Annotated in this window: 49 protein-coding genes and 2 pseudogenes (1 of these 51 cut by a window edge); 30 read left to right on the plus strand and 21 right to left on the minus strand. The window is 66.3% G+C overall.

Features of this window, described 5'->3' with window-relative positions:
* The first annotated feature begins 260 nt into the window (after positions 1 to 260).
* Positions 261 to 557, plus strand: coding sequence for a hypothetical protein (locus tag AB4083_RS14820; RefSeq protein ID WP_441608851.1), 297 nt, complete (start codon positions 261 to 263; stop codon positions 555 to 557).
* An 84-nt stretch (positions 558 to 641) separates the two neighbouring features.
* Here the strand turns inward: AB4083_RS14820 and AB4083_RS14825 are convergent.
* Positions 642 to 2,114: pseudogene (locus AB4083_RS14825) on the minus strand (DNA translocase FtsK); the annotation flags it as partial.
* A gap of 726 nt (positions 2,115 to 2,840) precedes the next feature.
* Positions 2,841 to 3,182, minus strand: a pseudogene (locus AB4083_RS14830) (DNA translocase FtsK 4TM domain-containing protein); the annotation flags it as partial.
* Positions 3,183 to 3,398: 216 nt separating this feature from the next.
* Between AB4083_RS14830 and dinD the strand changes: the two are divergent.
* Positions 3,399 to 4,247, plus strand: a complete 849-nt coding sequence (gene dinD / locus AB4083_RS14835; protein ID WP_441608852.1) for a DNA damage-inducible protein D — start codon at positions 3,399 to 3,401, stop codon at positions 4,245 to 4,247.
* 20 nt (positions 4,248 to 4,267) lie between these two features.
* Here the strand turns inward: dinD and mnmE are convergent, their stop codons facing one another.
* The 4 genes from mnmE to rpmH form a co-directional block, all read right to left on the minus strand.
* Positions 4,268 to 5,611, minus strand: a complete 1,344-nt coding sequence (gene mnmE / locus AB4083_RS14840) for a tRNA uridine-5-carboxymethylaminomethyl(34) synthesis GTPase MnmE (protein WP_441608853.1) — start codon at positions 5,609 to 5,611, stop codon at positions 4,268 to 4,270.
* 58 nt (positions 5,612 to 5,669) lie between these two features.
* Positions 5,670 to 7,394 carry a membrane protein insertase YidC gene (gene yidC / locus AB4083_RS14845; RefSeq protein WP_441608854.1) on the minus strand — a complete coding sequence of 575 codons (1,725 nt, stop codon included), beginning with the start codon at positions 7,392 to 7,394 and terminating at the stop codon, positions 5,670 to 5,672.
* A gap of 96 nt (positions 7,395 to 7,490) precedes the next feature.
* Entirely contained in the window at positions 7,491 to 7,868 is a 378-nt protein-coding gene (gene rnpA / locus AB4083_RS14850) for a ribonuclease P protein component (protein WP_441608855.1), read from the minus strand.
* Between the two features lie 13 nt (positions 7,869 to 7,881).
* The gene (rpmH, locus tag AB4083_RS14855; RefSeq protein ID WP_441608856.1) at positions 7,882 to 8,019 is read right to left on the minus strand and encodes a 50S ribosomal protein L34; all 138 of its coding nucleotides are present in this window, start codon (positions 8,017 to 8,019) and stop codon (positions 7,882 to 7,884) included.
* 204 nt (positions 8,020 to 8,223) lie between these two features.
* On the opposite strand from rpmH, the gene dnaA reads away from it, so the two are divergent.
* The 9 genes from dnaA to AB4083_RS14900 all read left to right on the plus strand — a co-directional run bounded on the left by dnaA (position 8,224) and on the right by AB4083_RS14900 (position 18,781).
* Complete coding sequence (dnaA, locus tag AB4083_RS14860; RefSeq protein WP_441608857.1) at positions 8,224 to 9,579, plus strand: chromosomal replication initiator protein DnaA; 1,356 nt, start codon at positions 8,224 to 8,226, stop codon at positions 9,577 to 9,579.
* 253 nt (positions 9,580 to 9,832) lie between these two features.
* The gene (gene dnaN, locus AB4083_RS14865) at positions 9,833 to 10,933 is read left to right on the plus strand and encodes a DNA polymerase III subunit beta (protein WP_441608858.1); all 1,101 of its coding nucleotides are present in this window, start codon (positions 9,833 to 9,835) and stop codon (positions 10,931 to 10,933) included.
* Between the two features lie 97 nt (positions 10,934 to 11,030).
* A complete protein-coding gene (gene recF, locus AB4083_RS14870) occupies positions 11,031 to 12,125 on the plus strand; it encodes a DNA replication/repair protein RecF (protein WP_441608859.1) in 1,095 nt (364 codons plus the stop codon).
* 66 nt (positions 12,126 to 12,191) lie between these two features.
* Positions 12,192 to 14,606, plus strand: coding sequence for a DNA topoisomerase (ATP-hydrolyzing) subunit B (gene gyrB, locus AB4083_RS14875; protein WP_441608860.1), 2,415 nt, complete (start codon positions 12,192 to 12,194; stop codon positions 14,604 to 14,606).
* Between the two features lie 378 nt (positions 14,607 to 14,984).
* Positions 14,985 to 16,274 (plus strand): tetratricopeptide repeat protein, encoded by a 1,290-nt coding sequence (locus AB4083_RS14880; RefSeq protein ID WP_441608861.1) that lies wholly within the window; start codon positions 14,985 to 14,987, stop codon positions 16,272 to 16,274.
* 212 nt (positions 16,275 to 16,486) lie between these two features.
* Positions 16,487 to 17,146, plus strand: a complete 660-nt coding sequence (locus AB4083_RS14885; RefSeq protein WP_441608862.1) for an energy transducer TonB — start codon at positions 16,487 to 16,489, stop codon at positions 17,144 to 17,146.
* A 50-nt stretch (positions 17,147 to 17,196) separates the two neighbouring features.
* Positions 17,197 to 17,943, plus strand: a complete 747-nt coding sequence (locus tag AB4083_RS14890; RefSeq protein ID WP_441608863.1) for a MotA/TolQ/ExbB proton channel family protein — start codon at positions 17,197 to 17,199, stop codon at positions 17,941 to 17,943.
* An 11-nt stretch (positions 17,944 to 17,954) separates the two neighbouring features.
* On the plus strand, positions 17,955 to 18,368 hold the full coding sequence (locus AB4083_RS14895; RefSeq protein ID WP_441608864.1) for an ExbD/TolR family protein: 414 nt from the start codon (positions 17,955 to 17,957) through the stop codon (positions 18,366 to 18,368).
* A gap of 5 nt (positions 18,369 to 18,373) precedes the next feature.
* A complete protein-coding gene (locus AB4083_RS14900) occupies positions 18,374 to 18,781 on the plus strand; it encodes an ExbD/TolR family protein (RefSeq protein WP_441608865.1) in 408 nt (135 codons plus the stop codon).
* Positions 18,782 to 18,916: 135 nt separating this feature from the next.
* Here the strand turns inward: AB4083_RS14900 and AB4083_RS14905 are convergent, their stop codons facing one another.
* Both AB4083_RS14905 and AB4083_RS14910 read right to left on the minus strand, forming a co-directional pair.
* On the minus strand, positions 18,917 to 19,666 hold the full coding sequence (locus tag AB4083_RS14905) for a pyridoxine 5'-phosphate synthase (protein WP_441608866.1): 750 nt from the start codon (positions 19,664 to 19,666) through the stop codon (positions 18,917 to 18,919).
* Positions 19,667 to 19,750: 84 nt separating this feature from the next.
* The gene (locus tag AB4083_RS14910; protein WP_441608867.1) at positions 19,751 to 20,398 is read right to left on the minus strand and encodes a 4'-phosphopantetheinyl transferase family protein; all 648 of its coding nucleotides are present in this window, start codon (positions 20,396 to 20,398) and stop codon (positions 19,751 to 19,753) included.
* A gap of 124 nt (positions 20,399 to 20,522) precedes the next feature.
* On the opposite strand from AB4083_RS14910, the gene AB4083_RS14915 reads away from it, so the two are divergent.
* Positions 20,523 to 23,978, plus strand: coding sequence for a hybrid sensor histidine kinase/response regulator (locus AB4083_RS14915; protein ID WP_441608977.1), 3,456 nt, complete (start codon positions 20,523 to 20,525; stop codon positions 23,976 to 23,978).
* Between the two features lie 3 nt (positions 23,979 to 23,981).
* On the opposite strand, the gene AB4083_RS14920 is transcribed toward AB4083_RS14915, so the two are convergent.
* Positions 23,982 to 24,659, minus strand: coding sequence for a response regulator transcription factor (locus AB4083_RS14920; protein ID WP_441608868.1), 678 nt, complete (start codon positions 24,657 to 24,659; stop codon positions 23,982 to 23,984).
* A 58-nt stretch (positions 24,660 to 24,717) separates the two neighbouring features.
* Positions 24,718 to 26,658 (minus strand): acetate--CoA ligase, encoded by a 1,941-nt coding sequence (gene acs / locus AB4083_RS14925; RefSeq protein ID WP_441608869.1) that lies wholly within the window; start codon positions 26,656 to 26,658, stop codon positions 24,718 to 24,720.
* A gap of 218 nt (positions 26,659 to 26,876) precedes the next feature.
* On the opposite strand from acs, the gene AB4083_RS14930 reads away from it, so the two are divergent.
* Positions 26,877 to 28,349, plus strand: coding sequence for a porin (locus tag AB4083_RS14930; protein ID WP_441608870.1), 1,473 nt, complete (start codon positions 26,877 to 26,879; stop codon positions 28,347 to 28,349).
* 61 nt (positions 28,350 to 28,410) lie between these two features.
* Complete coding sequence (locus tag AB4083_RS14935) at positions 28,411 to 30,066, plus strand: MFS transporter (RefSeq protein ID WP_441608871.1); 1,656 nt, start codon at positions 28,411 to 28,413, stop codon at positions 30,064 to 30,066.
* A gap of 67 nt (positions 30,067 to 30,133) precedes the next feature.
* Here AB4083_RS14935 and AB4083_RS14940 read toward each other — a convergent pair whose 3' ends face one another.
* Positions 30,134 to 30,358: a hypothetical protein gene (locus tag AB4083_RS14940; RefSeq protein WP_441608872.1), complete on the minus strand. Its 225-nt coding sequence runs from the start codon at positions 30,356 to 30,358 to the stop codon at positions 30,134 to 30,136.
* Positions 30,359 to 30,542: 184 nt separating this feature from the next.
* Between AB4083_RS14940 and AB4083_RS14945 the strand changes: the two genes are divergently transcribed.
* From AB4083_RS14945 to AB4083_RS14955, 3 genes are all read left to right on the plus strand, one after another.
* On the plus strand, positions 30,543 to 32,762 hold the full coding sequence (locus AB4083_RS14945; protein WP_441608873.1) for a hypothetical protein: 2,220 nt from the start codon (positions 30,543 to 30,545) through the stop codon (positions 32,760 to 32,762).
* 60 nt (positions 32,763 to 32,822) lie between these two features.
* On the plus strand, positions 32,823 to 33,902 hold the full coding sequence (locus tag AB4083_RS14950; RefSeq protein WP_441608874.1) for a PA0069 family radical SAM protein: 1,080 nt from the start codon (positions 32,823 to 32,825) through the stop codon (positions 33,900 to 33,902).
* A gap of 70 nt (positions 33,903 to 33,972) precedes the next feature.
* Entirely contained in the window at positions 33,973 to 35,076 is a 1,104-nt protein-coding gene (locus tag AB4083_RS14955) for a PA0069 family radical SAM protein (protein ID WP_441608875.1), read from the plus strand.
* Between the two features lie 33 nt (positions 35,077 to 35,109).
* Here the strand turns inward: AB4083_RS14955 and AB4083_RS14960 are convergent, their stop codons facing one another.
* The 6 genes from AB4083_RS14960 to AB4083_RS14985 all read right to left on the minus strand — a co-directional run bounded on the left by AB4083_RS14960 (position 35,110) and on the right by AB4083_RS14985 (position 42,031).
* Complete coding sequence (locus AB4083_RS14960; protein WP_441608876.1) at positions 35,110 to 36,420, minus strand: type II toxin-antitoxin system HipA family toxin; 1,311 nt, start codon at positions 36,418 to 36,420, stop codon at positions 35,110 to 35,112.
* 2 nt (positions 36,421 to 36,422) lie between these two features.
* Positions 36,423 to 36,746 carry a helix-turn-helix domain-containing protein gene (locus tag AB4083_RS14965; protein ID WP_441608877.1) on the minus strand — a complete coding sequence of 108 codons (324 nt, stop codon included), beginning with the start codon at positions 36,744 to 36,746 and terminating at the stop codon, positions 36,423 to 36,425.
* A 391-nt stretch (positions 36,747 to 37,137) separates the two neighbouring features.
* On the minus strand, positions 37,138 to 39,165 hold the full coding sequence (locus AB4083_RS14970; RefSeq protein ID WP_441608878.1) for a S9 family peptidase: 2,028 nt from the start codon (positions 39,163 to 39,165) through the stop codon (positions 37,138 to 37,140).
* 94 nt (positions 39,166 to 39,259) lie between these two features.
* Complete coding sequence (locus tag AB4083_RS14975) at positions 39,260 to 40,183, minus strand: patatin-like phospholipase family protein (protein WP_441608879.1); 924 nt, start codon at positions 40,181 to 40,183, stop codon at positions 39,260 to 39,262.
* Positions 40,184 to 40,273: 90 nt separating this feature from the next.
* Positions 40,274 to 40,972: a 2OG-Fe(II) oxygenase gene (locus AB4083_RS14980; protein WP_441608880.1), complete on the minus strand. Its 699-nt coding sequence runs from the start codon at positions 40,970 to 40,972 to the stop codon at positions 40,274 to 40,276.
* A gap of 42 nt (positions 40,973 to 41,014) precedes the next feature.
* On the minus strand, positions 41,015 to 42,031 hold the full coding sequence (locus tag AB4083_RS14985; protein WP_441608881.1) for a class 1 fructose-bisphosphatase: 1,017 nt from the start codon (positions 42,029 to 42,031) through the stop codon (positions 41,015 to 41,017).
* Between the two features lie 185 nt (positions 42,032 to 42,216).
* On the opposite strand from AB4083_RS14985, the gene AB4083_RS14990 reads away from it, so the two are divergent.
* The 5 genes from AB4083_RS14990 to AB4083_RS15010 all read left to right on the plus strand — a co-directional run bounded on the left by AB4083_RS14990 (position 42,217) and on the right by AB4083_RS15010 (position 44,757).
* Positions 42,217 to 42,591, plus strand: coding sequence for a VOC family protein (locus tag AB4083_RS14990; RefSeq protein WP_441608882.1), 375 nt, complete (start codon positions 42,217 to 42,219; stop codon positions 42,589 to 42,591).
* A gap of 161 nt (positions 42,592 to 42,752) precedes the next feature.
* On the plus strand, positions 42,753 to 43,364 hold the full coding sequence (locus AB4083_RS14995; protein WP_441608883.1) for a DJ-1/PfpI family protein: 612 nt from the start codon (positions 42,753 to 42,755) through the stop codon (positions 43,362 to 43,364).
* A 10-nt stretch (positions 43,365 to 43,374) separates the two neighbouring features.
* Positions 43,375 to 43,563: a hypothetical protein gene (locus tag AB4083_RS15000; protein WP_441608884.1), complete on the plus strand. Its 189-nt coding sequence runs from the start codon at positions 43,375 to 43,377 to the stop codon at positions 43,561 to 43,563.
* Positions 43,560 to 43,964, plus strand: a complete 405-nt coding sequence (locus tag AB4083_RS15005) for a GFA family protein (protein ID WP_441608885.1) — start codon at positions 43,560 to 43,562, stop codon at positions 43,962 to 43,964. The genes AB4083_RS15000 and AB4083_RS15005 overlap by 4 nt, the downstream gene beginning before the upstream one ends.
* Positions 43,965 to 44,052: 88 nt before the next feature.
* On the plus strand, positions 44,053 to 44,757 hold the full coding sequence (locus AB4083_RS15010; protein WP_441608886.1) for a helix-turn-helix transcriptional regulator: 705 nt from the start codon (positions 44,053 to 44,055) through the stop codon (positions 44,755 to 44,757).
* Positions 44,758 to 44,800: 43 nt separating this feature from the next.
* Here the strand turns inward: AB4083_RS15010 and AB4083_RS15015 are convergent, their stop codons facing one another.
* Positions 44,801 to 46,036 (minus strand): lytic murein transglycosylase, encoded by a 1,236-nt coding sequence (locus AB4083_RS15015; RefSeq protein WP_441608887.1) that lies wholly within the window; start codon positions 46,034 to 46,036, stop codon positions 44,801 to 44,803.
* A 132-nt stretch (positions 46,037 to 46,168) separates the two neighbouring features.
* On the opposite strand from AB4083_RS15015, the gene AB4083_RS15020 reads away from it, so the two are divergent.
* From AB4083_RS15020 to AB4083_RS15040, 5 genes are all read left to right on the plus strand, one after another.
* Entirely contained in the window at positions 46,169 to 46,786 is a 618-nt protein-coding gene (locus AB4083_RS15020) for a ParB-like protein (RefSeq protein WP_441608888.1), read from the plus strand.
* Positions 46,783 to 48,435 carry a SulP family inorganic anion transporter gene (locus AB4083_RS15025; protein ID WP_441608889.1) on the plus strand — a complete coding sequence of 551 codons (1,653 nt, stop codon included), beginning with the start codon at positions 46,783 to 46,785 and terminating at the stop codon, positions 48,433 to 48,435. The genes AB4083_RS15020 and AB4083_RS15025 overlap by 4 nt, the downstream gene beginning before the upstream one ends.
* A 17-nt stretch (positions 48,436 to 48,452) precedes the next feature.
* The gene (locus AB4083_RS15030; RefSeq protein WP_441608978.1) at positions 48,453 to 50,216 is read left to right on the plus strand and encodes a DUF885 domain-containing protein; all 1,764 of its coding nucleotides are present in this window, start codon (positions 48,453 to 48,455) and stop codon (positions 50,214 to 50,216) included.
* An 89-nt stretch (positions 50,217 to 50,305) separates the two neighbouring features.
* Positions 50,306 to 50,701 carry an MbcA/ParS/Xre antitoxin family protein gene (locus AB4083_RS15035; RefSeq protein ID WP_441608890.1) on the plus strand — a complete coding sequence of 132 codons (396 nt, stop codon included), beginning with the start codon at positions 50,306 to 50,308 and terminating at the stop codon, positions 50,699 to 50,701.
* An 81-nt stretch (positions 50,702 to 50,782) separates the two neighbouring features.
* Positions 50,783 to 51,481 (plus strand): RES family NAD+ phosphorylase, encoded by a 699-nt coding sequence (locus tag AB4083_RS15040; RefSeq protein WP_441608891.1) that lies wholly within the window; start codon positions 50,783 to 50,785, stop codon positions 51,479 to 51,481.
* Between the two features lie 56 nt (positions 51,482 to 51,537).
* On the opposite strand, the gene AB4083_RS15045 is transcribed toward AB4083_RS15040, so the two are convergent.
* Complete coding sequence (locus tag AB4083_RS15045) at positions 51,538 to 52,143, minus strand: OmpW/AlkL family protein (protein WP_441608892.1); 606 nt, start codon at positions 52,141 to 52,143, stop codon at positions 51,538 to 51,540.
* A gap of 198 nt (positions 52,144 to 52,341) precedes the next feature.
* Complete coding sequence (gene phhA, locus AB4083_RS15050) at positions 52,342 to 53,235, minus strand: phenylalanine 4-monooxygenase (protein WP_441608893.1); 894 nt, start codon at positions 53,233 to 53,235, stop codon at positions 52,342 to 52,344.
* Positions 53,236 to 53,363: 128 nt separating this feature from the next.
* On the opposite strand from phhA, the gene AB4083_RS15055 reads away from it, so the two are divergent.
* On the plus strand, positions 53,364 to 53,840 hold the full coding sequence (locus tag AB4083_RS15055) for an Lrp/AsnC family transcriptional regulator (protein WP_167252836.1): 477 nt from the start codon (positions 53,364 to 53,366) through the stop codon (positions 53,838 to 53,840).
* An 88-nt stretch (positions 53,841 to 53,928) separates the two neighbouring features.
* Here the strand turns inward: AB4083_RS15055 and AB4083_RS15060 are convergent, their stop codons facing one another.
* Positions 53,929 to 55,212 (minus strand): MFS transporter, encoded by a 1,284-nt coding sequence (locus AB4083_RS15060; protein WP_441608894.1) that lies wholly within the window; start codon positions 55,210 to 55,212, stop codon positions 53,929 to 53,931.
* Between the two features lie 69 nt (positions 55,213 to 55,281).
* Here AB4083_RS15060 and AB4083_RS15065 point away from each other — a divergent pair, with 69 nt between their 5' ends.
* Both AB4083_RS15065 and AB4083_RS15070 read left to right on the plus strand, forming a co-directional pair.
* The gene (locus AB4083_RS15065; RefSeq protein WP_441608895.1) at positions 55,282 to 55,899 is read left to right on the plus strand and encodes a TetR/AcrR family transcriptional regulator; all 618 of its coding nucleotides are present in this window, start codon (positions 55,282 to 55,284) and stop codon (positions 55,897 to 55,899) included.
* 102 nt (positions 55,900 to 56,001) lie between these two features.
* Positions 56,002 to 56,485: the 5' portion of a lysophospholipid acyltransferase family protein gene (locus AB4083_RS15070; RefSeq protein WP_441608896.1), read on the plus strand. 317 nt of this gene lie beyond the right edge of the window; 484 of the gene's 801 nt are visible here — the first part of the coding sequence; it begins with the start codon at positions 56,002 to 56,004; its stop codon lies off the right edge, out of view.

The following is a 56,485-nucleotide window of genomic DNA, read 5'->3' on the forward strand; positions in this document are numbered from 1 at the left end:
GCCCACATCGCGGACACGGTTGAAGAACCGCGGCCTAAGAGTTTTCGCAGGAATTATTCCGAGCCGTCCTACCCGGCACGTCGCCCTGCGCGACGGCGAAAACGGCTGACGCCGCAACCCACTTCATCAATCAAGCCGCCCGGCGCCCAAGCATTGGGCCGTCGGTGAATCCTCGAGTCCGTAAGGTCGGCGGCACGTCGAGCTGTTGGCGGCGTGCCGTTTTAGGAAACGAAGATGCGGCGCATGGCAAGGAGCTGCTTATGAACACCTTTGGCGAACCGTGGATCACCCGCCACGCGAATTATTTTTCCGACCCCGATGCGGGGCCGGATGCGTTGTTGAACGATGCCACCGAGTGGCTGCGGTACGCGCACAACGCGATTCAACTGCTGGCTGAGCTGGTTCATGAACGCGGCAAGATAGATAAGAAGCGCTTGCCGATCATGCTTGAAAGCATCGGTGCGTTTATCGACATGGGCGCGCGCTGCGCGACGCAGGCGCATCTGCGCATGCAGTGGCAGCAGGTACAGCATGAGACGGCACAACCCTCGGCGTAGGTTGGGGTGAGCCAACGGCGACTGCGAAGGCAGGATGCCGTTGGCTCACCCCAACCTACGCTTGCTTCATGGAGACGCGTGATTTCATTCCGACGGCGCTGGCGCAAGCACATCGCGCTGGCCGTTGATCCCCATCGACGACACCAGTCCCGCCGCCTCCATCGCTTCCACCAGTCGCGCCGCACGGTTGTAGCCGATGCGAAACTGGCGCTGCACGAAGGAGATCGACGCGCGACGCGTACGCAGCACGAAGGCGGCGGCCTCGTCGTAGAGCGGATCGAGTTCGGCGTCTGCGCCATCCTCGGTGAACAGTTCACCGCTGCCGCCTTCACCGGGCGGACCGGCAAGAATCTCGTCCTTGTAATCCGGCTCACCGTACTGCTTCAGATGCGCAACCACCCGATGCACTTCCTCGTCCGCGACAAACGCGCCATGGATGCGCTGCGGATAACCCGTGCCCGGCGGCAGGAACAGCATGTCGCCCTGGCCGAGCAGGCTCTCCGCACCCATCTGGTCGAGGATGGTGCGCGAGTCGATCTTCGAGGACACCTGGAAGGCGACGCGGGTGGGGATGTTCGCCTTGATCAAGCCGGTGATCACGTCCACCGACGGTCGCTGCGTGGCAAGGATCAAATGGATGCCTGCCGCGCGCGCCTTCTGCGCCAGGCGCGCAATCAGTTCCTCGATCTTCTTGCCGGCGACCATCATCAGGTCGGCCAGCTCGTCGATCACCACCACGATCATCGGCAGCGTATCGAGCGTTTCGGGGATTTCCGGATGCGCGGGAAACGGATTGAGCAACGGCCGGCCCGCAGCGCGTGCTTCGCGCACCTTATGGTTGTAGCCGGCAAGGTTGCGCACGCGCAGGTCGGACATCACGCGGTAGCGGTTTTCCATTTCGCCCACGCACCAGGCCAACGCATTGGCGGCGAGCTTCATATCGGTGACCACCGGCGCCAGCAGATGCGGAATGCCCTCGTAGACCGAAAGCTCCAGCATCTTCGGGTCGATCATGATCATGCGCACGTCGTCGGGCGTGGCCTTGTACAGCATCGACAGGATCATCGCGTTCACCGCCACCGACTTGCCGGAGCCGGTGGTGCCGGCCACCAGCATGTGCGGTGCGCGCGCTAGGTCGGCCACCACCGGTTCGCCGGTGATGCCCTTGCCCATGGCCAGGGTGAGCAGCGAATCGGCGCCGCGGTATTCGCGCGAGTCGAGGATCTCCGACAAGGCGATCATCTGGCGCTGCTCGTTCGGCAACTCCAGGCCCATGCAGGTCTTGCCGGGGATCGTTTCGACCACTCGGATCGAGGTGCGGCCGAGTCCGCGCGCGAGGTCCTTCATCAGCGCGACGATCTGGTTGCCGCGCACGCCGACGGCGGGTTCGACTTCGAAGCGGGTGATGACCGGGCCGGCGGAAGCGCCGACCACACTCACCGGCACCTTGAATTCGCGCAGGCGCTGTTCGATCAGTTCGCCGGTTTCGGTGAGTTGGGTTTCGCTGACTGCATCGGAGCTTTGCGGCGGCGAGGCGAGCAGGGAAAGCGGAGGGAGCAGGACGTTGGTGCGTGTACGCGATGCAGGCGCTACCGGAGTGGCGGCAACGGCAGCAGGCTCATCGTCGTTGGCGGCGAAGCGGTGGGGCGAGGCGGATGCGGTGTGAGAGACCTGGGGCGCGGGAGCGAAGCTGGGCAAGTCTTCGGTCGTGTCGACCAGTGCCGGCTCGGCCGCTGCAGGTTCGACGAACACCGGCTCCGGTATCACGGTCTCCGTCAGCGGGATGCTCGTCGGCACGATCGTGACGGGCGCCGGTTCGATCGCTGCGGATGCATGTATGCGCGCGTGCACGGGTTGCGGATCGATTGCAGCTTGAACGCGCGCATGTACCGGCGGCTCACTCACGCTGCCGCGTTCGGCAGCCGCCGCCATCGCCGCGGCGATGCGCCCCGTGGAAACGCGCGGTGCCGCTACCGGCGCGACGCGAGGCTGTCTCCATGCTTCGCGGATCACCGGCTCGACGGCGGAGAACTTCGTGCGTTGCGCATCCATGTTGGCCGACGATGCGCGCTCCATCACCGGCGCGGGCGGGCTCGCTGACGCAGCAGCCGGACGACGCGCAGCCTTCTGCGCCCGACGCCGTGTCGCCGGCGTCGCACCCGCACGGCGCACCGCACCGCCGCGCTGACGGCGGGCCGGAAGACGGATGCCACGCCACGCAAGCAAGCGCTCGATCATGCCGGCGATGCCATCGACTTTCGACGACGTCCCCGCGAACAGCGCGCGCCACGACAGGCCGGGATACCAGCGCAACGCCACCGCAAGGACCGCCAGCATCAGCAGCGCCGTGACCGCCGCGCCGAACACCGAAGAGAGGCCGCCGGCCAGCGCCCTGCACACCACGCCGCCAGCCGCCGGATCGTCCGTGTAATGCGCCACGACCAGCCCTTCGAGCGTGGCGCTCGCAAGCAGCACCAGCAAACCGCCCAGCGCATAGCGAATCGTGCCTTCACCACCCACCGGCCGCGCGCGGCCTTTGGCGACGAGGGCGCGTAGCGCGCGCCAGAACAGGGGAATCAACCAGAGAGTGGACAGCCCGAAGGCGCCGAAGAAAAGAGTAAGCATGCCTGCGTATCGACCGAAACAGCGCCCCGCAAACTCAGCATGTTAGCGCCAACGCGTCATTCGCTGTACTAGGAGATGCGATAAGCGGTTGTTGTGTCGAGCACCGCGCAATAGGGCGAAGTCTTACTGTGGTGCCTTTCGCAGGTTGCTGGCGCGGGCCATTGATTATGATTCGACCGAACAGGCGCCGTAGCGCTGCATGACGGGGGACTCTCCATGGCACTTCCCGCGGGACCAAAGCAGGGCAAGACCTTTGAAGAGATTCGTCACGTCGCCGAAGACGGTGCCGAGTACTGGCGCGCTCGCCAGCTGGCGGTAGTGCTGGAGTACTCGCAGTACCGCAACTTCCAGCCAGTGATCGAGAGGGCAATAGAAGCTTGTAAAAACAGTAGCTTGAGTCCTCGGGACCATTTTGCGCAAATCCACACAATGGTCGAAATCGGCTCAGGCGGGCAGCGCCGAATCGAGGATTGGAAGCTCTCGCGCTATGCCTGCTATCTGATTGTCCAGAACGGCGATCCGTCCAAAGCCGTGATTGCTCAGGGCCAAACCTATTTCGCCGTACAAGCCCGGCGCCAGGAGATATCGGATTCCGAGCAGTTCGAACGCTTAAGCGAAGAAGATCGGCGACTGGTGCTGCGCTCGGAGATGACGCATCACAATAGAGCCCTCGTCGTCGCGGCCAAGGGAGCCGGCGTGGAAACAGCGCTCGACTACGCCATCTTCCAAGACCATGGCTACAAAGGCTTGTACGGTGGACTGGGCGCCAAGGACATCCATCAGCACAAGCGACTGAAGAAGAGTCAGAAAATCCTGGACCATATGGGCAGCACCGAACTGGCGGCCAATCTCTTTCGAGCCACCCAGGCCGAAGAGAAGATTTGGCGAGATCGGATTCAGGGCAAGTCGCAAGCCAACCAGGCTCACCACGATGTGGGCCGAAAAGTAAGGAAGACCATCCAGGAGCTCGGCGGCACGATGCCGGAGGCTCTACCGGTCCCCGACAAGGGGATTCCTCAACTGGAACGGGAGCGGGCCAAGCGCCTCAAGAAAGACGGCGATTAGCATGCGTCCTGCGTTTGTTTTCACTTCCCGATGCAGAACGAACTGAAGATCGCCCCCAGCAGATCGTCGCTGCTGTAGGTGCCGGTGATGTCGCCCAGCGCATGCTGCGCGTGGCGCAGTTCCTCGGCGGCGAGTTCGCCGGCGTGCACGTCGAGCAGTACGGCGGCGGTGCGGTCCAGATGTTCGGCGACGAGTTCGAGCGCGAGCACATGGCGGCGGCGCGCGCTGAACGCACCTTCGCCGCTGCCGGCGCCGGCCAGGCGCTTGAGGTGGTCGCGCAGTACGTCGAGGCCGTCGCCGGTCCTGACGGAGGCCCAGAGCCACCAGGTGTCGGCGCGCATCTCGCTGTGCGACGGACGCGGGTCCAGATCGATCTTGTTCACCAGCACGATGCGTTCGACATCGGCGCGCACATCGGCGAACAGTTGCTGGTCCTGCTCCGCGCCGGCGGCATCGGTGACCAGCAGGGCGACATCGGCGCGGGTCAGTTCGTGGCGCGCGCGGCGTACGCCTTCGCGCTCCACCGGGTCGTCGGTGTCGCGCAGGCCGGCGGTGTCGGCCAGTTCCAGTGCGACGCCGTCGAGATCGAGGTTTTCGCGCAGCACGTCGCGCGTGGTGCCGGCAATGTCGGTGACGATGGCGCGGTCGCTGCCGGCGAGCGCGTTGAGCAGGCTGGATTTGCCGGCGTTCGGGCGGCCGATGATGGCGACACGCAGGCCGTCGGTGAGGCGCACGCCGCGCTGGGTTTCACGCAGCAGCTCGGCCAGTTGTTCGCGCAATGACTTGAGCTTGCGGGCGATCGCCGGATCGGCGAGGAAGTCGATTTCCTCTTCGGGGAAGTCGATCGCCGCTTCGATATGCACGCGCAGGGCGATCAGCGCCTGCAGCAACGCATCCACGCGGCGCGAGAACACGCCTTCCATCGAACGCAGCGCGGCGCGCGCGCCGGCTTGCGAACCGGCGGCGATCAGATCGGCCACCGCTTCGGCCTGCGCCAGATCGAGCTTGCCGTTGAGGAAGGCGCGTTCGGTGAATTCGCCGGGGCGGGCCAGGCGCGCGCCGAGTTCGCACACGCGGCGCAGCAGCGTATCGAGCAGCACGGCGTTGCCGTGGCCTTGCAGTTCCAGCACGTGTTCGCCGGTGTACGAGGCCGGGGCGGGGAAGTAGAGCAGCAGGCCGCGGTCGATCAATTCGCCGGCCACATCGCGGAACGCGGCGAAATGCGCGTGGCGCGGCGTGGCTTCCCGACCTAGCAACACGTGCGCGATCGCCGGCACCGCCGGCCCCGACACGCGCAGCACGCCGACGCCGGCTGCTCCGGCGGCGCTGGCGATGGCGGCAATGGTGTCGGCGACGTGGCTCATGCTCGGGATTATCTTCGCCGCAAAAAGAAAAGGCCGCTTGCGCGGCCTCTTCTTTTTATCAGGCGGTCTTGGCCTTGTGCTCGGCCTGGTCCACCTGGCGGGTGATGAACCACTGCTGCGCCAGGCTGGTCGCGCCGTTGATCACCCAGTACAGCACCAGGCCGGAGGGGAAGAAGGCGAACAGCACGGCGAACAGGATCGGCATCACCTTCATCATCTTGGCCTGGGTCGGATCCATGCCGGTGGTGGGGGTGAGCCACTGCGTGCCCAGCATCACCAGCACATAGATCGCCGGCAGCACGAAGAACGGATCGGGCGCGGACAGGTCGTGGATCCAGCCGAAGAACGGCGCCTGGCGCAGTTCGACGCTTTCCATCAGCACGCGGTACAGGCCGAGGAAGACGGGGAAGGTGACCAGGATCGGCAGGCAGCCGGCCATCGGGTTCACCTTCTCCTTCTTGTACAGCTCCATCATCGCCTGCTGCATCTTCATCTTGTCGTCGCCATAGCGCTCCTTGAGCGCGGTGACGCGAGGCTGCAGCTTGCGCATGCGCGCGCCGGAGCGGAACTGTGCGGCGGTGAGCTTCCACAGCGCGGCCTTCAGCAGCAGCACCAGCAGGATGATCGCCACGCCCCAGTTGCCGCTGATCCCGTGCAGCTTGGACAGCAGCCAGTGCAGCGGCTGCGAGATGACGGTGAGCCAGCCGTAGTTGGTCGACAGCTCCAGGCCCGGCGCGACCTGGTCGAGCGTGCCCTGCAGCTTCGGACCGAGGTACAGGCGCGAGCCGGCGATGGCGCTCTGGCCCGGCGCGACGGTGAGCGAGGGGCCGACCGTGCGGATCAGGTAGTACGGCTGTGCCGTATCCGGATTGACGATGCTGGTGGAGTAGCCGTTCGCTTCCTGTGCCGGCGGGATCCACGCGACCACGAAGTAATGCTGCAGCATCGCAGCCCAGCCGCCGGTGATCGGGCGGTTGAGCGGCTTCTTCTGGTAGTCGGTGAAAGCCAGGGTCTCGAACTTGTCCTGCGGGCTATACCAGCCGGCGCCGAAGAAGCTGTGCGCGGCCGGATCGGTGTAGTTCTGCAGCCAGCTGCGGTTGTTCGGCTGGCCGGCGCGCTGCAGCTGCTCGTAGGCATTGCCCTGCCAGGCGACGGCGCTGCCGTTCTCGATCTTCTGCTGCATCGAGACGTCGTAGCTGCCGCGCTTGAGTGTGTAGCTCTTGGTGACCTTGAAGCCCGCGGCGTCGTGCCAGCTGAGGTCGACCTTCAGCTCGTTCTGGCCTTCGGCGAGCTGGTAGGCGCTCTGCGCGCTCTCGAACACCGACAGGTGCGTCGGCGCGACCGAGGCGCCATTGCCCTGCGCGCTGGCCAGGCCGCTCTGCGCCGCGAAGTAGTGTTCGGGCTGCTCGTCGAGCAGACGCACCGGCGCGGGGCTTGGGTCCTTCTTGGTGACCGGCTCCGACGGGTAGTGCAGCAGCTCGGAGCGCACCACGCTGCCGCCGCGGGTATCGACGGTGAGGCGCAGCACGTCGCTGCTGATGGTGATCAGCTGGGCCTTGGCTTCGGTCGCGCTGCCGCCAGTAGCGGGCACCGCGGCCGCACCGGCACTGGAGCTTGCGGTGGGGACATTGCCGCCGTTGTCGGCGGAAGGCACCGCGGCGCTGCTGGCGCTTGCCACCGGCGCGGGGGCCGGCTTCGGGCTGTAGTCCTTGTCCCAGGCCATCCACAGCAGATAAGCCACGGCCAGCAGGGCAAAGGTGAGGAACGTGCGCGTTTGATTCATCGCGTGACAGATCCGGTGAGCGCCGCGGCTGCGAGCCGCAGAGAGGAAGGCAGGAAGAAGGTCAACGCGCGATTGTGCCGGCCGCGTCGCCCGGCTTCAATGTGAGTCGGCCTTGGATATGGGCCCGGACTTCTGCGAAACCAGCTTCTTCCACAGATGATCGATGTCGGCGAGCAGTTCGGGACCGGGCAGGCCGTTGGCGTGGTCACGCGCCATCACCAGCAGATCGACGGCCGGAAGCTGGGCGCGGATGCGCCGGAAGGATTCGCGCAGCAGGCGCTTGATGCGATTGCGCTCGACAGCGCGCTTGGACACGCGCTTGGAGATGGCCAGTCCGAGCCGGGCCTGGCCGAGCCCGTTGTCCCTGTAGCGCACAGAAAAACAGCGGCCGCCGAGGCGGCCGCTGGCATTGCGCATCGCGGCGAAGTCACCGGCGCGACGGATCCGCGCCTCGCGCGGCAGTCCGGCACGCATGCAGGCGCTCCGCTTACGGGATCAGGTGCTTGCGGCCCTTGGCACGACGGGCGTTCAGGATCTTGCGACCGTCGGCCGTGGCCATACGGGCACGAAAGCCGTGCGTGCGGGCGCGCTTGAGCTTGCTGGGCTGGAAGGTCCGCTTCGACATGGCTTCCTCCTCTTGGGTAGGTGAATAAAAGGTTGGAAATTATGCCGGGCGCAGAAGCGAGATGTCAAACACCCGCTGCATCGGGGGTTTGCGTATCCTGTGGATAATTGTGTGGATAGGCGCTGGCCGAGAACCGCCAAGCTGCTGTTAGACTTCTCGGTCCACCCCGCGCGCAAGCGCCCCTGCTGTGGCTGAAGAATACCCATGAGTGATCTGTGGCGGCGCTGTCTGGAGCGTCTCGAAGGCGAATTGAGCGCCGAGGACCTGCACACCTGGCTGATGCCGCTGCAGGCTCGCGACGACACCATGGGTCTGCAGTTGTTCGCGCCGAATCCCTACACCCTGGACACCGTGCGCCAGCGCTATCTGCCGCGCATCGAGGCGATGCTCCACCAGCTCACCGGTCACGAGCTGTCGGTGCGCCTGGAAGTAGGTTCGAGCGCCGCCCGCGTGCCGGCGCGTCCGGCTTCGTCGATGGCGCGCCCCGCGCCGGTGCCCGCCGTGGCAGAGCCGACGCCGATCCAGCCACCCGCGCCGTTCGGCCATAACCTGGACCCGCACTACACCTTCGAAACCTTCGTCGAGGGCAAGTCGAACCAGTTGGGCAAGGCCGCCGCGATGCAGGTGGCGATGAACCCGGGCCGCGCCTACAACCCGCTGCTGCTGTACGGCGGCACCGGCCTGGGCAAAACCCATTTGATGCACGCCGCCGGCAACCTGATGCGCGAGCGCAATCCGAACTTCAAGGTGCTGTACCTGCGCTCGGAGCAATTTGTCGGCTCGATGATCGAGGCGCTGCGCACCAAGAGCATGGACGAGTTCAAGCGGCGCTTCCGCTCGGTCGACGCGCTGCTGATCGACGACATCCAGTTCTTCGCCGGCAAGGACACCACGCAGGAAGAGTTCTTCCACACCTTCAACGCGCTGTTCGAATCCAAGCAGCAGATCATCCTTACCTGCGACCGCTATCCGAAGGAAGTGGACAAGCTCGAGCCGCGGCTGAAGTCGCGCCTGGGCTGGGGCCTGTCGGTGGCGATCGAGCCGCCGGACTTCGAAACGCGCGCAGCGATCCTGCTGGCTAAGGCTCAAGAGAAGGGCGTGGCGGTAAGCGAGAACGTGGCGATGCTGCTGGCCAAGCGCATCCGTTCCAACGTGCGCGACCTCGAAGGCGCGCTCAACACGCTGGCCGCGCGCGCCAACTTCTACGGCAAGCCGATCACCACCGAGTTCGCCGAAGAGACGCTGCGCGACCTGTTGGCGACGCATGCGCAGGCGGTGACGGTGCCGAACATCCAGAAGACGGTGGCGGACTACTACCAGGTGCGCCTGCAGGATCTGCTGTCCAAGCGGCGCGTGCGTTCGCTGGCGCGGCCGCGGCAGATGGCGATGTCTCTGTCCAAGGAACTGACCGAGCACAGCCTGCCGGAGATCGGCGAGGCGTTCGGCGGGCGCGATCACACCACCGTGCTGCACGCCTGCCGCACCATCAAGAAGCTGTGCGAGACCGATACGCGCATGCGGCAGGACTGGGAACAGCTGATCCGCATCCTCACCGGTTGATGAAATCGAGGCTGGTGGGGATAAGCGCTTGAAAAGGGAGGGTGGAAGCTGTGGATAATAGGTGGACGTAAGCCGGCCCCCCAGTTATCCACAATCGACCCACATGCTGCGGGCCTGTTCGAGCACACCGCCTTGTTTGATTAAGTGTTTGATTTACAAGTGGAAAAACGAGTTTTCAAGTTATCCACGGCACCTACTACCACCACAGAACTTCTTTTAAAAACAGAACAGCAGGTTTAGGGGAAGCGCCTACATGCAATTCAGCATCCAACGAGAAGCTCTGCTCAAGCCGCTGCAACAGGTCGTCGGCGTAGTCGAGCGTCGCCAGACCCTGCCTGTACTCGCGAACCTGCTGGTCAAGGTCGGCGACGGCAAGCTTTCGCTGACGGGCACCGATCTCGAAGTCGAGATGGTCGCCACCACGCCAGCCGATAAGCTGGTGGACGGCGAGATCACCATTCCAGCGCGCAAGTTGTTCGATATCGTGCGTGCGCTTCCGGACGGCGCGCAGATCGACTTGAAGCTCAACGGCGACCGCATCGCGCTGAACGCAGGTCGCAGCCGCTTCACGCTGGCCACCTTGCCGGCGACCGAGTTCCCCACTATCGACGAGATCGAGCTGGTGGAACGGGTGAGCCTGCCGGAAGAGGTGCTGCGCGACCTGATGGAGCGCACCGCGTTCGCTATGGCGAATCAGGACGTGCGCTACTACTTGAACGGCATGCTGCTGGATCTGCAGGAGCACACCCTGCGTTGCGTGGCCACCGACGGCCATCGCCTGGCGCTTAAGGAAACCAAGCTGGACAGTAAGGTTTCCACCCGCCGCCAGATCATCATTCCGCGCAAGGGCGTCAACGAGCTGATCGGCTTGTTCGAGACCGGCGACGGCCAGGTGGAACTGGAGTTCGGACGCAACCATCTGCGCGTGCGTCGCGGCGACGTGGTGTTTACCTCGAAGCTGATCGATGGCCGATTCCCGGACTACGAAGCGGTGATTCCGCTCGGTGCGGACAAGTCGGCCACGCTGGATCGCGAAGTGCTGCGCAGTGCGCTGCAGCGTGCGGCGATCCTTTCGAACGAGAAGTACCGCGGCGTGAAGCTGGAACTGTCGTCGGGCAAGCTGCGCATCGTCGCGCACAATCCCGAGCAGGAAGAAGCCGTGGAAGAACTGGAAGCGGAAACCGTCGTTTCCGATCTCGCTGTGGGCTTCAACGTCGGCTATCTGCTCGATGCGCTTTCCGCGCTGCGCGGCGAACGGGCTCGCTTGAATCTGCGCGACGCGCAATCGAGCTGCCTGGTGCAGGAAGACGATAGTGAAGAGGCACGGCACGTGATCATGCCGTTGCGCCTCTGATGGCGAAAGCGAGGCGGGCCGATCAGGCCAGCACGCGAGCCAGCAACGCCGGAGCCGTCGCAAGACGCTCCGGCGTTCTTGCTTCTGGGCTTCTGCCATGAGGCTGGAGCGTCTGCGGATTCGCGGCTTGCGCTGTCTGGCCGAGGCTGATGTCGAGCTGGGAGAGGGCATTCATGCCTTCATCGGGGCCAATGGGGCAGGGAAGACCAGCGTGCTGGAGGCAGCGTTCCTGCTTTCCCATGGAAGATCTTTCCGTAGCGGAGCAGCCAGGGAAGTCTTGCTGCAGCGAGGCGCTTCGGCGCTGTCGGTGTTTGGCGAGATCCGCCACCTGGATGGTCGGATCGGACGGGTAGGTCTTGGGCGAGAGGGTGCGCGTTGGGAAGCACGCCTGGACGGACGGACCGCAAGCCTCGGCGAGGTGGTCAGCGAATGCGCCGTCGTGTGCTTCGAGCCCGGCTCGCACGCATTGATCGCTGGCGGGGCGGAGGAGCGGCGCCGCTACCTGGATTGGGGTGTGTTTCACGTGGAACACGAGTTTCTGTTGGCTTGGCGGCGCTACCAACGAGCCTTAAAGCAGCGAAACAGCCTGTTGCGCGCCGCAGGAGCCATCGCCGCGGAGCTGTTTCTCTCCTGGGAGGCCGAGCTTTCCCAGATGGGGGAGCGAATCCACCTGATGCGGAGTCGTTACCTCGACCAGTTGCTCCCCCATCTGGAGCAAACCATTGGAGGCCTGTTGCCTGAGCTTGGGGCGATCCAGCTCCGTTATCGGCGGGGCTGGCCGGAGGAACGAGATCTGGCGGAGGTGCTGGCGGAGCAGCGAGATCGGGATCTTTCCCGCGGACATACCACCCAGGGCGTGCACCGCGCCGACTGGTCCATCAGCTTCGAGCATGCCCCTTTGCGGGAGCACCTGTCCCGTGGGCAGGAGAAACTCACCGCGCTCGGCTGCCTGTTAGCCCAGGCCGCCTTGTTCGCCGGCCAGAAGGGGGAGTGGCCCGTGGTCTGTCTCGACGACCTGGCCTCCGAACTCGACCTCGCCCATCAGACGGCCGTGGTGAAGCAGTTGTCCGGGGTCGGTGCCCAGGTGCTGGTTACGGGAACCGAGCTCCCAGCGCCGTTACAGGGCCTCTCAGCGCATGTGTTCCACGTGGAACAAGGGAAAGTCGCTGCGCCTGCTATAATTACCCCTTAGTGTCCCTGCTCCGGCTCTCAGGCGCCGTGCCGGGCAGGGCAGCTGGCGCCAGGAAACGATCAAGGCATGAATTCTTCCTACGATTCGAGCAACATCAAGGTACTCAAAGGTCTTGAAGCGGTGCGCAAGCGCCCCGGTATGTACATCGGCGACACCGATGACGGCACGGGCCTGCACCACATGGTGTTCGAAGTCGTCGACAACTCGATCGACGAAGCCCTGGCCGGCCATTGCGACCACGTCATCGTGACCATCCATGAGGATGGCTCGGTCAGCGTCAGCGACAACGGCCGTGGCATCCCGGTGGGCATCCATCCAGAAGAAGGCCGTTCCACCGCGGAAGTGGTGATGACTGTCCTCCACGCCGGCGGCAAGTTCGACGACAACTCCTACAAGGTGTCGGGCGGCCTGCATGGCGTGGGCGTGTCCGTGGTGAACGCGCTCAGCGCCCACCTCTGGCTGACGATCTACCGCGAGGGCCAGGAGCATCAGCAGGAATACGCCATGGGCGAGCCGCTGTACCCGGTCAAGGTGGTGGCTCCCTCGTCCAAGCACGGCACCACGGTTCGTTTCCTGCCCAGCACGCAAACCTTCTCCGACGTCGAGTTCCATTACGAGATCCTGGCCAAGCGCCTGCGCGAACTGGCCTTCCTCAACTCCGGCGTCACGATCGACCTGAAGGACGAGCGCGGCGAAGGCCGCCACGACACATTCGCCTACGAGGGCGGCATTCGTTCCTTCGTGCAGCATCTGGCGCAGCTCAAGACCGCGCTCCATCCGAACGTGATCAACCTCAGCGCGATGCAGGACGGCGTTTCGGTGGAGCTGGCGATGCAGTGGACCGACTCCTACCAGGAGACGATGTTCTGCTTCACCAACAACATTCCGCAGCGTGACGGCGGCACCCACCTCACCGGTTTCCGTGCCGCGCTGACGCGCTCGCTGCAGGGTTACATCGAGAAGTCCGGCCTGGCCAAGAACGCCAAGGTCGCCCTGTCCGGCGACGACATGCGCGAAGGCCTGATCGCCGTGCTGTCGGTGAAGGTGTCGGATCCGAAGTTCTCCTCGCAGACCAAGGACAAGCTGGTTTCCTCCGAGGTGAAGACCGCGGTGGAGCAGGCCGTCAACGAGAAGCTGGGCGAGTTCCTGCTGGAGCACCCGAACGAAGCCAAGGCGATCGCCTCCAAGGTGGTCGACGCGGCCCGCGCCCGCGAGGCGGCGCGCAAGGCGCGCGAGATGACCCGCCGCAAGGGTGCGCTGGATATCGCCGGCTTGCCGGGCAAGCTGGCCGATTGCCAGGAGAAGGATCCCGCGTTGTGCGAGCTGTTCCTGGTCGAGGGTGACTCCGCCGGCGGTTCGGCCAAGCAGGGCCGCAACCGCAAGACCCAGGCCGTGCTGCCGCTGAAGGGCAAGATCCTCAACGTCGAGAAGGCGCGCTTCGACAAGATGCTGTCCTCGGCCGAGGTCGGCACCCTGATCACCGCGCTGGGCACCGGCATCGGCAAGGAGGAGTACAACCCGGACAAGCTGCGCTACCACCGCATCGTCATCATGACCGACGCGGACGTGGACGGCTCGCACATCCGCACCCTGCTGCTGACGTTCTTCTATCGCCAGATGCCCGAGCTGATCGAGCGCGGCCACATCTATATCGGCTTGCCGCCGCTGTACAAGGTGAAGCAGGGCAAGCACGAGCAGTACCTGAAGGACGACGCGGCGCTCAACACCTACCTGATCGCCAGCGCCGTCGATAATGCCGAGCTGACCTACAGCCCGGACGCGCCGCCGATCACCGGGGAAGCACTGGAAAAGCTGCTGCGCGATTACCAGTCGGCGCTGGACCAGATCGAACGCCTCGGCCATCGCTTCGACGCCAATGTGCTCACCGCCTTCCTCGAGCACGCGCCGGTGGAAGCCGCACTGTGGGCCGATCCGGCCGCGATGCAGGCGTGGCTGGATGCCGCGGCCAAGCGTCTGGCCTCCAGCGGGCTGGGCAAGCCGCGTTACCGCCTGGCCCTGCGCCCGGCGGTGGACGAGCAGCCGGCGGCGATCGAAGTGGTGCGCGACCAGCACGGCCTCAGCCACACCTGGCTGCTGCCGCAGCCGTTCTTCGCCGGCTCGGAGTTCCGTCCGATCCTGCACGCCAGCCAGCAGATGGCCGGCCTGGTGCAGGCGGATGCAGTGGTCCGTCGCGGCAATGCCTCGCGCGGCGTGCTCAGCTTTGCCGACGTGCGCGGCTGGCTGCTGGACGAAGCGAAGAAGGGCCGCACCATCCAGCGCTTCAAGGGCCTGGGCGAAATGAATCCGGAGCAGCTGTGGGAAACCACGGTGAACCCGGAGACGCGCCGCATGCTGCAGGTGGGCATCGAAGACGCCTTCGTGGCGGACCAGATGTTCTCGATGCTGATGGGCGAGGCGGTCGAGCCGCGTCGCGAGTTCATCGAGGCGAATGCGCTTAAGGTCGCGAACCTCGATATCTGAGGTTCAAGCGCCGGCCAGGAGGGCCTGCCTTGCTCGTCTTCGGACGACGCATGCAGGCCCTTTTCTTTGCACCCGCGCATTAATGCATTAGCACGAAAGCACAAACGTCAACGCCCGATTAAAGCCCTATCGACTTTGGTCGATAAGGACATCGTTTGCTGCACGCGGGACAATCGGACGATTCTCCGAGGTTTGTACGCGAACGCCTACGTGACCTCTGACGGGGTCATCTGCAAAAGATTCGCCGGGGAATGTTGCAACTTATTGATTTTTAACAAAGTTTGTTGCGGCACTGCGACTTGTTTCCTAGCGCCCGCTCGGGTTACGCTCAACGATCCCCCGCGCACCTTGTGCGTGAACCCTTACACGAGGACTGCCATGAAGCACGTTCCCCTGATCAAGATGCTCGCCGGAGCGGCGCTTGCACTGACCCTGGCGAGCAGCCCGGTGATCGCGAAGGACAGCAATTCCAAGGAAAAGAAGGAAGCGCTGTACCCGAACGCGACGCGCGCCGAGCCGAAGCTGGATCTCTCCAGCGAGAAAGATCAGAAGGCACTGAACGACGGCCTCGACGCAGTCAATTCGCAGGACAAGGCGAAGGCGGAGCAGATCCTCCAGCCGATCATCGACAGCAGCAAGAGCAAGTACGCACAGGCGCTGGCCCTGCAGGGCCTGGCCAACCTGCATTACAACGATCAGGACGTGAAGGGCGCGATCGGCCTGCTGAAGCGTTCGATTGATATCGGCGTGATGCCGAACGACACCTACTTCCAGTTGCAGTACATGCTCGCCCAGTTCTACCTGGCCGACGAGCAGTACCAGCCGGCGATCGACACCATCGAGAAGTGGCGCACCGACGGCAAGAAGGAAACCGCCGAGTCGTACGCACTCGAAGGCAACGCCTACTACCGTCTTGAGAAGTACCCGCAGGCCATCGCCGCGATCAAGAAGGCGCAGTCGCTGACCGACAAGCCGAACGACAGCTGGAACCAGATTCTGATGGCCAGCTACTCCGAGTCCGGCCAGGGCGACCAGGCCGCGCAGCTTGCGCAGCAGCAGCTCGCCGCCAACCCGAACGACTCCGGCGCGCTGAACAACGCTGTCGCCGTGCTGATGCAGTCGCAGAAGTATCCGGAAGCGATCCAGCTGATGGAGAAGTCGAAGGCCGCCGGCGGATTCAAGACCGAGAAGGACTACGTCAATCTCGCCAAGCTTTATCTGGTCACCGGCCAGGACAGCTCCGACCCCAAGCCCAATGCCGCCAAGGCTGCCGCCGCCCTCAACGAGGGCATGAGCAAGGGCGTGGTGACGGACAGCTACGAGAACCTCAAGCTGCTCGGCGATGCGTCCTATGTCGCTGACAAGCCCGCCGACGCCATCAGCGCCTACAAGAAGGCGATGGGCAAGGCGAGCGATGGCGAGGCTGCGATCCGCGCCGGCCAGCTGCTCATGAGCGAAGGCAAGAATGCCGAAGCGAAAACGCTGATCCAGCAGGGCATCGACAAGGGTGTGCAGCACAAGGGCACGGCCTACATGTTGCTGGCCGAAGCGTGCCGCGGACTCAAGGACAAGCAGGGTGCGATCGCAGCCATGCAGAAGGCTGCACAGGACCCTGCCACGGCCGACAAAGCGAAGGCCTGGTTGAAGACGGCAGGAGCCGGCAAGTAAGGCCAGCAGAGGCGTTTTCAAGCGCTACCTGAAGGGCGGATGGACGTCCATTTATCTGCCCCTCAGATGCTATACAAACGCCATGTGCTGGTGTACCGTTGAAACCTTCCCGTGTTCGTGTCCAGTGGCAAATGTCATCCTTCGTGGAGACAACTTGCCGCCAAGTGTCGTGACCACGTCTCACCGATTAATTAGCTTCAGATTAGTGACAGATGGCCTCAAGTAACGAAGCAACCGGCCAAGGGCCGTTCAATTGGAGGCGTACCTGGGCGCTGGCTGTTGCCATCGCGCTGCATGCGTTCGCGTTCCTCTTGCTGGTGGCGCCGATGGCGCCGCCGAAGACGGATCAGCAGAAGAAGGAACGCATCGTCCAGGTGAACTTCATCGAGCCGCCGCCGCCGCCGCCCCCTCCGCCGCCGCCGCCGCCGGAACCGCCGAAGCAGCCGCCGCCGAAGATCATTCAGCAGGTGCAGCCGCCGCCGACTCCGCCGCCGCCGTCGCCGCCGCCGGCTGTCGAGGAAGCGTCGTCGAATCCGATCCCGGCCCCGCCCCCGGCTCCGCCTGCTCCCCCGGCTCCGCCTTCGGACATCACGGCCAGCCAGGACATCAGCTACAACAGCCGCATTCAGCCCAAGTATCCGCCGCAGGCGATTCGCCAGCGCCACGAGGGCACGGTTACCCTGATGATTCTTGTCGGCGTCGATGGTTCGCCCAAGGACATCAAGGTGGAAACGTCCAGCGGTTACCGTGAGCTGGATCAGGCTGCGATTGAAACGGCACGCAAGTGGCGCTTCAATCCGAATGTCAGGAACGGACAGAAGACCGAGGGTTACGTCCGAGTTCCGGTCAACTTCAATCTCAATCAGCTGTAACCAAAAGTTACGGTCAACCAGTTCACGCTTGACTTTCCAAGGGTAGCGTTATGTTCCAACAAACTCCTTCTCCGACCCCCGGCGGTACCTCCAACGCCGAAGCCATGAAGTCGATGGGCTTCGACCATCTGATCCACAACTTCGATTTCCTTGGCTGGATCGTGTTTGTGGTGCTGGTGGTGATGTCCTTCGCCTCCTGGTACTTCATCATCGCCAACGCGATTCGCAATGCGATGGTTCGTGGCCGCGCCGATAAGGTGATCAGCGGCTTCTGGACCAACAGCTCCACGCAGGATGCGATCCGCGAGCTGGAAGCTCAGCCCAAGGGCGAACCCTTCTCGAAGATCGCGCTGGACGCCGCTTCCGCGGTGGCCCATCACCAGCAGGCTTCCGCCGGCGGTGGTCGCCTGGCCGAGTCGCTCAGCCGCTCCGAGTTCATCGACCGCGCCCTGCGCCAGGCCGTGGCTCGCGAGAGCCTGCGCCTTGAAGGCGGCCTGACCTTGCTCGCCACGGTCGGTTCGTCGGCACCGTTCATCGGTCTGCTCGGCACCGTGTGGGGCATCTACCACGCGCTGATCAAGATCTCGGCGACGGGCAACGCGTCGATGGAAGCGGTGGCCGGTCCGGTGGGTGAGGCGCTGATCATGACCGCGTTCGGTCTGTTCACCGCGATCCCGGCGGTGCTCGCCTACAACTTCTTCAACCGCTCCAACCGCCTGACCTACGCTCAGTTCGACGAATTCGCGCACGACCTGCACGACTTCTTCGCCACCGGCGCGCGCGTCGAAGGCAAGTGAGGGATTGACCCATGGCGATGAGCTCTGGAGACAGTTCCGGCGGTCCGATGTCGGAAATCAACGTGACGCCGCTGGTCGACGTCATGCTGGTACTGCTGATCATCTTCATGATCACTGCGCCGCTGATGTCCCACCGGATCACCGTTGACTTGCCGACCGCGAATCCGAAGGTTGTCGATGCGGAGCAGGTCGAGCCCATGGATCTGGCAATCAAGCCCGATGGCACGATGTACCTCAACGATGTCGAGGTGACGGAAGCCGAGTTGAAGGCTCAGTTCGCGGTTGCGGCGTCGAAGTCGCCGCAGCCGGAGCTGCAGATCCGTGCGGACAAGACGACGGAGTACAAGATCGTGCGTAAGGTTCTTGGCAGCGCCAAGGAGCAGGGCATGGTCCATGTCGGTTTCATCACGACCGGCAAGGAGTAAGAGTCATGGCATTCAGTAGTGGAAGCGGCAAGGGACCGATGGCGGATATCAACGTCACGCCGCTTGTCGACGTGATGCTGGTGCTCCTGATCATCTTCATGATCACGGCTCCCATCCTGACGCACAAAGTAAAGATCGACCTTCCGCAGCCGAATCCGAACGTGATCCAGCCGGAAAACCCGCCGGACCCGATCCGCTTGAAGATCGACCAGGCGGGCGCGTTGTACTGGAACGATACGCCGGTCGACGAACTGGGCCTGCGGGCGCAGATCGCGGTGATCGCCAGCCAGTCCAACCAGCCCGAGCTGCAGATCAATGCGGACGACGGCGTGGCTTACGAGCACGTGGCCCGTGTGCTGGCCGCTGCCAAGAGCTACGGCCTCACCAAGATCGGCTTTACGGAAGGGCAGTAAATCCGGCAACGGATCGAAGCAGAACTACCCTTGAAACCCCCGCTCCGGCGGGGGTTTTTTATGCGCGGACGTTTGGACGTCCATATGGAATACGAAAGGCGTGGCGCGACGTCATGGCGCAAGACGCCATCGCCCTCAACGCAGGATCTGCAGGTAGTTCCTGACCGTGGTTCCAAGCCCTTCGTACAAGGCCTCGCCGATCAAGGCGTGCCCGATCGAGACCTCCGCCAGCCCGGGGATCGCGGCATGAAACGCCCCAAGATTCGCCTGACTCAGATCGTGCCCGGCATTCACCGCCAGCCCGGCCTGCTGCGCACGCCGCGCCGTCTCTGCGCATAAGCCCAAGGATTCGCGCGCGTCGCCTTCGGCGAATGCATGCGCATAGGGCCCGGTATAGATTTCGACGCGCTGTACACCGATCGCGGCGAAGCGCTCGAAACCACCGGCGCCGGCATCGACGAACACGCTCACGCGGCAGCCGATCTCGCGCAGCGCTTTCACCAGCGGCTGCAGCTTGTCGACGTCGGCCTGCTGCAGAGGATCGAAGCCATGGTCCGAGGTGATCTGGCTGTCGCTGTCCGGCACCAGGGTCACCTGGGTCGGCCTGACTTCGCGCGCCAGCTCGATCAGGCCCGGATAGCTGCCACGCGCCGGTGCGAAGGGATTGCCCTCGATGTTGTATTCCACGCGGTTGCGCAGCATCGCGGCCAGTGCTCGCACGTCTTCCGGCTTCACATGCCGCTGATCGGGGCGTGGATGGACGGTGATACCGCCGCAGCCGGACTCGATGCAGGTCTGCGCGGCGCGCAGCATGTCGGGCTCGTCGCCGCCGCGCGAATTGCGCAGCACCGCGATCTTGTTGAGGTTGACGCTAAGCAGGGTCATGGACGCATCGGCTCGCAGGAAGAACGCTCCCGCGAGATCAAGCACTCCTGCATCCCGCGCGGAGCAGGGCCGGCAACACTGCGCCTATCCGGCGGCGGTGGCAAGTGTCCGCAGTGCGACCATCCTGGGGCCGCCGCGCCACGCGATGCTGCCCACGTGTTCGCCATCCAGCGCGAGGCGATGCAGTTGCCATCGCGCCGGCAACTCGCCGTCGAGGAAGCGCAGCGCCAGTCGCTCGTCTTCATCGGCGATGCCCAAGCGATGCAGGCCGAAAGCGAGACCGCGCCCGGTCGCCTTCAACACCGCCTCCTTGGCCGTCCACAATTGCAGGAACGCAGCGTCGCGCCGCTCCGGCGCCAGCGCCGCCAAGGCCGCGGTCTCTTCATGGCCGAAGTAGCGGTGGGCGATTTCCAGCGCGCGCGGCCGCGGCCGCAGCCGCTCCAGGTCGATGCCCGGTTCGATCCCCCGCGCTACCGCGCACAAGGCCTGGTCGCCGCTGTGCGACCAGTTGAAATGCAGCGCACCGGCATCGGCGCCGGCCAGCCGCGGCCGGCCGAACTCGCCGGCTTCCAACTGCACCTGGTCTGCGGAGCGTCCGAGATACGCCGCCAGCACGGCCTGGAACGGCGCCCGACCCTGATGATGGTCGTACGCCATCCGCCATACGTGTATCTCGTCATCGCGCAGGTGCTCTGCTACTTTCGCTGGCACCTGGCTGTACGTCGTAGTCATCCGCGCATGGTGCCGGCCGGGCACGGATCGAACAAGCGGCAACCGGCCGGTGGCCGCCCCGCTTGCAGGCGCAGCGAAAGCGCATATCGGCGGCGATGGAATGCCCCTGACGGGAGAACTGCCCTTGATCGCCGGCTGGCTGCTGCTGCTCGCCTCGCTGCTCTACGTGGGCCTGCTGTTCGTGGTCGCCTATGCGGGCGATCGGCGGCCGCTGTATCCGCGGCAGCCGAAGCTGCGTCCGATCGTGTACAGCCTGGCGCTCGCCGTGTATTGCTCGTCGTGGACGTTCTACGGCGCGGTAGGCACGGCCGCGCGCGACGGGCTCGGCTATCTGCCGATCTATCTCGGCCCCGCGCTGCTGTTCGTGTGCGGCTTCGGACTGATGCGCCGGCTCGCCCTGATCGCACGCCAGCGCAACATCACCTCGATCGCCGACTTCATCGGCGCGCGCTTCGGCAAGTCGCATGCGCTGGCCGCCACCGTGGCGCTGATCGCGGTGATCGCGATCGTTCCCTACCTGGCCCTGCAGTTCAAGGCGGTGTCGATGTCCTACGCCGCGCTCGGCGGCGGCGCTTCGCAGTTCGGCGACAGCGCACTGTGGTGCGCGATCCTGCTGGCGACGTTCTCGATCCTGTTCGGCACGCGCACCATCGATGCCACCGAGCATCGCCACGGCATGATGCTGGCCATCGCGCTGGAATCGCTGATCAAGCTCGCCGCCTTCGCCGCGCTGGCGGTCTATGCGCTGTGGCGCGGGCCCGGGCTCGAAGCCACCGTCGCGCTGCCGGTGCAGCAGTTCGCCGATGACATCTCGCCCGGCTTTCTCGCTCAGACCCTGCTCGCGTTCTGCGCCATGTTCTGCCTGCCGCGCCAGTTCCAGATCGGCGTGGTGGAGTGCGAGGACCCCAAGGATCTCTACCGCGCGCGCTGGATGTTCCCGCTGTACATGCTGATCGTGAGCGTGGCGGTGATACCCATCGTCGCCGCCGGCCTGCGCCTGCCGATGGTCAGCCATGGCAACGCCGATGCCTGGGTGCTGAACCTGCCGCTGGCGCATGGCGATCGCGGCATGGCGCTGCTCGCGTTTATCGGCGGCTTCTCGGCCGCCACCGGCATGGTGATCGTCTCGTCGGTGGCGTTGTCGACCATGATCAGCAACGACCTGGTGATGCCGGCGCTGCTGCGTATCCGCCGGCTGCGCCTGGAGCAGCGCAGCGACTTGTCGCAGCTGGTGCTGCTGGTGCGCCGCATCGCCATCGTCGGCCTCGCCTGCATGGCCTATGTGTACTACCGCGTAGCGGCGGACGCAGCCAACCTCGCGGCGACCGGTCTGCTCGCCTTCGCCGCCGTCGCGCAATTCGCGCCGGCGATCGTGTCCGCGTTGTACTGGCGCGGGGCCAGCCGGCGTGGCGTGGCGACGGGCCTGCTCGCCGGCTTCGGCGTGTGGGTCTACACCTTGCTGATCCCGGCAACCAATCCCGGCGCGGCATGGTTGAAGCAAGGCCCGCTCGGCCTGAGCTGGCTGCAGCCGCAGGCGCTGTTTCACTTGAGCGGCTGGGACCCAGTCATGCACGGCACGTTCTGGTCGCTGCTGGTCAACGTCGGCTGCCTGGTCTTCATCTCGCTGCGCTTTCGCCCCAGCCTGGAAGAGCGCCTGCATGCCGCGATGTTCATCGAACCCTACGCGGTGGATCGCGGCAGCGTCGGCGACTGGCGCGGCCGCGTGGCGGTGGCGGACTTGCGCACCATCGCCGAACGCATCGTCGGCGAGCGCAGCAGCCAGCGCGCGTTCGAGGAATACGGCGAACGCCGCGGCCGCGCACTGGCTCCGGGCGAATCGGCCGACCGCGCGCTGATCCAGTACACCGAACGCCTGCTCGCCGCGGCAGTGGGCGCGGCCAGTGCGCGGCGCATCCTGATGGGTGCGCTGTCCGGCTCCGGCCTGGATATCGCCGAGGCGATGGCGCTGATGGACGAAGCCTCGCAGGAGTTGCGCTTCAACCGCGAGCTGCTTTCCACCACGCTGGAAAATGTCTCCCAGGGCATCAGCGTGGTCGACGCCGGCATGCGCCTGGTGGCGTGGAATCGCCGCTACCTGGAGCTGTTCGATTATCCCGACGGCATGGTCTACGTCGGCGTGCCGGTGGCCGACATGATCCGCTGGAATGCCGAGCATGGCGAGCTGGGCCCGGGCGAAGTGGAGGAGCACGTGGCCAAGCGCATCGCCTACATGCGCGCCGGCATACCGCATCTGTTCCAGCGCGTGCGTTCCGACGGCACGGTGATCGAAATGCGCGGCCGCGCGCTGCCCGGCGGCGGCTACGTCACCACGTATACCGATGTCACTGCCTACAAGCAGGCCGAGCAGGCGCTGATCGATGTGAACGAGACGCTGGAGCAGCGCGTCGGCCAGCGCACCGCGGAACTGAGCGAAGCCTTGGCCGCCACCGCGCTTGCGCGCCGCGAAGCTGAGGCAGCCAACGTTTCCAAGACGCGCTTCCTCGCCGCCGCCAGCCACGACCTGCTGCAACCGCTCAACGCAGCACGCCTGTTCACCTCGGCGCTGCGCCAGCATCCCGGCCTGGACCAGGATGCCGCGCAGCTGGCCGAGCGCATCGACGCCTCGTTCCGCTCCGCCGAGGATCTGCTCGATGCCTTGCTGGATACTTCGCGCCTCGACGCCGGCCGCTATCGCCCCGACATCGGCAGCTTCGCATTGGCCGATCTGTTCGATTCGCTGAAGGCGCAATTCGCGGTGATCGTCGAACAGCGCGATCTGCAATTGCGCATCGCACCCACGCGCCTGGCGGTGCGCAGCGATCCGCAGCTGCTGCGGCGCATCCTGCAGAACTTCATTTCCAATGCGCTGCGCTACACCCGCAGCGGCGGCGTGCTGCTAGGCGCGCGCCGCATCGGCAACGAGGTGCGCATCGAAGTGTGGGACACCGGCCCCGGCATCGCCGAGGAACAGCGCGCGCGCATCTTCGACGAGTTCCAGCGCTTGGACCGCCCATCGCCGTGGGGCGAGAAAGGGCTAGGGCTCGGCCTGTCGATCTGCGACCGCATCGCGCACATCCTCGACCATCGCCTGGAGCTGTCCTCGCGCGTCGACCACGGCAGCCGCTTCGCCGTCGTGGTGCCGCGCGTGCATGCCTTGCCGCCGCGTCGCCGTGCAGTAGCGCAGCCGGCCATGGCGGTCGAACGCCTGCCGCTGACCGTGCTGTGCCTGGACAACGACCCGTCCATTCTCGATGGCATGCGCGCCCTGCTCACGCGCTGGGGCGTGGATTGCCGCGTGGCACTCGACGTGCAGCAGGCGGAGCAGCAGCTGCGCGGCGGCGGCATCGACATGATCCTCGCCGACTACCATCTCGCCGAAGACATGAACGGCCTGCAGGCTCTGCAATACCTGCGCGGCATGCTGGGCGAGCTGCCGCCGGTGGCCATGATCACCGCCGACGGCAGCAGCGAATTGAAACAGCGTGCGCGGCTATTGGGCTATCCCTTGCTGCACAAGCCGGTCCGTCCGGCCGCGTTGCGTGCCTTGCTCAGCGCGCGCGTACGCAAGGTCGGCGCGTAGCGGCTAGGTCTCGTCGCTGGGCAGCGTCGGCTGCAGGGCGCCCGGTTCCACCGCGAGCTGGCTTGCCGCCAGCGCCACCTGGGTGCGGTTGTTGACGCCGAGCTTGCGCATGATCGCGGTCATATGCGCCTTCACCGTGGCTTCGGACACGCCCAGTTCGTAGGCGATCTGCTTGTTGAGCAAGCCCTCGGCGATCATGGTCAGCACGCGGAACTGCTGCGGCGTCAGCGTCGCCACGCGGGTGGCGACCTCGGCTTCGTCATCCTTCAAGGCACTGCCGGAATCGCCGAGCAGCGAATGCGGCAGCCACACGTCGCCATCGAGTACGGTGCGGATCGCCTGCACGATCTGCTCGCCGGAACTGGACTTGGGGATGTACCCCGACGCGCCATGCGCCAAGGCGCGCCGCGCCACGTGCGCCTCTTCGTGGCCGGACACCACAATGGTCGGCAAGCCGGGAAACTGCCCGCGGATATGCGCCAGCGCCGAGTAGCCGCGCGCGCCGGGCATGTGCAGATCCAGCAGCAGCAGTTCCGCTTCCGGGTACTGTTCCACCAGCACCAGCAGGCTGTGCACGCTGTCGGCGCAGTGCACGCTGGCCTCGGGCAACGCGCCGAGCACCGCGCGCTGCAGGGCATCGCGGAACAGCGGATGGTCGTCGGCGATCAGGACATCAGGCATGGTGCGGAACGGCCCGGGCAAAGCGGGGAAGGGCGCATGCCGTTCCCCGCGGGTGAGCTCACTTGATCAAGCGCTCTTCCACCAGGTTCTTCACCACGCTGGGGTCGGCCAGGGTGGAGATGTCGCCGAGCTGGTCGGGCTGGTTCTCGCCGATCTTGCGCAGGATGCGGCGCATGATCTTGCCCGAGCGGGTCTTCGGCAGGCCCGGCGCCCACTGCAGGTAATCCGGCGTGGCGATCGGGCCGATCTCCTTGCGCACCCAGGCCACCAGTTCCTTGCGCAGCTCGTCGCTGCCCTGTTCGCCGGCGACCAGGGTGACGTAGGCATAGATGCCCTGGCCCTTGATCTCATGCGGGCAGCCGACCACCGCGGCCTCGGCCACCTTCGGGTGTGCCACCAGCGCGCTCTCCACTTCGGCGGTGCCGATGCGGTGACCGCTGACGTTGATCACGTCGTCGACGCGGCCGGTGATCCAGTAGTAGCCGTCCTCGTCGCGGCGCACGCCGTCGCCGGTGAAGTAGTTGCCGGGGTAGGCGGTGAAATAGGTTTCGATGAAGCGCTGGTGGTCGCCGTAGACCGTGCGCATCTGGCCCGGCCACGAATCGGTGATCACCAGGTTGCCCTCGCTGGCGCCTTCCTGCACCGCGCCGCCGGCGTCGACGATGGCCGGCTTGATACCGAAGAACGGCTTGGTGGCGGAACCGGGCTTGGCGTCGATCGCACCGGCCAGCGGGGTGATCAAAATGCCGCCGGTCTCGGTCTGCCACCAGGTATCGACGATCGGGCAGCGCTCGTCGCCGACCACGCGGTAATACCATTCCCACGCTTCCGGATTGATCGGCTCGCCGACCGAGCCGAGCAGGCGCAGCGAGGCGCGCGAAGCCTTCTTCACCGGCGCCTCGCCCTCGCGCATCAACGCGCGGATCGCAGTGGGCGCGGTGTAGAACAAGGTGACCTGGTGCTTGTCCACCACGTTCCAGAAACGGCTGGTGTCCGGATAGTTCGGCACGCCGTCGAACATCACCGTGGTGGCGCCGTTGGCCAGCGGGCCGTACACCACGTAGCTATGGCCGGTGACCCAGCCCACGTCGGCGGTGCACCAGTACACGTCGTCCTCGCGCAGGTCGAACACCAGCTCGTGCGTATAGCTGGCGAATACCAGGTAGCCGCCGGAGGTGTGCAGCACGCCCTTGGGCTTGCCGGTGGAACCGGAGGTGTACAGGATGAACAGCGGATGCTCCGCTTCCACCGGCGTCGGCGCGCAGTCGGCCGACTGGCCTTCCATCAGCACGTGGTAGTAGCGGTCGCGCGGCGACTGCATCGGCACGGCGCTGCCGGTACGGCGCACCACGATCACGGTCTCCACGCTGTTGGTGCCGGGGCGCTCCAGCGCCGCGTCGACATTGGCCTTGAGCGGAATTTTCTTACCGGCGCGCACACCCTCGTCGGCGGTCACCACCACCTTGGCGGTGGAGTCGGCGATGCGCCCGGCCAGCGAGTCGGGCGAGAAGCCGCCGAACACCACCGAGTGCACCGCGCCGATGCGTGCGCAGGCCAGCATCGCCACCGCGGCCTCGGGGATCATCGGCATATAGATGGCGACGCGGTCGCCCTTGGTCACGCCGAGGTTCTTCAGCGTGTTGGCGAACTTGCACACTTCGGCGTGCAGTTCGCGGTAGGTGATGTGGCGCGATTCGCCGGGGTCGTCGCCCTCGAAGATGATCGCGGTCTTGTCGCCGCGCGTGGCCAGGTGGCGGTCCAGGCAGTTGGCCGAGACATTGAGCTCGCCGTCCTCGTACCAGCGGATGTGCAGGTTCTTCGGATCGAAGGAGACGTTCTTGATCCTGGTCGGCTGGCGGCTCCAGGCCAGGCGTCCACCGATGCGGCCCCAGAAGCCTTCCGGATCGCGCACCGATTCCTCGTAGAGGCGCTGGTAGTCCTCCTGGCTGACGCGGGCCTTGGCGGCGAACTCGGGCTTGACGGGGTACACCTTGCTCATGGAGGGCTCCTGCTGACCGGGCGAACGCGCCCGCGGGGATGTGGAAGGCCGCGGCAGACCCTTTGCCGGCGGCGAGTCCTGCGAGTGTAGCGAAAGGCCGGCAACGCGCACGTGACGGGCTCGGTTCGACTTTGGTCGAGGTTCGACCAATGGGGAATAGGCGGCCGCATTGCAGCATCCCCAAGCTCGCTGCTGCCATTGCCTGGGGAGGCACGACCATGGTGTTCACACGTTTAGGCGGCCATCGGGCCGCCGTCGCGCTGGCCATCGCCGCCGCGCTGGCTTTGCCGGCGGTAGCGCAGGCCGAACCGCAATCGAAGAGCAAGCCCAAGACCACCGCCACGCACGAGCAGCAGCTCGAATCGCGCGTGTCCCAGCTCGAACAGGAGCTGGCGGAACTGAAGGACATGCTGCGTCAGCAACAGACCCAGCAGCAGCAACAGCAGCAACAGGTGGTCCAGGCGCAGCAGCAGGCCGCCGAGGCCAATGCCACTGCGCAGAAAGTGGCCGCCGCGCCGCCGCCGAAGGAAAGCTTCAGCAGCGCACCGGGTGTATCTGTCGCGTTGCATGGCTTCATCAGCGCCAGCGCCTTCAACCAGAGCAAGAATTTCTCGTTCGGCAACGGCCAGAACGCGGAGTACCCGATTCCCAAGACCAGCGCCGCGCCCGCGTCCGGCTCGCTCAGCGGCGTGGACATCCGCAACACGCGCTTCTGGCTCGACTTCAAGGGCGCCAAGTTCACCGACAACTGGACCGGTGGCGGCCGCATCGAGATGGACTTCTTCGGCGGCTTCAACGGCACCGGCCCCTACAGCGAGCAGCAGCCCGTGCCGCGCCTGCGCCAGGCCTATATGGACCTGACCAATCCGGAGACCGGCAGCACCGTGCGCATCGGCCAGCAATGGGAGCTGCTGTTCCCGCTGGACATGGTCTCGACCTCGCTGTCGCACATCGCATTTCCCCTTGGCTTCGGCACCGGCCTGATCGGCTGGCGCTTCCCGGGCGTGGTGTGGATGCAGGACTTGAACCACAGCTCTACCTCCGGCCCGAAGTGGCGGCTCGATCTGGGCGCCTTCGAAGGCAACTGGAACGGGCCCGGCGACAACCTCAACTACCTGACCGCAGGCAACGCCGGTTTCCGCCCGCAGGTGGAAGCGCGCCTGCACGTGCAGGACAAGGACTGGCTGGCGTTCTTCGTGGTGCATTACAGCCAGGTCAACCTGAAGGGCGTGGGCGACACCGTGCCGACGCCGATCAAGGACAAGCTCGACAGCATGGTGTGGGAACTCGGCGGCAACTGGCGGCCCGGCCCGTGGAACCTCAAGGCGCTGGTGTATGCCGGCAAGGGCATCGGCCAGGTGTTCGGCGACCTCTCGCAGTTCGGCGACATCAAGGACAAGGGCGGCTATCTGCAGGTCGGCTACAACTTCACCAAGAACTGGAGCGTCAACGCGTTCTACGCGCAGAGCAATCCGGACGACAAGGACGTGATCCGCTGGGCCGGCAAGGCGCCGTTCGCCAATGCGCGCCTGCGCAACCGGCAGAGCGCGCTGAGCCTGCAGTACGCCGCCGGCGCCTACGAACTGGGCGCGGAGTGGATCTACGACAAGCTCGACTACACCACCAACGGCACCGACCGCAAAAAGCTCAACGGCAACCAGGTCAGCCTGAACGCGCTCTACAAGTTCTGATCCGCAGCGGCGGCGCACGGGGGTGCGCCGCCGCTGCACTTACATCCGCATGGGGAGCAACATGGCTACGACCGCAACAGGCGCCGCGATGAAGGACACCAGTCACCGCAGGGTGATCCTGGCCTCCAGTCTCGGCACCGTCTTCGAGTGGTACGACTTCTATCTGTACGGCTCGCTCGCCGTGCTGATCGGCAAGCACTTCTTCTCCGGCCTCAACGAAACCAGCGCCTTCATCTTTGCGCTGCTGGCCTTCGCCGCCGGCTTCGCGGTGCGTCCGTTCGGCGCCATCGTGTTCGGGCGGCTGGGCGACCTGGTCGGGCGCAAGTACACCTTCCTGATCACCATCATCATCATGGGCCTGTCCACCTTCCTGGTCGGCGTGCTGCCCAGCTACGGCACGGTGGGCATCATCGCGCCGGTGCTGCTGATCGCGCTGCGCCTGCTGCAGGGCCTGGCGCTGGGCGGCGAGTACGGCGGTGCGGCCACTTATGTGGCCGAGCACGCGCCGAACGGCAAGCGCGGCCTGTACACCAGCTTCATCCAGATCACCGCCACCTTCGGCCTGTTCCTGTCGCTGCTGGTGATCCTGGGCACGCGCATGTTCCTCGGCGACAAGGCATTCGAGGACTGGGGCTGGCGCCTGCCGTTCCTGATCTCCTCGGTGCTGGTGGCGGTGTCGGTGTACATCCGCATGCAGCTGCAGGAATCGCCGGTGTTCCAGCAGATGAAGGCCGAGGGCAAGCACTCCAAGGCGCCGTTGACCGAAGCCTTCGGCCAGTGGAAGAACCTCAAGCTGGTGATCCTCGCGCTGCTCGGCGCCACCGCCGGCCAGGCGGTGGTGTGGTACACCGGCCAGTTCTACGCGCTGTATTTCCTTACGCAGAGCCTGAAGATCGACGGCACCACGGCCAATCTGCTGATTGCCGGCGCGCTGATCATCGGCACGCCGTTCTTCGTGTTCTTCGGCTGGCTGTCGGACCGCATCGGCCGCAAGAGCATCGTGCTCGCCGGCTGCCTGATCGCCGCGCTCACCTACTTCCCGATCTTCAAGGGGCTGACCCACTACGGCAATCCCGCGATCGAGACCGCCGCGGCCAGCGCGCCGGTCACCGTGGTGGCCGATCCGAACGCGTGCAGCTTCCAGTTCGATCCGGTCGGCAAGAGCAAATTCACCAGCTCCTGCGACGTGGCCAAGACCTCGCTGGCGAAGAAGGGCATTCCGTATCGCAACGAAGCGGCACCGGCCGGCGCGTTGGCGCAGGTGAAGATCGGCGACCGCAGCATCGATGCGTTCGAAGGCGGCGGTCTGGACGGTGCCGCGTTCGCCGCGCAGAGCAAGGCTTTCGCCGGCACGGTCAGCGAAGCGCTGAAGACCGCTGGTTATCCGGACAAGGCCGACCCGGCCAAGACCAACAACGCCATGCTGGTGATCCTGCTGGCGATCCTCGTGCTCTACGTGACCATGGTCTACGGCCCGATCGCCGCCTGGCTGGTGGAGATGTTCCCCACCCGCATCCGCTACACCTCGATGAGTCTGCCGTATCACATCGGCAACGGCTGGTTCGGCGGCTTCGTGCCCACCATCGGCTTCATGCTGGTGGCGTGGAAGGGCGATATCTATTACGGGCTGTGGTATCCGATCATCGTGGCGGTGGGCACCTTCTTCATCGGCCTGCTGTTCCTGAAGGAGACCAAGGACGTGGATATCGGCAGCTGATGCCGATGCGCGCAGATGAAAAGAAACGGCGGCCACCATGGCCGCCGTTTTTTCTTGCGTCTGCGCTTCAGCGATTGAGCGGCGGCTTGCCTTCGCGCAGCCGCTGCAGCTCGTAGTCGGACAAGCTGTCCGCACGGGAATGCGCGTCGATCCTGGCTTGGGCGAAGGCCAATGCGGTGGCGACCGCGCCGACGATGCCCAGCAGCAGCCACAGGCCCATGGCGCCGCCGCTGTGGCGGGTGAAGCTCAGGGCCAGGGTGAGCAAGGTGCCGATCAGCAGGAGCCAGCGCATGGAAACCTCGTTCTTGCCAACAGTGATCGCCGGGTGGTCGCAGGGGTGACAGCGACGCTACGCCGACCCCGGCGCGGATCATAGTCGGCCGAAGGTGCGGGGTTTGCCGCGCCGCGCACAATCCGTGCGCGCACGCGTCGTAAGATCGGCCCCATCCCATCCCATCCCATCACGGTGACGGCCCATGGAAGCGAAGTCCACCGATGCCGGGCGCGCGGGGTGGCTGCAGCGCCTGTTCGACGGCGCCGGCGGCGCGGTCGCCTTGTTGCTCGATCATCTGAAACCCCTGCGGGTGTCGCTGTGCATCCTCGCCTTCGCCGTGGTGGTGGCGACCAGCGTGGACCAGGCGGCCGAGCTGTTCCTGATCGCGGTATGGATCGACCCCAGCGTGGGCCGCTACCTGGCGCTGCTCGGCAGCAGCGCGCTGGCCGGCCTGGCGGTGTGGTACGGCGCGCGCAACGCCTACCGGCTTACCTACCCGCGCTGGCCCGCGCTGCAGAACCGCCGCGGCGCCGGCATCCGCAACTGGCTGCCGCGCATCATGGGCGCGTCGATTCCGCTGCTGGTCCTGCTGGCCTATGTGCTGGCCCTGGTGCGGGTGCCGCACGGGCCCTGCGGCATCAGCCAGGACTGCGAAGGGCGGATGTGGCGCGCCGCCGGCCTGCTGCTGGTGTCGCTGGCGCTGGCGGTGTTCTTCATGACGCGGCGCCGCTTGCTCAACGCCTTGCCGCGATCGGAGAAGGTCTCGCCGGTTCCCTCGCAGGAAGAGCGCGTCGAGCGCCTGGGCGAGCTGGGCCACGCCGCGCGGATGGTATACACGCTGTCGATCCTCGCCAACATCGCCGCCACCGTGCTGATCGTGTGGCGACCGGAGCTGCTGGACGGCATCGGCCCGCTGGCGATCCTGCTGATTGCCGCGGCATTTCTCGCGCTCAACGGCGGTTGGGCCTGCATGCTGGCCGATCGCCGTGGCTTTCCGCTGCTGACCGGGCTGCTGGCGGTCAGCGTGCTGCTGCACGTGCTGCATTTGAACGACAACCACCGCGTGCGCCAGTACCCCGGCATGAGCACGCACCGCCATCCAGAGACGGCGCCGGCCGAGCATCGCCCGAGCTTCGACGATTACGCCAACGCCTGGCTCGACCAGCGCTGCGCCGGGCGCAAGCCCTGTCCGGTCGTGGTGGCCACGGCGGAGGGCGGCGGCATCCGCGGCGCCGCGTGGACGGCGCTGGTGCTGGCGCGGCTTACCGCGATGGTGGATGCGCGGCATCCGCAGCAGGGCGAGCCCCTGCTGGCGCGTTATCTGTTCGCGGGCAGCGGCGTGTCCGGCGGCAGCCTCGGCCTGGCGACGTATACGGCCTTGCTGCGCCAACCCGCCGGCGCACGCGCCGAGACCATGGAAAGCCGCGCGCGCCTGCTGCTCGACCACGACTACCTCGCGCCGACGCTGGCCAACATGCTGTTCGTCGACTTCACCCAGCGCTGGCTGCCGGGCGCGTGGTTCGACGACCGTTCCCGCGCGCTCACCCGCGCCTGGGAACACGCCGGCCGCAAGCAAGGCGTGGATGCTTTCGCGCAGCCCTTCGCCGCGCTCTACACCACCGCCAGCGGCGGCCCGGACATCGGCACGCCCGCGCTGTTCCTCAACAGCACCACCGTGGCCGAGGGGCGGCGTTTCATCCAGCACCCGTTCCGGCCGATGGCCACGCCGCAGGTGCAGCCATGGACCGCCGCTTTCGACGGCTCGGCCTGGCTGGACCCGCGCGTACCGCTGAGCGAAGCCGTGCTCGACAGCGCGCGCTTCACCTACGTCAGCCCCGCCGGCACGGTGGAAACCGCACCGCCCGCCGGGGTGACCGCACCGGTGCCTTCGCGCCTGCAACTGGTCGATGGCGGCTACTTCGAGAATTCCGGCGCGGTGACCTTGGGCGAGGTGATGCATCGCCTGCGCGAGCTGGCCAAGGCGCGCGGGCAGGAGCTGCGTTTTATCGTGCTGCATATCAGCAACGATCCGGAGCTGGACGATTTCGTCGACCGCCACGACCCGGCGCATCCGCTGCCGCTCTACACCACCGCCTGTTCCGGCGAACAGGTGGCCGGCGGCAAGGGCAGCGCGCCCCGCGGCGAGGCCACCGCGCCGCTGCTCGCCTTGCTCGACACGCGCACGGCACGTGGCGAGTACGCGCGGGCGCGCCTGCTCGACAGCCTGCATCCGAATGCAGCCGACCCCGCGCACGGCGACATGCTGTGGCATTTCCGGCTGTGTCCCGGCGAGTATCCGATCCCGCTGGGATGGACCATCTCCAGCCCGGTCTTCGACGAGATGCAGCGCCAGCTCGAGCACAACTATCCGTTGACGACGATGGCCGAGGCGCTGGATACGCAGCTCTCCGGCTCGCCCTGAAACACGCGCCCGGCGGCTGAATCTCAGTCGCTGCGACCATGCCGGCGTAGCCTGCGCGGCATGTCCGAGCTCGCCAAACCCGCCCGCATCATCAAGGGCCGGGGTTCGTCGTCCCGCACGGTCAGCCGCTTCGAAAAGCGCATTTACACCGCGGAAGACGACGGCTGGTACCAGGAGCAGGACGAAACCCCCCGCCTGCCCACCGAAGTGCGCGAGGACATCGCGCGCAGCATCATCAGCCGCAACGACTCGCCGGACGTGGGCTTCTCGCAGTCGGTCAATCCGTACAAGGGCTGCGAGCATGGCTGCGTGTATTGCTTCGCCCGTCCCAGCCATGCCTATCTCGATCTCTCGCCGGGCCTGGATTTCGAGACCAAGCTGTTCGCCAAGACCAATGCCGCCGAACTGCTGCGCAAGGAGCTGGCCAAGCCCGGCTACCGCTGTTCGTCCATTGCGCTGGGCATCAACACCGACGCCTACCAGCCGATCGAGCGCAAGTACCGCATCACGCGGCAGTGCCTGGAGATCTTCGCCGAGACGAAGCATCCCTTCGGCCTGATCACCAAGAACGCGCTGATCGAACGCGATATCGACCTGCTCGCCGCGATGGCGCGCGAGCAGCTGGTCAACGTGTATTTCTCGGTCACCACGCTGGACAACCGCCTGGCCTCGCGCATGGAACCGCGCGCCAGCGCGCCGCATGCGCGGTTGCGCGCGATGAAGGCGCTGCATGAGGCCGGCGTGCCGGTGGGCGTGATGGTGGCGCCGGTGATCCCGATGATCACCGACCGCGAACTGGAAGCGATCCTGGAAGCCGCCAAGGCACACGGCGCGCGCGCTGCCGGCTATGTACTGCTGCGCCTGCCGCACGAGCTGAAGACGATCTGGCGCGAATGGCTGGAACTGCATTACCCGGAGCGCGCCGAGCACGTGATGAGCCTGCTGCGCCAGATGCACGGCGGCAAGGACTACGACAGCGCCTTCGGCAAGCGCATGCGTGGCGAGGGGCCGTTCGCCCAGCTGATCCAGCAGCGCTTTGCCAAGGCTTGCGCCCGGCTGGGCTTCGGCCGCCTGCCGCCGGTGGATGCCAGCCGCTTCGTGGCGCCCAGGCTGCCGTCGCCGCAGGGTGAGTTGTTCTAGCCGGGCATGTGTCGCGCCGAGCGAGACGCTGGCGGCGCACACTACGCCGATGGCCGTGCCTTCCGATCCCATGCCCACCGATCCTGCGCCGATTGATCCCTGGCTCCGCGCGCTCAAGGGCCGTGGCGCCGCGTCCAATCCGCAGGGGCGCTTCGAGACCATCCGCCGGCACGCGGAGGACGACGGCTGGCAGCACGCCTTGCTGGTTGAGGAGCAGCCGCGCCCGCAGACGGTGGTGACGGAAGAGCACGCGCGCAGCGTGATCACCCGCAACGATTCGCCGGACATCGGTTTCGATCAGGCGATGAACCCGTATCGCGGTTGCGAACACGGCTGCATCTACTGCTTCGCACGGCCGTCGCACAGTTATCTCAATCTGTCGCCGGGCCTGGACTTCGAAACGAAGCTGCGCGCCAAGAGCAATCTTGCCGACGTGCTGCGGGCGGAGCTGGCCAAGCCGGGCTATGTGCCCAAGCCCATCAATATCGGCAGCAATACCGACGTCTACCAACCGATCGAAAAAAGCTGGCGCCTCACCCGCGCCGCGCTGGAAGTGCTGGCCGAATGCCGCCATCCGTTCACGCTGGTGACCAAGAACGCCATGGTCGAGCGCGATATCGACCTGCTCGCACCGATGGCGCGCGACGGCCTGGTGCAGATCTTCATGTCGATCAATTCGCTGGACAACCAGCTCGCCGCCAGGCTGGAACCGCGCGCCAGCGCACCGCACCGGCGCATCAAGGCGGTGCGCACGCTGGCCGAGGCCGGCGTGCCGGTCGGCGTCCTGGTGGCGCCGATCATCCCCGCGCTCAACGACCGCGACATGGAAGCCGTGCTGGAACAGGCCGCCGATGCCGGCGCCAACAGTGCCGGCTATACCGTGCTTCGCCTGCCGCACGAGCTGAAAGCACTGTTCCGCGAATGGCTGGCCTTGCACGCGCCGCAACGCGCCGAACACGTGATGAGCCTGGTGCAGCAGATGAACGGCGGCCGCGACTACGACAGCGACTTCGCCACGCGCATGCGCGGGCAGGGTGTGTTCGCCGATCTGCTGCGCAGGCGCTTCGAGGTGGCGTGCCGGAAGCATCGCTTCGGCCGCGCATGGGAACTGCAGCTCGACACGTCGCGGTTCACGCCACCGCGCAAGCCGTCGCCGCAGGGGCAGCTGTTCTAGTGTGACTAGAACAGTTTCGTGAGCGCCATTGGCCTAGTCATTCAATCCGTGATCTTTGGCAATGGAGCTCGCGATGTCGGTCGGAACACCGGCTTCCTTGGCGAATTCCTTCCAGAGAGAAACCGCGTCGGCGACGTCGCCGATGATCGCTTTCATGCCAGGAACCTCGAAGCGATCGCCTACAGCAAGAAGATCCTTGCGTGTGATCCCACTGAACTTGCCATTTACCGCCATCAGGTGTTCGCGCAGCCATTGATTGTTGGGGTCGTGCGCATGCGTGATGTCGTACGCAGGTGACAACTCCCAAGTGAACCCACGGCGCAGGAGGAACGAGAAGTTCTTCGTGTGGTCATCGCAGTTCGCGGCGCAGACATTGAAACACATGCGGCGAAAAGCCTCCGCGTAAGCCGATTGCGGCAGGCCAAGGCGTTGGATCACCAGGAAATACTGCGCATAGTCGTGCGTGGCCAACATCTTGTAGTCGAGATGGTCCATCGCACAGAGCGTCTGGATATGGTGCTTATCGCCACCTTCGCGGTCAAAGCGGCGGGTCATGAAGTGCGCGCGGTCATTCTCTTCGAGCAGGCGGCAATCGCTCATGGCCATGCCGGCCGCCGTCGCCATGAGGTAGTAGGCATACTCGATGCGGCCGTAGCCTTTACCGCTACCGAGACGGTCGGAAGGACCCAGGCGCGTGTCTTTTGCCACGCCGTCGAGTTTCAAGAGCCACGGACTGAATCCTTCGGGAGCCGGAACCTGACCGGACATGATTTCGTTGGTGCTGGGGTTCCAGGCAACGACGGCCTTTGCGCGCGCGCCGCCCGCCGAGGTACCCACTTGGATGAGGTTCTTGATTGCCGCTTCTGCCTCGCGATCACCATCGAAGTTACCTTGCAGAGCTTTACGCGCTGCGAAGACAAGCTCGCCTAACTGGATCGCGGTCGGCTTGGCTTGGCGGGGTCCACGTACCGGTTTGAATTGCAGCGCGCCCATGGATCGGGCGCCCATGTAGGCGAGTCGATCGAGTGCCGTGATACTTCGCGAGCCCACGCCCTTCTGTGCGAGGAAGCCGTTGATCAGGTTATTGCCGAAATCATCGGGCAGGCTATCAGCAAGAAGTGCCGGCAGGCTCTTGAACGTGGCCTCTGGCAAAAGTGGAAACGTGTATGGTTCCCGTGCAAGCGGCATGTGGAGCGGGGATAGTTCGATGCCACGCCTTATCCAGCCATCGGTGTACTGGAAGACAAATGCACGCTGTTTGGGATCGCGAACGACGGCACCGATCTCGGTATCCCAGGCAAAAACGCGTACAGCTTCCACTGGTTGGTAGGCGGACGCGGCCATTCTCACTTCTTCCTTGGCTTGACGACGCGCAGCGGCGTGGAAGTCTTGCCTGTACGCACGACGTCCAACGGGCTGACCGTGATTTCCGGCTGGATGGCGTCAAGCAAGTCGGTGCGATCGAGGGCGCGGAGCACTCGAATGAAGGTCTTGAGCGTCGAACCCTTGCCACCTTCCAGGTTCTTTATCGCGCTGACGCTCACGTTGGCCAGACTGGCCAGCTCTTTTTGATCGACGCGTTTGCGTATCCGTAGGGCATGGATCTGGGAGCCGACTGCATGCTCCCACTCTTCCGTGCTGCGATTATTATGAGAACTTGTAAGGGACATAAATACGTCTCTTATGTGAAAAAAATCCACATATGGCTTGAATTAAAGCTTTTATATATCATCTATGTTATAGCTTCAACTAGAGCTTTAAAGGGAAAAGATGGCTCTAAGGTGTTCTTCTAAAGCCATTAAAAACCACAAGAACTCGGACGCAAGCCCGGGCTCTGTCTGCCGAACTATCGCGCCAATGCCTCGAAGTGAACTCGGCGCTTGCCGCAACGCCAACCATCGCTGTGGACGGTTGTTCCGGTACGCCATCGGCCCAAGGTTTTTCATCCGCTGAATAGATACTTGAATAGATTTCAAGGAAATAATCTATTCAATATCAAAGATTTACATATTCAGATGAATAGATTCGCGAATAGATTCTCGAGTGGATTCCCTGCGGCTCTCACGGCGCCGCCGGCAGGTACTTCTGGAACCACATCAACGCCCGCTGCAACACATCGCGCTGATGCTCCGGGTCAACGAAGTGATGTCCTTCGTTCGGATAGATCACCAGCGAGGTCGCTACGCCCTGGGCGCGCAATGCGTGCCAGAACTCCAGCGACTGCGGCGCGGGGCATTCGGCGTCACGGTCGCCGACCACCACCAGGGTGGGCGCGGTGGTCTTCTTGATGAAGTTGACCGCCGAGCTCTTCGCGTACACCGCGGGGTCGTCGTACACGCTGGCGCCGAAGTACGGCGGCATCCACTGGTCGATCAGGTTCTGGCCGTAGTAACTCTGCCAGTTGCCGATGCCGGCGCCGGCCACCACCGCCTTGAAGCGCTGGGTCTGGGTGGGCGCGAACATGCTCATGAAGCCGCCGTAGCTCCAGCCGGTGAGGCCCAGGCGCTGGTCGTCCACCGGCAGGCGTTTTTCGATGGCATCGATGCCGGCCAGCGTGTCGCGCAGATCGCCATAGCCGAAGTCCTTGCGGTTGGCCTGCACGAAGGCTTCGCCCTGGCCGAAGCTGCCGCGCGGATTGGGCAGGAACACGAAGTAGCCCAGCGCCCCGAACGGGATGCCGCCGTAGCCGACGCGCGGCCAGTGCGAGATCAAGGCACTGGCCGGACCGCCGTGGACGTTCACCACCATCGGATAGGTCTTGGCCGGATCGTAGTTGGCCGGATAGATCAGCCAGCCCTGCATGCGGCGGCCGTCATGCTCCCATTCCACCGATTCGGCCTTGCCCCAGGTGGGCTTGTTGTCGGCATTGATGTGGGTGACGGCGGGCGGCGGGGTCTGCCCGAGCGGGCCGGCGTGGACTTCCGGCGCGGCCGCGAACGAATGCTGCACGAAGGCCACGCGAGCCTGGTCCCTGGACAGCGACAGCGCCATGGCTGCGCTGCCATCGGTGATCGTGGCGGGCAGGGTGAACAGCACGCGCTCCTGCGTCGCGGCGTCGGCCGTCACCGTGTATTGCGCCACCTGGCTGTGTCCGCCGGCGACCTGGCTGACCAGCATGTGGCTGGCATCTTTCCAGGCCAGCCACACGGGTGTGACATGGATGCCAGGCGTCAGGTTGGCGGGTTCGCCGCCGCTGGCCGGCACGCTGTAGATATCGCCGCCGGTGGCGCCCTGGTCGCTCATCAGTCCGCCGATAAAGGCGATGCGCTGGCCGTCCGGCGACCAGCTCGGCAGGGCCAGTTGCAGGCCGTGCAGGCTGCCGCGCGTCGCGGCGGGGTCCACCGCCACGCGCGCGGCGGCGCCGGGCTGCGCGTCCTGCACGAGCAGCTTGGCGATCCACCAGTTGTTGTCGCCCGGCGGCGGCGCGGCGACATAGGCCAGGCGCTGCGCATCCGGTGACCAGGCGAACTCGTAGACATGGCTGCCGGCGGGGCTGAGCAGGCGCGGTGCACCGCCTGCGGCGGCCACCGTGGCGACGCGCTGCACTTCGACGCCGTCCACGCCAATCTCGCCCTCGGCCGGCTTGGCCGCTTCCAGCGCGCTGGAGCGGCGCGTGCCGTTCTCCACGTACAGGAAGCCGAGCGCCTTGCCGTCCGGTGCCCAGCTCAGGTCCTGCGCCGGGCCCTTGAGCACCGACAGTTTCTTCAGACCCTTCGGATCATTGGCGTCGGCGACGAACAGATCCTTGTGCTTGTCGCTGTTGCCGCAATCGGAAAGAAACGCCAGGTGCCGCGAATCCGGCGCCCACGCGATATCGCTCTGGCTGCAGCTGCCGGCCTGGATCGAAGCGACCGGATGCGCATCGCTGCCGTCGACCTTGGCCAGCTCCACCACCGGCTTGCCCTTGGTGCGCACCACCCAGGCCAGCCGCTGGCCATCGGGCGAGAGCCGCGCCATCGCGATCGGCCGCGTCCTGGCCAGTTCGGCGAGCACGCGTTCGATGCGCGGATCGGGGCCCGCCTGGTCGGCGAAGGCCAACGGAGCGAAGGCGAATGCGAGTAAAGGCAGCCAGCGGATGGCGTGACGCATGGGCGGAGTCCGGCGTTCGGGGAAAGCCGCACGCTAGCAGCCGCCTTGGGTGCAGGCCAGGGCAGGAAGTGCCGCGGCCTGCGCACGGAGAACGTCAGTGAGTCGCCACCGCCGGTGCGGCTGGCGCCTTGCGCGCCGCTTCCAGTGCGGCCAGCTTCGCCTTGAGCGCCGGCATGGCCGCCATCGCGGCGCGCTCGCCCTCGAGGATCGCCTGGTTCTTCTGCTCGAAATCGGTGGCGCCGATCTGGTTGACCTTCGGGCGGATCACCACGTCGGCGCGCGCCAGTTCCTGCTCGCCGAGCTTCTGGCCCATGATGCTGATCGACTGGCCGACCACGCCCAGCATGCCCTGCGGATTGGAACCGTCGGCCTTGCTGGAGATGTCCACCGCGATCACCAGGTCCGCGCCGAGCTGGCGCGTGGCGTCCACCGGCACCGGGCTGACCACGCCGCCGTCGACGTAGTGCTTGCCGCCGATCTCCACCGGCTCGAACACACCGGGAATACTGCTGGACGCGCGCACCGCCTGGCCGGTGTTGCCGCGCACGAACACCGTGCGGCGGCCTTCCTCCAGCTGGGTGGAAACCGCGGCGAACGGCAGCTTGAGTTTCTCGATCGGGCGGTTGCCGACCAGCTGGTTGACGTAGTCCTGCAGCTTCTGGCCCTGCACCAGGCCGCGCGAGAAGAACTGCATGTCGCGGATCTTGGCCTCGTCCAGGTTGAAGGCCTGCTCCTGCAGCTGGAACGGATCCATGCCGCTGGCGTACAGCGCGCCGACCACACTGCCGGCGCTGGTGCCGGCCACCACGTCCGGATGGATGCCGTTGGCCTCGAGCATCTTGATCACGCCGATATGCGCGAAGCCCTTGGCCGCGCCACCGCCCAGAGCCAGGCCGATGCGCAGCTTGGGCAGCACCACGGTGGGCGGCGGAGGCGGGGTGGGCTTCGGCGCGCCGCCGAAGCAGGCGGTCAGGGCGAGGGTGGACAGCAGCAGGACGAAGCGGGCGGGGCGGCGCATGGAGTGGGCAGGCAAGTGGTCGGATGGCGGGCGAGTGTAAGGCCGGATCGGGGCGCCGCGCGGGACGGACGCGGCGCCGACCGGGACAGCTCAGCCGCCGTATAGCTTCTCGGCGCGCTGGAACAGCACCCAGCTGGTGGCGATGTACTTGTCGCCGCCGCTCGGCCGGTTGCCGCGATGGGTATGGGTGAACGCGGCCGGCGCCAGCAGCAGGCTGCCGGTGCGCGGCGCCACCTTGCGCTGCTGGTGCAGGAACTCGGTCGCGCCCTCGGCGAAGCCGTCGTTGAGGTAGATCGTCCACAGCAGGTGCCGGTGCAGGGTCTGCGCGGAGGCGTCGCGCGGGAACAGCTCGCAATGCCAATACGGATACCCGCCGCTGCCGGCGCGGTAGCGCTGCAGGTTGATCGAACCGGGCACGAACACCTGCCGCGCCAGCGCGCCAAGGGCGACGTCGTCCATCGCCGCGAGATCCGCCTCGCCCAGGCGGCGCCGTTCGCCGCTGGCCGGATCGGGTACCTGCAGCATCAGCGGCGCGATCAGCGTGTACGGATAGCGCCGCAGATACGCCACCAGGCCGTCTAGCATGGCCAGGTTGAGCGCGGTCTCCGCGTCGCGCCATTCCGGGCGGCCGCTGATGGTGATGTCGCTGCTGCGCTTGAGCTCCGGATACACGCCGCCGCCGACCTGGCCGGGCACGGCGTCGCCGCTGTGCTCGAAGCGCTCGATCAGGGCGGCGCAATGCTCAGGCGCCAGCGCGTCGTGGAAGACCTCGATGAAATCGCCCGGCATGTCCCTTTCCCGCGCCCGCCCTGATGGTTCCGCTGTAATGGCTCAGCCCTGCGCGCCGTCGGCTTCCCGGTGGTAGTGCGTGGCCAGCTCGATCTCGTGCTTCGAACCCAGGAACACCGGCACGCGCTGGTGCAGCCCGCTCGGCTGCAGTTCCATGATGCGCTGGCGCCCGGTGGTGGCCGCGCCGCCGGCCTGCTCGACGATGAAGGCCATCGGGTTGGCTTCGTACAGCAGGCGCAGCTTGCCGCCCTTGGCCCTGTTCTTGGCGTCCAGCGGATAGAAGAACACGCCGCCGCGGGTCACGATGCGGTGCACGTCGGCCACCATCGAGGCCACCCAGCGCATGTTGAAGTCCTTCGCGCGCGGGCCTTCGGTGCCGGCCAGCAGCTCGCCGACGTAGCGCTGCATCGGCGCTTCCCAGTGGCGCTGGTTGGACATGTTGACGGCGAACTCGGCGGTCTCTTCCGGGATGCGGATGTCGCGGCGGCTCAGGGTGAAGCTGCCCACCTCGCGGTCCAGGGTGAACTCGTGGGTGCCGTGGCCGAAGGTCAGCACCATCAGCGTGGCCGGGCCGTAGACCACGTAGCCGGCGGCCAGCTGCCGGGTGCCGGGCTGCTGGAAGTGCTCGGCGGCGGGCTCGCTGATGCCGTCCGGGCAGCGCAGGATCGAGAAGATCGTGCCCACCGAGATGTTGACGTCGATGTTCGACGAGCCATCCAGCGGATCGAACAACAGCAGGTGGTTGCCCTTCGGATACATGTCGGGGATCGGCTGCGGGTCTTCCATCTCCTCCGACGCGCAGGCGGCGAGCTGGCCGCCCCAGGCGTTGGCTTCGAGCAGGATCTCGTTGGAGATCACATCCAGCTTCTTCTGCGCCTCGCCCTGCACGTTGTCGCTGCCGGCATTGCCCAGCACGCCGCCGAGGGCGCCCTTGCTGGTGGCCACCGAGATGCGCTTGCAGGCGCGCGCGACCACTTCGATCAGCAGGGACAGTTCGGCGTTGATGCGGCCGGCGCGGCGTTCCTCGATCAGGAACTGGATGAGCGAAACGGGCTTCATGGCGGGTCCGTGACGGATGGGAACGCGCATTGTCCGGGCAGTTGCTGAACCGCGCCAGCCGGAAAACTGCCCGCCGCCTTCACCGTTCCGTCATCGCGGGCCGTAGGGGCCTGCTGACAACACGTTGGCAGCAGGGGGTCCCCAGACTGCGCCCCACACCTTCGGACAACACAAGGAACAAGGCCATGCTCAACCCTGTCGTCACCAACTGGTTCGAAATCCCGGTCCGCCAGATGGACCGCGCCATCCGCTTCTACGACAGCTCGCTGGGTACTTCGCTGCACAGCGAACTGTTCGGCGGCATGGAGCTGGCAGTGTTCCCCTACGACGCCGACCAGCACGTCACCGGTGCGCTGATGCGCCTGGACGAGTGCGAGCCGTCCATGCACGGCAGCACGGTGTACCTGAGCGTGGCCGACGTGGCGCAGACCCTGGCCAAGGTCGAGGAGGCCGGCGGCTCGGTGATCGTGCCGCGCACGGTGCTGCCGGAGGGCAAGGGCGCATTCGCGCAATTCCGGGACAGCGAGGGCAACCGGGTGGGCCTATGGTCCCGGCAGTGACCTGAAGCCCGCTCCCCGCCGCCGGCACGGGCCGGGCGGCGGGCGAGGGCGGCGGCGCGATGTCGTGGCGCGCCGCCTTCATTCGTCATTACCAGGAACGTCCCGTTATCCGGAGCCCGCCAAGGGACTCCGGCAAGGCATCGAAATGGAGGGAACTGAACATGCGTGACACTGTGTATTTCCTGGTGTTCGACGGCTTCGCCGACTGGGAAGCCGCACTCGCCCTGTGCGAGATCCGCCGCCCGGGCGACTGGCGCATCGTGACGGTGGGCTTTTCGGCCCGCACGGTCAGCTCGATGGGCGGCCTGCAGGTCACGCCCGAGCAGACCCTGGACCGGATCGACCTGTCCCGCGCGGCTTTGCTGATCCTTCCCGGCGGCCATCTGTGGCAGCGCGGCGAAGGGCAGGAAGCGGTGGACGCGGCCGAGCGCGTGCATGCCGCCGGCGGCACCGTCGCGGCGATCAGCAGCGCGGTACTGGCGCTGGCCCGGCACGGGCTGATGGCGCGCAGCCGCCACACCGGCAATTTCTCCGGCTTCGTCGGCGGCTATGGCGCCGTCTACGACGGCTCCGAGAAGTACGACCCCGATGCGCTGGCAGTCAGCGACGGCGGCTTCATCACCGCCAGCAGCCTGGGCAGCGTGGAGCTGGCGCGCGAGGTGATCCGCACGCTGGATCTGTACAGCGGCAGCGACCGCGAGCACTGGTACCGCCTGTTCAAGCACGCCGCGCCGCCGCCCTGGTATGCGGGCGAGCGGGCCGTCACCGTCTGAGGCTTACGTCATGAATCACCCGATCAACCGCGCGCTGATGGCCTACCGGCCGCTGTTCCTGAGCGGCTTGTCGCTGGACGGGCAATACCGCCCGTCGCCGGCACTGGCCAGGCGCACCCCGAAACCGGCCAGCGGCCTGGCCGCGACCTTGGCCATCGCCGCCGCCGCGTGGCACTCCATCCGAGGAATCACCCGATGACCAAGACCTATCACGGCAGCTGCCATTGCGGCCGCGTGCGCTACGAAGCCGATATCGACCTGTCGGCCGGCACCGGCAAGTGCAACTGCTCGGTCTGCTGGAAGATGCGTTTCTGGGGCGCGAGCGTGAAGCCCGCGGCGTTCCGCCTGACCGCCGGCGAAGGCGAGCTGGCCGATTACCAGTTCAACACCAACAGCTGTCACCACGTGTTCTGCACGCATTGCGGCGTGCATCCGTTCGGCCATGGCTATATCGAGGAAGCCGGCGGTGCCTACTATTCGGTCAACCTCGCCTGCCTCGACGACGTCGGGCCGCAGGAGCTGATCGAGGCGCCGGTGCGTTACTTCGACGGGCGCCATAACAACTGGATGGAAACGCCGGCGGAGATCCGGCACCTGTGAGCACGGCCGCGGCCAGCGCGGTGATGGATGCGCTGCGCCGTGACATCCGGCGCTGGCCGCCATCGCGCGGCTCGGCGATCATGTGCGGATGCGCCGCGCCGACCGCCTGTTCCTCATCATCCACGCCCTGCGCGGGCGCCGCACGGCGCTGCCGGCGCGGAGTCTGGCGGACACGCTCGGGGTCTCGCTGCGCACCGTCTATCGCGACGTGGCCGATCTGCAGCTTTCGGGCGTGCCGATCGAAGGCGAGGCCGGCGTCGGCTACGTGCTGCGCAAGGGCTCGGACATCCCGCCGCTGATGTTCACCGCCGACGAACTCGAATCGCTGGTGGTCGGCACGCGCTTCGTGCGCGCCTTCGCCGGCGAGAAGCTCGCCGCCGGCGCGCAGGCGGCGCTGCTGAAGATCGAGGCGGTGCTGCCGCCGGAGCTGCGCGAGCGCGCGGCGCGGACGCGCATCTACGCGCCGGTGTGGCGCGATGCCGGGCGCGTCGCCTTCGCCGCCATGATCGACCGCCTCAACGGCGCCATCAGCGACAGCCAGGTGCTGTGCCTGGACTACGCCGACGAAGCCGGCCGCACCAGCACGCGCGAAGTCGAGCCGCTGTGCCTGGCGTTCTGGGGCGGCAAGTGGACGCTGGGCAGCTGGTGCCGCCTGCGCGAAGGCTTCCGCAACTTCCGCCCCGACCGCATCGCCGATTGCCGGCCCACCGGCGAGCGCTTCGCGCCGCAACGCGGGCGCGACCTGGATGCTTATCTCGAAGCCATGCGCGGTTATTACGAGGGCATGGGCTGAACCGCATGTCGGGGTTCGCCTTTGGCGCACCCCAACCTACGCATCACGGGGACTGGCGCAGGGCTTTGAGGATCCGTTGCCCCGGCCGGCCATCGTCCGCCGGCAAGCCACGCTTGCGCTGCTCTTCCTGGATCGCCTGCCGCGTCTTGTCGCCGACCATGCCGTCGACAGTGCCGATGTCGTAGCCGCGGTTGATCAGCAACTGCTGGATCTCGCGGCGTTCCGCGCGCGAGGTGCCGGGATCGTCGGTGGGCCAGGACGCCACCATCCCCGGCTTGCCGTGCAGCCGATCCGACAGCAGCGCAATCGCCAAGGTGTAATTGATCGACGCGTTGTACGCATAGATCGCGTCGAAGTTGCGCAAGGTCAGGAACGCCGGACCCTGCGCGCCCGCCGGCAGCACCAGGCCTGCCGGCTCGTCGCCGCCGGGCAGGGGCGAACCGTCGACCAGGCGCACGCCCTGCGCGCTCCAGTAACTGAGTGGCCGCTTGGCGGTGCGCCCGTTGATCTTGCTGTCGAACGGCCTGCTCTCGGACGACCTGCTCTCGGACAGCGAGGGCAGCTTCACCTCGTAACCCCACGGCTGCCCCGCCTGCCAATGCGACATCTGCAGGTAATGCGCGGTGGAGCCCAGCGCATCCGGCACGCTGGCGATCAGGTCGCGGTGACCGTCGCCGTCGAAATCCACCGCCACGCGCTCGAAGGTGGACGGCATGAACTGCGTATGCCCGAACGCGCCGGCCCAGGAACCCTTGAACTCGTCCGCGCCGATATCGCCGCTCTGCACGATGCGCAGCGCCGCAAAGAACTCGGTGCGGAAATACTCCTGCCGCCGCCCCATGCACGAGAGCGTGGCCAGCGACTGCAGCAGCGGCTTCTGGCCGAACTGCTGGCCGTAGTTGCTCTCCACGCCCCACACCGCCACTACGGTGGCGGGGTCCACGCCATAGGTCTGCTGCGCGCGCTCCAGCACCGCCGACCATTGCTTGAGCCGCGCCTTGCCGTCATCGACGCGCTCCTGGTCGACCAGGGCCGACAGGTAATCCCACACCGGAATCACGAACTCGGGCTGACGGTTGAGCGAATCGATCACCGTGGGATCGGCCACCAGCTCGTGCGTGTAGCGCTGGTAGGTATCGGCGCGCACGCGCGCCTGCACCGCTTTGGGCGCCAGCTCGGCCAGGCAACGGGCGAAGTCGTCCTGCGCCTGGGCGATGGCGGGCAGGGCCAGCGCGAAAACGAATGGAGCGAAGCAGATGGCGGAGCGGGGAGCGCGCATGGCGTGGCCGTGGTGGCTGCATGGGGGACGCCCAGCCTAACCCAGCCGCTGGCGCAGGAAGCTGTGGGCGGCTTGGGCTACTCTCGGCGCGCCGCGCTGTCAGCCGGTGCGCTGTCCATTGAGGAACTGTCCATGTCCGAGCCGCATGTACGTCATCCCTTGCTGACCGTCGCGCCCGATAAGCTGCGGCCCACCCAGGTCACCGTCGGCAAGGCCGAAGTGGCTGAGAAGCGCGGCATCTGGCGCAGCCTGGGCAAGAAGAAGCGCAAGGAGCTGATCGACGCGCATTGGTTCCCGGGCGTGCTGGGGCCGAAGAACAAGGTCTATATCGTGGACCACCATCATCTGGGCCTGGCCTTGCTCGAAGAGGGCGTGAAAAGCGTGCCGGTGATGGTGCAGCGGGATTTCTCCTGGCTGGAGCCGGACGTGTTCTGGCGCACCATGGAATTCAACCGCTGGGCGCATCCGTACGATGCGCTGGGGCAACGCATCGCCTACGACGCGATTCCCGCCGGCCTGGACAAGCTCGTCGACGATCCCTATCGCACCCTCGCCGCGCGCCTGCGCCAGGCTGGCGGTTATTCCAAGGACGCCACGCCGTACGCCGAATTCCTGTGGGCGGATTTCTATCGCCGCCGCCTGAAGCTCGCCGGCGGCAAGATCAGCAAGCGCCTGATCGACGAAGCCCTGCTGCACGCGCATACGCACGACGCGGCCTACCTGCCTGGCTGGACGGGCGTGATCGGGTGAACGCCGACGCGGCCGCCGCCAGGGCGGCGCCGGGGATCGCGGTCGACCTGCTCGCCGGCCTGGCCATCGCCGGCCTGCTGCTGCCCGAAGCGGTCGCCTATGCCGGCATCGCGGGGCTGCCCCCGCAGGCCGGCGTGATGGCTTTGTTCGCCGGGCTGGTCTGCTATGGCGTGTTCGGGCGCAGCCGCTACGCCATCGTCTCGGCCACGTCCTCGTCCGCCGCGGTGCTGGCCGCCGGCACGCTGGCGCTGGAAGGCGGCGACCCGGCTTCGCGCGCGGCGATCGTGGCGGGGCTGGTGGTGCTCACCGGCCTGTGTTTCCTGCTTGCCGGCACATTGCGGCTGGGCGGCCTCTCGCATCTGATCGCACGGCCGGTGCTGCGCGGCTACACCTTCGGCCTGGCCTGCGTGATCGCGCTCAAGCAACTGCCGGCCTTGCTGGGCGTGCCGGCCTTGCACGGCGATTTCGTGCCGGGCTTGCTGCTGAACCTGGCCGGCGAGCTCGGCGGCATGAAGCCGGCGGCGCTGGGCATCGGCGTGGTCGCGCTGTTGCTGTTGTTCCTGTGCGAGCGCCTGCGGCGGGTGCCGGGCAGCCTGCTGGCGATCGCGCTGGGCATCGCCGCGTCGGGCTGGCTGGCCAGCCACGGCGTAGCGCTGGTGGGTGCGATGCGGCTGGCGCCGCAGTGGGCCTGGCCGACCTGGCCATCGAGCGGGCAATGGCTGCCGAGCGTCGAACTGGCGGCGGCGCTGGTGCTGATCCTGTATGCCGAGTCGTATGGCTCGATCCGCAACTTCGCGCTGAAGCATGGCGATCCGGTGAATCTCAACCGCGACCTCGCGGTGTTCGGCCTGGCCAATGTGGTGGCCGGCCTGCTGCACGGCATGCCGGTGGGCGCGGGTTATTCGGCCACCTCGGCCAACGAAGCGGCCGGCGCGCGTTCACGCCTGGCCGGCCTGGTCGCGGCGGCCGGCGTGCTGCTGATGGTGCTGTTCCTGCTGCCGTGGATCGAGCGCATCCCGATGCCGGTGCTGGCGGCGATCGTGATCCATGCGGTGAGCAAGTCGCTGCGCCTGTCCGTGTTCACCCCTTACCTGCGCTGGCAGCGCGACCGCCTGGTAGCGCTGGCGGCGGTGCTGGCGGTGTTGTCGGTGGGCATTCTCAATGGCCTGCTGATCGCCATCGCCTTCAGCTTGATCATGCTGCTGCGCCGGCTCGCCACGCCGCGCCTGAGCGTGCTCGGGCGCCTGGACGGCGGGCACGATTTCGTCGACGTGGCGGCGCATGCGCAGGCGCGCGAAGTGCCGGGCGTGCTGATCGTGCGGCCGGAAGAGCCGCTGTTCTTCGCCAACGCCGAGGCGGTGCTCGCGCAGGTGCGCCAGCGTGTGGCCGCGCGCACGGACCTGCGCTATGTGGTGCTGAGCCTGGAAGAATCGCCCGACCTGGACGGCACCGTGCTGGAATCGCTCGGCGATTTCGTCGCCTGGCTGGATGCGCGCGGCATCGCGCTGCGCGTGGCCCGCTTGAAGGACCAGGCACGCGCGGCGCTGCAACGCATGGCGCTGCCCCAGCTTCCGTCACAGGCGCTGGATGACTGGAGCGTGGAGGATGCCGTGCTGGCTTGTGCGCCGGAAGCAAAGGAAACCACCTAGTGAAGAACCCCCATCGCATGACCTGGCTGGCGCTGGCCGCGCTCACGCTCGCCACGCCCGCCTGGGCGGATGACACCGCCGCGCGCTTCCATCGCATCTACGAGCAGGAATGGGCCTGGCGCAACGGCCAGGCCGGCATCAGTAACGCCGGCGAGGCGCAGCCGAGCAATGCGCGCCTGGACGACGTCGACGCCGCCAGCCAGCAGCGCCGGCTGGATAAGTGGAAGAAGACCCTGGCCGAACTCGATGCGGTCGACCCCAGGCAGCTGGGCGCCGAGGACAAGGTCAACTACGCCGTCTATCGCACGCAGATCCAGAACCTGCTCGCCGGGCAGCAGTACAAGCAGTGGCAGATGCCGTTCAACAGCGACTCTGCGTTCTGGAGCGACCTGGGCTATGTGCTCAATGCCGACGAACTGCGCACGCCGCAGGACTATCGCCATTACCTGGACCGCCTGGGCCAGGTGCCGAGCTACTTCGCCCAGCAGATCGCGAACATGCGCGACGGCCTCGATCGCGGCTTCAGCGTGCCGCGCGCGGTGCTGGATGGCCGCGATGCCTCGATCGTGGCGGTGGCGCAGCTGAAAGACCCCACCCAGAGCAGCTTCTACAAGCCGTTCGAGCAGATGCCGACCAGCGTGTCCGCCGAAGACGCCGCGCGCATGCGCGAAGAGGCGAAGCAGACCATCGCGCAGAAGCTGGTTCCGGCCTACGCCACGCTGCTGAAGTTCTTCCGCGAGGAATATGTGCCGCGCGCCCGCACCACGCTCGCCGCCGAAGCCATGCCCGACGGCAAGGCCTGGTATCGCCAGCAGATCGTCGAATACACCACGCTGGACCTGGACCCCGGCGCCATCCACCAGGTCGGCCTAGAGCAGGTGGCGAAGATCCATGCGCAGATGGTCAAGACCATGCAGGAAAGCGGCTTCAAGGGCAGCTTTCCCGAGTTCCTGGCGTTCCTGCGCAGCGACCCGCAGTTCCACGCCAGGACACCCGAGGAACTGCTGATGCGCAGCGCCTGGGTGGCCAAGCAGGTGGACGGCCAGCTCGGCAAGCTGTTCGGCCGGCTGCCGCGGCAGCGCTTCGCGATCGTGCCGGTGGCGCCGGATATCGCGCCGTACTACACCTCCGGCCGCGGCGGTGCGAGCACCTACCTGGTCAACACCTACGACCTGCCGTCGCGCCCGCTGTACAACGTGGCGGCGCTGACCCTGCACGAGTCGGCGCCGGGCCATTCGCTGCAGCTGGCGCTGGCCGCCGAGCAGAAGGGCCAGCCGGCATTCCGCCGCCAGGGCTATATCTCCGCCTATGGCGAGGGCTGGGGCCTGTACTCGGAATACCTGGGCAACGAGATGGGCATCTACAAGACGCCCTACGAGCGCTTCGGCTATCTCACCTACCAGATGTGGCGCGCCTGCCGGCTGGTGGTGGACACCGGCATCCACCACATGGGCTGGACCCGCCAGCAGGCGATCGACTACCTCACCGACAACACCGCGCTGTCCGCGCGCGAGATCGCCAACGAAGTGGACCGCTACATCAGCTGGCCGGGGCAGGCGCTGTCGTACGAGCTGGGCTATTTGAAGATCCTGGAACTGCGCCGCAAGGCCGAGCAGGCGCTGGGCACCCGCTTCGACGTCCGCCATTTCCACGACACGGTGCTTGAGATCGGCTCGGTGCCGCTGCCGGTGCTGGAGCAGCGCATCGACCGCTTTATCGACGAGGGCGGGCCGGAGCCGGCGTTCGGCTGCGATTGCGCCAAGGACGGCGGCAAGCCCTGAACGGGGCGCCGGGCAGGGCGGTGGCCGCCAGTGGCGTGAACTCCATATATGGAGTAAACTGCACGTCAACTTCACATGGAGAGTCGACAATGGCGGCCCACCTCCAGCCCGAATTCGTCGCGGCCACCGAGCTTGGCGGTCCGGCCCTGCGTGCGTTCTTCAAGCTGGCCGAGCAATGGGAGCTGCGCATCAGCGACCAGCGCCGGCTGCTCGGCGATCCGCCGGAATCGACCTTCTACAAATGGAAGCGCCAGCAGGAAGGCAGCCTGGGCCGCGACGTGCTGGAGCGCATCAGTTATCTGCTAGGCATCTACAAGGACCTGCAGATCCTCTTTCCCGACACCAAGCAGGCCGACGCCTGGGTGCGCAAGCCGAATACGGCATCGCTGTTCGGCGGCGGCACGGCGCTGGAACGCATGCTGTCGGGCAACGTGGCCGATCTCTACGTGGTGCGGCAGTACCTGGACGCGCAGCGCGGCTGGTGACTCGCGCGGCACGCGTCGCAGTCGGCGATACCCCGGCACCGCATACTGGTGTGTCCCGGGCACAGTGAAGAAGCTTCCGTCATGGCAGACACCCCGCCCCTGAAACGCATTCGCTGGAGCCAGATCCTCCGCATCGTGCCCAGCCGTTTTCCGCCGGTCAGCGTGTACGACCGCATCGCCGACCCGGCCGATCTCGAAGCGCTGTTCGCCATCGAGGCGCTGACCAATCCGCGCATCCGCGACGAACTCGGCGTGTTGCCGCTGGTGCCGCAGGAGCGTCGCGTCAGCGGCCCCGGCACGACGCCGGTGATGGCCGCGTTCACCCATCTGAATCCGGACGGCAGCCGTTTTTCCGACGGCAGCTGGGGCGTGTTCTATGCCGCGCGCAGCCTGATCACCGCGGTGGAGGAAACCGTCTACCACCGCGAGCGCTTCCTCGCCGCCACCGCCGAACCGCCGTGCGACGTGGAGATGCGCTGCTACCGCAGCAGCATCCAGGCCAGGCTGCACGACCTGCGCGGCGGCTGGCCGGCCGAACACGATCCGGACAGCTACGTGGCCAGCGTGAAGCTGGCGCGCCAGCTGCGTGCGGACGGCTCGGACGGCATCGTGTACGACAGCGCGCGCCATCCGGGCGGCGAATGCGTGGCGGTGTTCTATCCCGACTGCGTGGCGCCGTGCGTGCAGGCGGAGCATCTCCGCTATTGCTGGGACGGCACGCGCATCGCCAAGGTGCTGGCGGTCAGCGAATTGAAGCGCGCCAGGAAACTCGTGTCGTGAGTGATGTCATGCGCCACCGTCGTGGCGCATGACACCGGGCTCATATGACATCAGGCTCAGAGGCGATACGCGAAGCTCACGCCATAGGCCAGCGGATTGACGGTGACGCGGCCGACCTTCGCGCCGTCGACCTTCACCTCGCTGGCGATGTCCATCCAGCGCACGTCGAGGGTGATGCTCCAGCGCGGCGCGATGCGCACGTCCACGCCGGCATGCGCGGCGACGCCCCAGCTGCTGTCGATATCGACCTTGGTGCCATGCAGCGGTCCCTTGCCGTCGATGTTGAAGAAGCGCGTGTAGTTCAGGCCCAGGCCCAGGAACGGCGACACCGTGCGCTCGGGCATGAAGTGATAGTTCACGCCCAGCACCGGCGGCAGCTGGTGCGCCTGGGCCACCTGGGTGCCATTGAGCCGCACGTTGTGGCGAAACGGCGCGGCGACCAGCACTTCGGCGCCCCAGTTCGGGGTGAACAGGTATTCGACGCTGGCAGTGGGCTTGAGATCGCTGCTGACCTTGGCCTTCATGCCGGCGAGCGTGCCGTTGTTCGATTTCGGATCGACCACATGGGCGCCGAAGCGCAGTACCCAGGCATCGTCGTTGGCATGCGCGGGCAGGGCCACGGCGAGACTCGCCGCAGCGAGCAGCGGAAGCAGGAATTTCATGGCGTGTCCTTGTGCGGTTTCGGATAGCGCATCCATGCTGGCGCTGCGCCGTGGTCGCGCATCTGATCCGAATCAAGTACTAGGCATCGTGAAGGTTTGGCGCGGCGATCCGCCGCACATGCGAGGTGCATCACAGTTCTCGCGCATGCATAAAAAAATACCCGCCGGAGCGGGTCTTTGCGTGGACTTCGGTGCGGCTCAGGTATCGGCGTCTGTCGCGAAACCTTCGCGCGTGCCGCGGTTGAACACGCGGTCGCGGTCGAGCACATCGGCGGCCGCCTGCGCTTCGTGCGTCTTCAGGTCGGCGTAGATCGGGGTGAAGTCCGGGTGCGTCGCGTCGAACAATTGCTCGAAGCTGTCGATCACGAAATACGTCTGCTGGTAGCTGTCGATGCGGTAGCGCGTATTCATCACCCGCTCCAGGCCGAAGCCGATGCGGTTCGGCGCGGCCGAGTCCAGGGAGTAGATCGACTCGCCCTTGGAGCTGACGATGCCGGCGCCGTAGATGCGCATGCCTTCGCCGGTGTTGATCAGGCCGAATTCCACCGTGTACCAGTACAGGCGCGTGAGGTTCATCAGCGCCTCCGGGCCGATGCCGAACGCCTTCATGCCGCCGCGGCCATAGGCCTGCATGTAGTCGGCGAACACCGGATTGAGCAGCAGCGGCACGTGGCCGAACAGGTCGTGGAACAGGTCCGGCTCGCTCAGGTAGTCGAGCTGGTCGGGGCGGCGGATCCACCAGCTCACCGGGAAGCGGCGATTGGCCAGGTGGTCGAAGAACACTTCGTCCGGCAGCAGGCCTTCGACCGCCACCAGCTCCCAGCCGGTGGTCTCGCCCAGCACCTTATTGAGATCGGCGAACTTGGGGATGCCGTTCTCGCCCATGCCGAAGCGCTCGACGCCGTCGAGGAACTCCTGGCAGGCGCGGCCCTGCAGCAGCTCGCGCTGGCGGCGGTACAAGGTGTTCCAGACGTCGTGGTCGGTCTGGCTGTAGTTGGCCCAGGGCTGCTCGACCACGCCGGTGGCGTACACCGGCACGTAACCGCGATCGGTCTGCTGGTGTTCGACTTTGCGTGGCGTGCTGTGGTCCATGGCGGGCCTCGGGTAGAAGGACAACAGGATACGGCCACGAGCGCGCATGAAGGTTGTTTTGTTGCACTACTAGAGGTCTATGGCGCAATAATCATGCGCGGTAACATCAATTAGACGGAGCATCTTGCATGGCCACCCTGGACCGCACCGACCTGCGCATGCTCGCCGTCCTGCAGAGCGAGGGGCGCATCACCAATGCCGAGCTGGCCGAACGGGTGAACCTGTCGCCCTCCGCCTGCCTGCGCCGCCTGCAGCGGCTGGAGGCCGAGGGTGTACTCACCGGCTACAGCGCCCAGGTCGACCCGGAAGCGGTAGGCCTGGGGCTGCAGGCCTTCGTGCGCGTGCAGCTGGCCAAGCACGAGGGCGAGGCGATTGAGCGCTTCGTGCGCAACGTCAACGAGTGGGACGAGATCGTGGCCTGCTACGCGCTGACCGGCGACATGGACTATCTGATGCACGTCTACGTCGCCGACCTGCAGCACTTCTCGCGCTTCCTGCTCGACCGCCTGCTCAACGCCTCCGGCGTGGCCGACGTGAACTCCAGCTTCGTGCTGCGCACGGTGAAGCGCTCGGCGGCGCTGCCTTTGTCGCAGCTCGAATCGTAGGTTTGGGGCGAGCGCAGCGGACCCCCAACGTTGTGACGCGCCTGAAGGTCTGTTGGGGTTCGCCTGTGGCTCACCCCAACCTACGTCTTTACGCCGCCTCGCTGGCCAGCGCCGGCAGCTCGCCGCGGCGGCCGATGCGCAGCGCCAGGAAAGCGGCCACCACACCGGCGGCGCCGGCGATCACGAACGGCGTCATATAGCTGCCCAGCTGCACGCGCAGCACGCCGGCCATGAACGCGGCGGTGGCAGCGCCCACCTGATGGCCGGCCACCACCCAGCCGAACACGATCGGCGCATCGCGCTCACCGAAGGCGTCGGTGGTCAGGCGCAAGGTCGGCGGCACGGTGGCGATCCAGTCCAGGCCGTAGAACACGCCGAACAGCGACAGGCTGTAGAACGAGAAATCGGAGTACGGCAGATACATCAGCGACAGGCCGCGCAAGCCGTAGTAGACGAACAGCAGCTTGCGCGGATCGATGCGGTCGGTCAGCCAGCCGGACGCCGTGGTGCCCACCAGGTCGAAGATGCCCATCATCGCCAGCAGGCCCGCCGCGCGTACTTCGGGGATGCCGTGGTCGCCGCACAGCGCGATGAAATGCGTGCCGATCAGGCCATTGGTGGTGAAGCCGCATACGAAGAAGGTGGCGAACAGCAGCCAGAACGTGCCGTTGCGGGTGGCGTTGCGCAGCACACCCAGGGTCAGCGCGAACGGGTTACCGGCCGGGGCGCCGGTGTCGACCGGTTCGTCGGCGCTGGCGCCATAGCGGCGCAGGCCGATATCGGACGGCCGCTCGGGCAGCAGCCACCAGGCCAGCGGAATCAGCACGGCGGACACCGCGGCGATGGTCAGCACCACCGCCTGCCAGCCGACGTATTCGGCGATCGCCGCCAGCCCGGGCAGGAAGATCAAGGTGCCGGTGGCGGTGCTGGCGGTGAGCAGGCCCATCATCAGGCCGCGATGGCTGCTGAACCAGCGGCCGACCACGGTGGCGCCCATCACCACCGCGACGCAGCCGGTGCCGGCGCCGGACAGCACACCCCAGCTCGCCAGCAACTGCCAGGGCTGGGTCATCAGCGCGCTGGAGGCGGCGGCCGCGGCCATCACCGCCAGCGCGATCAGCAGCACGCGGCGGACGCCGAAGCGCTGCATCAGCGCCGCGGCGAACGGACCCATCAGGCCGTACAGCAGGATGCCGACGGCGGCGGCGGACGAGACGCTGTCCCGGCTCCAGCCGAAGGCCCGGCCCAGCGGCAGCATCAGCACCCCGGGCGTGGCGCGCATGCCGGCCGAGGCGAGCAGGGCCAGGAACACCACGGCGACGACCACGAAGGCGTAGTTTTGGCCGAAAGGCCGGCGGCGTTGTATAGTCATGTTACCGATCGGTACGGGGTGGATGCGCAGAGTACGTACCGATCGGTAACATTGTCAACAGGTCGAACCATGTCCAACCGCACAAAATCCATGCCCCCAAGCTCGGAACCCGCCGAGACGCCGCGCCGCGCGGCGGACCGTATCCGCGACATCGCCTTCGACCTGTTCTACCGCGAAGGCATCCGCGCCATCGGCATCGAGGAAATCGTCAACCGCGCCGGGGTGACCAAGCCCAGCCTGTACCGCGCGTTCGATTCCAAGGACGAGCTGATCGCCGAATACCTGCGCGACTACGACCGCCGTTTCCAGGACAACTTCACCGCCCAGGGCGCCGGCCATCCGGACGACCCCCAGGCGCAGCTGCTGGCCTACGTCGACTATCTGGCCGCGCGCGCCAGCACCGACGGCTATCGCGGCTGCGGCCTGACCAATGCGGTGATCGAATACCCGGACCCCGCCCACCCCGCGCACCAGGTCGGCGTACAGAGCAAGGAGGCGCTGCGCGAGCGCCTGCGCGAGCTGTGCCGGGGCATGGCGGCGCCCGATCCGGACGAACTGGCCGACGGCCTGCTGCTGCTGATCGAAGGCAGCTATGTCTCCGGCCAGGCCTTCGGCGAACGCAGTCCGGCGCGCGTGCTCGGCGCCATGGCGCGCCGGCTGATCGAAGCCAGTTTGGCCGCGCGGTGATTCATCCGGGCGGCCAGTTTGAAACGTTAGTGGAATGCCGTCTGCACCATGCGCATGCGCACAGCCGACGTAGGGTTCGACTAACGCTAAACTAACCGACTAATGAGCACCGACACCGTCTCCGCCCAGGACCGAGATTTCCTGCGACCGCTGCGCTACTTCTGGCGCATTCCCCTGCTGCTCCTGCATATCGTGCTGGGCGTGTTCCTGTGCGCCGGCATCCTCAGCTGGAACCGGCACGTGGTGATGAAGGACGGCCGCGAGCCGTTCGCCCATCGCGTGATCCGCTGGTGGTCGCGCGTGCTGCTGCGCATCTTCGGCCTGCGCTCGGTGCGCATTGGCCAGCCGCTGCGCGATCCGGTGCTGTTCGTCGCCAACCACACTTCGTGGATCGACATCGAACTGCTGCACAGCCAGCGCGCGGCCTGCTTCGTGGCCAAGGCGGAGATCGCCAGCTGGCCACTGGTCGGCTGGCTGGCCGCCAGCGGCGGCACCATCTTCCATCGCCGCGGCAGCAACCACTCGCTGGCCACGGTGATGCAGGTGATGGTCGACCGCCTGCGCGGCGGCCGCTCGGTGGCGGTGT

Origin of the sequence: Dyella sp. 2RAB6 (assembly GCF_052115385.1) — a bacterium.
In the GTDB taxonomy this organism is placed as follows: domain Bacteria; phylum Pseudomonadota; class Gammaproteobacteria; order Xanthomonadales; family Rhodanobacteraceae; genus Dyella_D.

Excerpts from the sequence above, each read along its gene's own strand:
- AB4083_RS14820 (WP_441608851.1), top strand. The coding sequence starts at position 261 with ATGAACACCTTTGGCGAACCGTGGATCACCCGCCACGCGAATTATTTT.
- dinD (WP_441608852.1), top strand. The coding sequence starts at position 3,399 with ATGGCACTTCCCGCGGGACCAAAGCAGGGCAAGACCTTTGAAGAGATT.
- mnmE (WP_441608853.1), bottom strand. The coding sequence starts at position 5,611 with ATGAGCCACGTCGCCGACACCATTGCCGCCATCGCCAGCGCCGCCGGA.
- yidC (WP_441608854.1), bottom strand. The coding sequence starts at position 7,394 with ATGAATCAAACGCGCACGTTCCTCACCTTTGCCCTGCTGGCCGTGGCT.
- rnpA (WP_441608855.1), bottom strand. The coding sequence starts at position 7,868 with ATGCGTGCCGGACTGCCGCGCGAGGCGCGGATCCGTCGCGCCGGTGAC.
- rpmH (WP_441608856.1), bottom strand. The coding sequence starts at position 8,019 with ATGTCGAAGCGGACCTTCCAGCCCAGCAAGCTCAAGCGCGCCCGCACG.
- dnaA (WP_441608857.1), top strand. The coding sequence starts at position 8,224 with ATGAGTGATCTGTGGCGGCGCTGTCTGGAGCGTCTCGAAGGCGAATTG.
- dnaN (WP_441608858.1), top strand. The coding sequence starts at position 9,833 with ATGCAATTCAGCATCCAACGAGAAGCTCTGCTCAAGCCGCTGCAACAG.
- recF (WP_441608859.1), top strand. The coding sequence starts at position 11,031 with ATGAGGCTGGAGCGTCTGCGGATTCGCGGCTTGCGCTGTCTGGCCGAG.
- gyrB (WP_441608860.1), top strand. The coding sequence starts at position 12,192 with ATGAATTCTTCCTACGATTCGAGCAACATCAAGGTACTCAAAGGTCTT.
- AB4083_RS14880 (WP_441608861.1), top strand. The coding sequence starts at position 14,985 with ATGAAGCACGTTCCCCTGATCAAGATGCTCGCCGGAGCGGCGCTTGCA.
- AB4083_RS14885 (WP_441608862.1), top strand. The coding sequence starts at position 16,487 with ATGGCCTCAAGTAACGAAGCAACCGGCCAAGGGCCGTTCAATTGGAGG.
- AB4083_RS14890 (WP_441608863.1), top strand. The coding sequence starts at position 17,197 with ATGTTCCAACAAACTCCTTCTCCGACCCCCGGCGGTACCTCCAACGCC.
- AB4083_RS14895 (WP_441608864.1), top strand. The coding sequence starts at position 17,955 with ATGGCGATGAGCTCTGGAGACAGTTCCGGCGGTCCGATGTCGGAAATC.
- AB4083_RS14900 (WP_441608865.1), top strand. The coding sequence starts at position 18,374 with ATGGCATTCAGTAGTGGAAGCGGCAAGGGACCGATGGCGGATATCAAC.
- AB4083_RS14905 (WP_441608866.1), bottom strand. The coding sequence starts at position 19,666 with ATGACCCTGCTTAGCGTCAACCTCAACAAGATCGCGGTGCTGCGCAAT.
- AB4083_RS14910 (WP_441608867.1), bottom strand. The coding sequence starts at position 20,398 with ATGACTACGACGTACAGCCAGGTGCCAGCGAAAGTAGCAGAGCACCTG.
- AB4083_RS14920 (WP_441608868.1), bottom strand. The coding sequence starts at position 24,659 with ATGCCTGATGTCCTGATCGCCGACGACCATCCGCTGTTCCGCGATGCC.
- acs (WP_441608869.1), bottom strand. The coding sequence starts at position 26,658 with ATGAGCAAGGTGTACCCCGTCAAGCCCGAGTTCGCCGCCAAGGCCCGC.
- AB4083_RS14930 (WP_441608870.1), top strand. The coding sequence starts at position 26,877 with ATGGTGTTCACACGTTTAGGCGGCCATCGGGCCGCCGTCGCGCTGGCC.
- AB4083_RS14935 (WP_441608871.1), top strand. The coding sequence starts at position 28,411 with ATGGCTACGACCGCAACAGGCGCCGCGATGAAGGACACCAGTCACCGC.
- AB4083_RS14940 (WP_441608872.1), bottom strand. The coding sequence starts at position 30,358 with ATGCGCTGGCTCCTGCTGATCGGCACCTTGCTCACCCTGGCCCTGAGC.
- AB4083_RS14945 (WP_441608873.1), top strand. The coding sequence starts at position 30,543 with ATGGAAGCGAAGTCCACCGATGCCGGGCGCGCGGGGTGGCTGCAGCGC.
- AB4083_RS14950 (WP_441608874.1), top strand. The coding sequence starts at position 32,823 with ATGTCCGAGCTCGCCAAACCCGCCCGCATCATCAAGGGCCGGGGTTCG.
- AB4083_RS14955 (WP_441608875.1), top strand. The coding sequence starts at position 33,973 with ATGCCCACCGATCCTGCGCCGATTGATCCCTGGCTCCGCGCGCTCAAG.
- AB4083_RS14960 (WP_441608876.1), bottom strand. The coding sequence starts at position 36,420 with ATGGCCGCGTCCGCCTACCAACCAGTGGAAGCTGTACGCGTTTTTGCC.
- AB4083_RS14965 (WP_441608877.1), bottom strand. The coding sequence starts at position 36,746 with ATGTCCCTTACAAGTTCTCATAATAATCGCAGCACGGAAGAGTGGGAG.
- AB4083_RS14970 (WP_441608878.1), bottom strand. The coding sequence starts at position 39,165 with ATGCGTCACGCCATCCGCTGGCTGCCTTTACTCGCATTCGCCTTCGCT.
- AB4083_RS14975 (WP_441608879.1), bottom strand. The coding sequence starts at position 40,183 with ATGCGCCGCCCCGCCCGCTTCGTCCTGCTGCTGTCCACCCTCGCCCTG.
- AB4083_RS14980 (WP_441608880.1), bottom strand. The coding sequence starts at position 40,972 with ATGCCGGGCGATTTCATCGAGGTCTTCCACGACGCGCTGGCGCCTGAG.
- AB4083_RS14985 (WP_441608881.1), bottom strand. The coding sequence starts at position 42,031 with ATGAAGCCCGTTTCGCTCATCCAGTTCCTGATCGAGGAACGCCGCGCC.
- AB4083_RS14990 (WP_441608882.1), top strand. The coding sequence starts at position 42,217 with ATGCTCAACCCTGTCGTCACCAACTGGTTCGAAATCCCGGTCCGCCAG.
- AB4083_RS14995 (WP_441608883.1), top strand. The coding sequence starts at position 42,753 with ATGCGTGACACTGTGTATTTCCTGGTGTTCGACGGCTTCGCCGACTGG.
- AB4083_RS15000 (WP_441608884.1), top strand. The coding sequence starts at position 43,375 with ATGAATCACCCGATCAACCGCGCGCTGATGGCCTACCGGCCGCTGTTC.
- AB4083_RS15005 (WP_441608885.1), top strand. The coding sequence starts at position 43,560 with ATGACCAAGACCTATCACGGCAGCTGCCATTGCGGCCGCGTGCGCTAC.
- AB4083_RS15010 (WP_441608886.1), top strand. The coding sequence starts at position 44,053 with ATGCGCCGCGCCGACCGCCTGTTCCTCATCATCCACGCCCTGCGCGGG.
- AB4083_RS15015 (WP_441608887.1), bottom strand. The coding sequence starts at position 46,036 with ATGCGCGCTCCCCGCTCCGCCATCTGCTTCGCTCCATTCGTTTTCGCG.
- AB4083_RS15020 (WP_441608888.1), top strand. The coding sequence starts at position 46,169 with ATGTCCGAGCCGCATGTACGTCATCCCTTGCTGACCGTCGCGCCCGAT.
- AB4083_RS15030 (WP_441608978.1), top strand. The coding sequence starts at position 48,453 with ATGACCTGGCTGGCGCTGGCCGCGCTCACGCTCGCCACGCCCGCCTGG.
- AB4083_RS15035 (WP_441608890.1), top strand. The coding sequence starts at position 50,306 with ATGGCGGCCCACCTCCAGCCCGAATTCGTCGCGGCCACCGAGCTTGGC.
- AB4083_RS15040 (WP_441608891.1), top strand. The coding sequence starts at position 50,783 with ATGGCAGACACCCCGCCCCTGAAACGCATTCGCTGGAGCCAGATCCTC.
- AB4083_RS15045 (WP_441608892.1), bottom strand. The coding sequence starts at position 52,143 with ATGAAATTCCTGCTTCCGCTGCTCGCTGCGGCGAGTCTCGCCGTGGCC.
- phhA (WP_441608893.1), bottom strand. The coding sequence starts at position 53,235 with ATGGACCACAGCACGCCACGCAAAGTCGAACACCAGCAGACCGATCGC.
- AB4083_RS15055 (WP_167252836.1), top strand. The coding sequence starts at position 53,364 with ATGGCCACCCTGGACCGCACCGACCTGCGCATGCTCGCCGTCCTGCAG.
- AB4083_RS15060 (WP_441608894.1), bottom strand. The coding sequence starts at position 55,212 with ATGACTATACAACGCCGCCGGCCTTTCGGCCAAAACTACGCCTTCGTG.
- AB4083_RS15065 (WP_441608895.1), top strand. The coding sequence starts at position 55,282 with ATGTCCAACCGCACAAAATCCATGCCCCCAAGCTCGGAACCCGCCGAG.